The organism is Actinomycetospora sp. CA-084318 (assembly GCF_050955885.1).
Classification (GTDB): Bacteria; Actinomycetota; Actinomycetes; order Mycobacteriales; family Pseudonocardiaceae; genus Actinomycetospora.
In genome coordinates this window covers 5,465,292-5,522,527 of sequence record NZ_CP192098.1, presented here as the reverse complement: position 1 = coordinate 5,522,527, position 57,236 = coordinate 5,465,292, and the positions used below count along the sequence as shown (strand labels likewise).

Below are 57,236 nucleotides of genomic sequence, written 5' to 3'. Positions count from 1 at the left end.
CGAAGCGCAGCGGAGCTCGACCATGACGAGCCCGAACGATGAGCCCGCACGGGTGTTCATCGTCGACGACCACGCCCTGTTCCGCCGCGGGGTGCGCGCGGAACTGGAGGGTCCCGGCGCGCGCGGGGTGACGGTGGTGGGCGAGGCCGGCTCGGTGGGCGAGGCGGTCGCCGGGATCGGGCACTACCGGCCCGACGTGGTGCTGCTCGACGTCCACATGCCCGACGGCGGGGGTGCCGCGGTCCTCGCGCGGACCAGGACCGAGTACCCGGACGTGGTGTTCCTGGCGCTGTCGGTCTCCGACGCCGCCGAGGACGTCATCTCGGTGATCCGGGCCGGCGCCCGCGGCTACGTCACGAAGACGATCTCGGGCCGCGACCTCGCCGACGCTGTGGTGCGGGTGAAGGCCGGCGACCCGGTGTTCTCGCCGCGCCTGGCGGGCTTCGTGCTCGACGCGTTCGCCGACCGGCCGGGGGCGGCGCCGCCCGTGGACCCGGAGGTCGACCAGCTGACCCGCCGCGAGCGCGACGTGCTGCGCCTGCTCGCCCGCGGCTACGCCTACAAGGAGATCGCGGCGGAGCTGGTGATCTCGGTGAAGACCGTGGAGACCCACGTGTCGAGCGTGCTGCGCAAGACGCAGTCGTCGAACCGGCACGAGCTCTCGCGGTGGGCGACCGACCGGCGCCTGGTCTGACGTCCCCGGTGCCATCGGTGTGCCGCACGACGATGGCGGTCTGCGCGCACCCAGTGGGAGCAGCGCGCCATCGTCGCGCTCGGTCCCGTCGTCCATCGCAGGAACCGCTGCCGACGGCACCGGTTCTCCGGCGCCTTCCGAGACCTCGGGTCACCACCCGTGATCGAGGTCCACGGAGAGCTACCCGTCTCCGCGGATCACGTCGCAGAACCGATGCCGTCGGCACCGGTCCTCCGCACCGTCGTCGCGCCCACACCCCGTCGGCCACCGTCGTCCTGGGAGCCCTCCTCCACGGTGTAGACCTCCCGGGGCTCCTAGCCGGGCCCGTGCACCCACAGAGGCCGATCTCGACATCCACCAGGGCCGTGGCGCCTGGCCGAAGGCCCACGCCGAACTCCTCCACCACGACAGCGCGGTCGTCGTGCACGGGCCCGAACACCTCGACCGCTGGGGTCCGGTCACCGGGATCGCCGAGCTGTTCGCCCGGCCGCGCATCCAGGTCCTCGGCTTCGACGACGTCTGGCAGCGCATGAGCCACGACGTCGGCCCCGGCGGTCGTTCGGGGGCCGCGATCACCGTCGACACCACCGTGACCGCCCTCGAGCTCGCCGCGGCCGGGGACGCCAGCGCCGTCGTCCCGGAGCGCTTCGCGCGCACGGCGGTGCGGGCGGGCCGGGTGAGCCTCGCGCTGCCGCAGTCCTTCCCGATGCGCCAGGCCCACTACCTGCTCCGACCCCTCGACTCGCCCCGCCCGTCGCCGCGGGCGCGCGTGTTCCTCGACTGGCTCACGCGTCTCGACGAGGACCAGCCCGCCCTCGCCTGACGACTGGCCGGGCGCCGCCGGCGCGCGTCACGACGATGGCGGTCCGCGCGCATCCAGTGGGAGTAGGGCGCCATCGTCGCGCTGCCGGACACGCCGGCTTCGCCGTCAGCCGGTTCGGCGGACCCGGACCTCATTCGCGTCCAGGTCGACCCCCTGCTCGCGAGGCGGCACCACGAGTTCGGCAGCGGTCTCGTCGTGGGGCTCGACCCGGCGGCGCATGCCTGGCATGTACCCGGGCACCTGGCCGAGAGCGGACCCCTCGGCCGGTTCGTAGGAGGTGACGGAGCGCGGGTCACCGCCACGGCGTCGCCGCACGCTTGCGATACCGATGACGACAAGTCCGACGACGACGATCCCCAGGGCCACGGCCAGCACGGTCGTCCTCCCTCCTGCGGCGACGGCGAGGTCGTCCGCTCGTCGCACGACGATACGTCCGATTCGCGCTGCCGGGATCTTTCGTGCGCGTCCTACTGGTGATCAACGAGCACCTGCGTTCGCGTCCGGGCCTCGTCGACCACCGCAGGTGCTCGCTCGCCGCAGCCAGGCCCATCGGTCCGCCGATCAGCCCGTCATCAGGAACTCCACGACGCGCCGCTGGGCGCTCGCGGCGTCGGGATGGGTGTAGAGCGCGAGGTGGGTGCCGGTGTCGAGCGTGAGCAGCTCGGCGTCGGGCATGGTCGCGGCGGCGAAGGCGCTCTGCTCGGGCGGCAGGTCGCTGTCGGCCGAGCCCTGCACGACGAGCGTCGGCGCCTGGACGCGTTCCAGCTCGAGCGTGGTGATCGCGGCGAACCGGTCGAGGTCGTTGCGGTAGCCGGCGCGGCGGCGCGCGTCGGGGACGGCGGTCGGCCCGAGGTCGAGCACGAAGTCGCGCTTCGCCGGGTCGGCGAGCACCTGCCGGACCCGCTCGGTGAGCTGCTCGTCGGTCAGGTCGCCCTCCCCGGCGAGCGCACCGCGGACGTACTGCTCGGGCTGGTGGGCGGCGAGCACGCGCAGCAGCCACCGCCCGGGCGCGGTGGTGAACATCAGCCGCGTCGCGAGGTCCTGGTCGGGCGGGTGGTAGGCCTGGCTGACCTCGGCGTTCGCGACGAGGCGCCTGACCCGCTCGGGTTGCCGGACGGCGAGCCGGTAGGCGGCCGGCCCGCCACCGGACCACGCGTAGACGCCGGCCCGCTCGTGCCCGAGGTGGTCGAGGAGCGCGGCGAGCAGGTCGGCCTGCTGGTCGATCTCGGTGCGCCCGTCCAGCGGGGAGCCGAGGTAGCCCGGCCGGGAGAGCAGGATCGCGGCGATCCCCTCGCGCGGCAGGATGCGCGCCATCAGGTCGGCGGCGTCGATCCCGCCCGGGGTGCCGTGCACGACGAGCACCGGGGTGCCGGTGCCGACCACGGCGTACTCGACGGGCCCGAGCGCCGTCTCGGCGATCAGGTTCCCGGTGCTGCCGGCCGTCATGGTTTTCCTCGTCGTCTCGGGGCGGGTCAGGCGGCGGCGAGGATCGCGGCGCGGTCGGGCTTGCCCTGCTCGGTGAGCGGGAGGTCCGCCATCGGCACGACGACGAGCGAGGCCGCCACCGCGTCGCCGTGCTCGGCGGCGACGGCGGCGCGACCCGCCTGCGCGTCGATCGCGCCGTCGGGCCACGGCAGGGCCGCGATCACACGGCGGTCCCCGTCGACGACGCAGACCGCGTAGCGCACCGACGGGGCGCGCATGAGCGTGTCCTCGACGGCGGTCGGGGTGACGAGACGGCCGTCGACGACCCGGCAGTCGGCCGCGCGGCCGAGGATGTGCAGGTGGCCGTCGTCGCCGAGCCGACCGAGGTCGCCGGTGCGGTACCAGCCGTCGACGAAGTGCTCGGCCTGCTCCTGCGGGCGGTTGCGGTAGCCGTGCGCCATCGCCGCGGACCGGACCGGACCTCGATGCTGCCCGATGTGGCGTTCCTGCCACTGGATGACAGCAACGACGCTTCGCTGTCAGAGGGAGGGGGCTACGGCTGCGGGTCGTGCGGACCCGTCCCGACGACGGACTCCACCAGGGACCGGGCCGCGCGGCGGGCCTGCGCGACGGCGTCGGGGTCCTGCGCGGCGGAGAGGACGACGAACGCGCCCTCGTGCAGGAGCAGCAGGGTCTCCGCGACCCGTTCGGCGTCGGGGACGCCGGCCAGGGCGTCGACGAAGCGCTCCCGCAGCCACTGCTTCTCCTCGCGCACGAGCGTGCGGGCGGGATGGTCGGGGTCCGGGAACTCGGCGGCCGCGTTGATGAAGGAGCAGCCGCGGCCACTCTCGGCCGTCCAGGCCGCCAGCACCTCGAAGACCGCGTCCACACGGGCGGGCGGATCGGCCGGGGCGGCGTCGAGGGCGGCGACCACGCGGTCGCGCCAGCGCCGGTCCCGCTCGGCGAGGTAGGCGACGACCAGGGCGTCCTTCGAGCCGAAGCGGTCGTAGAGCGTGCGCTTGGTGACCCCGGACTCGGCCGCGATCGTGTCGACCCCGACCGCGTGGATGCCGCGCTCGTAGAACAGTGCCGAGGCCACCTCGAGGATGCGCCGCGCGCCCGGCGTCAGCGTGGTCGACGGAGTCACGGCATCATCCTACTTCACAGGTCTGTGTACTGTGGCGGTCGATCGAGGTTCACAGACCTGTGTAGGGAGTCCAGCGATGCGAGCAGCAGTCCTCACGGCCTTCGGCGGCCCCGAGGTCCTGGAGGTCCGCGAGGTGGCGGAGCCGCGACCGGGACGCGGCGGGGTCCTCGTCGAGGTCCGCGCGGCGGCGGTGAACAACACCGACCTCTGGACCCGGCAGGGCGCCTACGGCCTGCCCGGCCACCCCGACGCGCTCGCCGGGTGGCGGGGTCCCGTGGCGTTCCCGCGCATCCAGGGCGGCGACATGGCGGGCGTCGTGCGCGAGGTCGGGGAGGGGGTCGACGCCGCCTGGCGCGGACGACGGGTGCTCGTGGACCCGGCGCTCTACGACGGTCCCGGCGACGATGCCCGACCGATCGGCCTACTCGGCAGCGAGGCCGACGGCGGGTTCGCCGACGCGGTGGTCGTCGCCGCGGACCGGGTGCACGACATGACCGACTCCCCGTTGGACGACGAGGCGCTGGCCGCCCTCCCGGTGGCCTACGGGACGGCCACCGGGATGCTCGAGCGCGGCGGGATCGGCGCGGGCGAGACGGTGCTCGTCACCGGCGCCTCCGGCGGGGTCGGTCTCGCCGCGGTCCAGCTCGCCGCCGCTCGCGGAGCCCGGGTCGTCGCGCTGACCACGCCCGACAAGGCGGACGCCGTGCGCGACGCCGGAGCCGCCGCGACGGCGGACCGGCACCTGGCGGGCGACGAGCTGACGGCCGCGGTCGACGAGGCCGTCGACGGCCGGCTGGACGCCGTCGTCGACGTCGTGGGCGGCGCGGTGCTGTCCACGGTGCTGCCGCTCGTGGGCGACGGCGGGCGGTGGGTCATCGCCGGCGCGATGGCCGGTCCGGTCGTCGAGTTCGACCTGCGGCGCCTGTACCTGCACAACGTCGCGCTCGTCGGCTCGTCGATGCACACGCCCGCCCACTTCGCCCGGCTCGCGGCCGACGCCGTGGCCGGACGGATCGCCCCGCGCATCGCCGCGCGGTACGCCCTCGCCGACATCCACGCGGCCCAGGAGGAGTTCGCCCGGTCGACCCACGTCGGGAAGATCGTGCTGCTCCCGGGGGCCTGACCCGTCAGGCGCAGACGGCGAGGAAGACGAGGCCGTCGTCGCCGGCCCGCAGGAAGCGCGACGACTCCTCGGTCACCGCGATGAACTGGCCGGGCGCCACCGCGATGTCCTCGCCGTCGACGACGACCCAGCCGCTGCCGCGCAGGACGGCGTAGGCGTCCTCGGCGTGGTCGTCGCGGTGGTCGTGCGGCACGGTCTCGGCGCCCGCGGGCAGCTCGATCTGGTACAGGCCGAACGCCGTCAGCCCCACGGCCTCCCCGACCCGCTTCTCGAACGGGCTCGCGGCCGGGTGCGGCCCGCGGCCGACGGGGAGGGTGGCCTGGTCGACGATCTGCACGCTCACCGCGGGACCGTACGCCCGACCTCAGCCGCTGGAGACGAGCCGATCGGAGTTGATCAGCCAGGCGCCGCCGGTGCCGCGGGACATGCCCAGCTCGTGGGTCTCGCGGATGGTGGACCCGCTGCGCGGGCTGAAGACCAGGGTCGCGCGCACGGTGTCGTCGTCGATCGCGGTGGCGTCGGTGACCTGCACGGACGCGATCGTCGACCAGAAGTTCTGGTAGCCGCCGAACCCGCCCGCGGTGTCCTGCATGGTCGCCCCGAGGCGGGCCCAGCCGGCGCCGGGGTTGGCGGTGACGATCGAGTAGTAGTCGCGCACGGCCGCGACCATCTGGGTGCGTTCGTCGGTCGGGCCCGGCACCCCGGTCGACACGGGCGACCCCAGCGAGGCGCCCTCGGTGCCGTCCGACCCGCGGGTCAGGGCGACGGCGAGCAGGACCCCGGCGAGCACGGCGGCGAGGAGGACCGCGATGACGATGGCCGTCGTGGGTCGACGCCGGGAGGTCGTGGACGGTCGGGACGGGCGGGAGGGCGCCGCCGCCACCCGGCGCGGACCGGAGCCGTTGGACCGCGGGGTGGGCGGTCCGACGCGGTCGGAGTCGCCGAGCGTCGGACCCGGGTCCTCCGAGCCGTCGTCGGGAAAGGGGCTGCCGCGCCACGTGGGGGTGGGGGCGCCACCGGAGCGGCCGCGGGAGCCGGAGGCGACGGGATCGGACTCCGTGGAGCGGCGGGAGTCGGGGACGCGGGCCTCGTCGAGGTCGGCGCGGGCCCAGCTCGCGGTCGACGCCGAGCCGGCGGAGTGCGCGATCCGGCCGAGCTCGCGACGGGCCTGCGCGGCGGTGGGGCGCTCGGTGGGGTCGGAGCGCAGCAGCCGCATCAGCAGGGCGGTGAGCGGCCCGGCCTGCACCGGGGGGTTGACCGCGCCGGCCGCGACGCTGTGCAGCAGGGCGAGGGCGTTGTCGTCGGACCCGAACGGCGGGATGCCCTCGACCGAGGCGTAGAGCGTGGCGCCCAGGGAGAACACGTCGGAGGCGAACGTCGAGTCCTCGCCGCGCGCGACCTCGGGGGCCAGGTAGGCGGGCGTGCCGGCGAGCATGCCGGTGCGGGTCAGGGTGAGGTCGCCGGTGGCGCGGGAGATGCCGAAGTCGGTGATCTTGACGGTGCCGTCGCTGCCGATCAGCACGTTCCCGGGCTTGACGTCGCGGTGCACGATGCCGGCCTGGTGGGCGGCGTCGAGGGCGTCGGCGACCTGACGGCCGATCCGCGCGACGAGCCGCGGGTCGAGCGGACCCTGCTCGGCGAGCATCGCGGAGAGGCTGCGCGACGGCAGGTACTCCATGACCAGCCAGGGCTCGTCGCCCTCGATCGACGCGTCGAACACCGAGATGGCGTGCGGGTGCTGCAGCCGGGCGGCGATACGGCCCTCGCGCAGGGTGCGCTGGCGGACCTCGTCGGCCTCGGACTCGTCGAGCCCTTGGTTGAGGAAGACCTGCTTGACGGCGACGACCCGGCCGAGACGCTCGTCGGTCCCGCGCCAGACCACCCCCATCGCGCCCGACCCGATGCGTTCCTCGAGGCGATACCGCCCGGCGACGACACGACGAGGTGTCACCGGCCTCCCTCCGCCCGAGTCCCACGGGCCCGACGGCCCCCGTGGGGCATCAGGGTAGAGGGCGGGACGTGTCCGGTCCCACGGTCGGGTGACGTGTCACGGCGACGATGTGCGCCTCCGCCTACCGGCCGAGGAGGCCGGACACCGCGCCGGTCGCGGCGGAGACGACGTCGCCCCCGCCCGACGTCGAGCCGCCCTCGTCGGAGGAGCCGCTGCCCGAGTCCTCCGAGGACGAGCTCTTCTCCGACGAGCTGCCGCTGTCCGAGGAGCTGCTGTCGGAGTCGTCCGAGGAGCTGCCGCTCGAGGAGCTCCCGGACGACGAGGCCTTCGTCGAGCCCTCGTCCGAGGAGGACCCCGACGACCCCGACGATGACGAGGCTCCGGTCAGCAGGGTGCCGACGGTCTCCGAGACCGTGTCGGTCGTCTTCTTCAGCGTCGGGCCGACGGCCGGCACGTCCTCGGTCGCGTCCCCGACCGCCTCGACGGTCTGCTCGACCGGCGCGGTCACCGCGCCGGTGGTCCTCTCGACGAACTGCGCGGCGGTGCTGGTCGTCATCGCCACGGTGCCCGCGAGCGGCGGGGCGACGGCGCCGACGGTCGAGCCGGTGTCGGTCAGCAGCGTCCCGGTGGCCCCGGCGACCCCCGGGCCGGAGGGCGCCTGGCCGCCACCGGTGAGGATCGTGGTCACGTCGCTGACGGTGTTCGTCAGGCCCTGGGTGGCGCCGCCGACCACCGGCAGCGGGGCGGCGACCCCGCCGACCGTGTCGACCACGCCGCCCGCAGTGGCACCCACGGGGGCGACGACCTCCTGCTGCACGGTGCCGGTCACGGTCGTGACGGTCTCGACCACCGGGTCGAGCACGGGCTTCACCGGGGGCAGGATCTGACCGACCGTGCCGCCGGTGTCCTTGATGCCACCTTCGACGATCGGGAGCAGCGGAGGCACGCCGCCCGGGGACGTGGTGCCGCCGTTGGAGCCTCCGCCGGTCGAGCCGCCGCCGGTGTTCCCGCCGCCCCCGATGGTCCCGCCCGGGATCGTCGGGATGACGACGCCACCGCCGGTGCCGCCGCCGGCCCCGGGCGCCGTGCCCCCCGTCCCCGGCGTCGCGACACCGGGGACGGGGGCGGCGGTCGCGCCGGGGAGCGACGACGTGCCGGCGAGCGGGCCCCCGATCAGGGGGCCGCCGGCGGTGAGCCCGAGGCTCTCGGCCGAGGTGGCGAAGGAGGCGAAGGCGACCGACCCGGGGCCGGCGACCACGGCGGAGCCGGGCGCACCCGGGACGGGGGTGACGCCGTCCGGGCCGACGGGCGAGTGGAGCGGGGAGTCGTCGACCGGCGGGAGGAAGGTCGGGCCCGCCACGGCGCCGATGACCCCGACCGCGGTGCCGGTGACGAGGACGGCGGCGGTGGTGACGCGGGAGGCGGCCGTGCCGCGGCGGATCGTCAGCGGCGCCGCGTGCCGGTGCATGCGCCCGCCGGTGGTGAGGATCGCGCCCGTCGTCGGGAGCTCGCCGGTGTCGTCGCGGAGCACCAGGTCGGTGACCGGGACGCCCGAGGAGTGCCGGCCCCGGTCCCGGCCCCGTTGCCGCGGGGTCTCCGGCAGGGGCGGCAGCACCGGGTCCTGCGAGCCCGCGGTGCCGGAGAGGCCGTACCAGCCGCGGTGCCGGTCGTCCCGGCCGGTCGAGGCGGACACAGTCACGTCGTCACTCCCGAAGTCAGCCCCCGCCAACGGTTTGTCGTGAGGTGACTGTCTACTCGGACGGGTGACGCGCGCCCAGCGTGCGAGAAGGTCCGGCCGCCGATCGACCGCTCTCCGTCGCCGTGCGGGCGTGTTGCGGGCACCGACGAGAGCGAGGGCTCTCCACTCCTCCGAACGACGACGACCGGCGCCGGTGACGGTCGTTCGGCGCTGGATCCATGCCGCTCGGCGACGACGAGGAGCAGTCGCTCACCGGGGGTGTCCGCGGCACGGCTCCGCCCGGGCACACCGCCCCGGACGTCACGCGGCCGAACGGGTGGACTCAGAAGGACGACGGCGGGTTGGCGAGCCGTTTACGGGCGCCCTGGAGCTGGTTGACCGACGCGAGGCCGATCCCGCCGCCGAGCAGCAGCCCGATGACGTCCGGCGTGACGCCGCCGTTGGTGAACAGCAGGGCGACGAGCGCCCCGACCGTCAGACCGGCGGCGGCCGGGAGGCGCTTGCGGGCGTCGGCGGCGAGGTGCGAGGCGCCGGGACGCTTGGTAGCCACCGACCGCAGCATGAGCAGGTAACCGCCGTAGCCGACGGCGGCGAGCAGACCCAGGATCGCGACGATCGTCGCGATGAGGTCGATGACCGTTCCCATGCCCCCAGGATGCCAGGGCGGGGGTGTGGTCCGTGCCGGATTCCGGGCCGGGGATCCGGCCTATCGCCCGCCGCCGAGCCGGCCGCGGCCGAGGCGCAGGAGCAGCATCCCGAGTTCGCGGCCCTCACTGCCGAGGTCGCGGAAGCGGGCGAGGACCTGCATCTCGCGGTTGTAGACGATGCGCGGGCCACCGGCGGCCATGCGGGCCAGTCCGATGCGTTGGGAGATCTCGGAGCGGCGCTTGATCAGGCGCAGGATCTCGGCATCGATCGCGTCGATCTCGACCCGCAGGTCGGGGATCTCCTCGGCGGTCGCGGGTGCGAGTTCGCCGGTCGCGTCGCTGCTGGTCGGCGTGTCGGTCACGGTCGTGGTCCTCCGGGGGTGGGACGAGCCGTCCGACCCCGGCACGAGAAAACCCCGGGGTCGCGAGGACTCCGGGGCGGGTGGGGTGGGCAGCGGCTCAGCGCACGTCCACGGGAACCGGGGTCCGGGTCCCGTAGGGAAATCGCGGCGTCACGTGCACGCGGTCAGCCTAGTCCGGGCGTGCCTGCCTGTCAGCAGCACGGCTTGCTCCGAGCAGGCCCCGGGCTGTCGGGGGTGCCGGGTAGCGTGGCGAGGCGATGAGTAGCACTGACACGGGACCGTCCACGCCACGGACGGCCCGGCCGAGCGCGGCCGCCGGGCTCGCGGCCCGGCTCGCCGGCGCGGCCGGCACCACCGCGCTGCGCCGCACCGGTCCGTCCGACGAGCGCGCGGACGCCGCGCGGCCGGGCGAGCCGTCGTCGGGACGGCCGCCGCGCCGCGACGACCGCGGGCAGCAGCTGCTCGAGGGGATGAACCCGCAGCAGCGCGAGGCCGTGACGCACAGCGGATCGCCGCTGCTCATCGTGGCCGGCGCCGGGTCGGGCAAGACCCGCGTGCTCACCCACCGCATCGCCTACCAGCTCGCCCACGGGGCCCACCCCGGGCAGATCCTCGCGATCACGTTCACCAACAAGGCCGCGGCCGAGATGCGCGAGCGCGTCGCGTCGCTGGTCGGCCGCCGCGCGAACGCGATGTGGGTGTCGACCTTCCACTCCATGTGCGTGCGGATCCTGCGCCGCGAGTACAAGCACCTGGACCTGTCCAGCACGTTCTCGATCTACGACGCGGACGACTCGCGGCGGCTCGTCGCCACGATCACCAAGCAGCTCGACCTCGACCCGAAGCGCTTCCCGCCGCGAGGGCTGCTCGGTCAGATCAGCGCGTGGAAGAACGAGCTGACCGACCCGCTCACGGCCACCGAGGCCGCGGGAGGAGACTACGAGCGGCGCTGCGCCGAGGTGTTCACGGCGTACCAGGCCCGGCTGCAGGAGTCGAACTCGCTCGACTTCGACGACCTCATCTCCCGCACGGTCGACCTGCTGACGCGCTTCCCCGACGTCGCGGAGCACTACCGGCGGCGGTTCCGGCACGTCCTGGTCGACGAGTACCAGGACACCAACCACGCGCAGTACGCGCTGGTCCGGGCGCTGGCGAGCGGGTCGCCCGACGGGTCGGTGCCGCCCGCGGAGCTGTGCGTGGTGGGCGACGCCGACCAGTCGATCTACGCCTTCCGCGGCGCCACGATCCGCAACATCATCGAGTTCGAGCGGGACTACCCCGAGGCGCGCACCATCCTGCTGGAGCAGAACTACCGCTCCACGCAGATGATCCTCACCGCTGCGAACGGCGTCATCGCCCGCAACCCGGACCGGCGCGACAAGCGGCTGTGGACCGACCAGGGCGACGGCGAGAAGATCGTCGGGTACGTCGCGGACAACGAACACGACGAGGCCGCCTTCGTCGCCGCCGAGATCGACCGGCTGGTCGACGGTGGGGAGGTCCGCTTCGGCGAGGTCGCGGTGTTCTACCGGACCAACGCGCAGTCCCGGGTCTTCGAGGACGTGTTCGTCCGGCTCGGCATGCCCTACAAGATCGTTGGCGGGGTGCGCTTCTACGAGCGCCGCGAGGTGCGCGACGCGCTCGCCTACCTCAAGGTGCTCTCGAACCCCGAGGACACCGTCTCGCTGCGCCGCATCCTCAACGTGCCCAAGCGCGGGATCGGCGACCGCGCCGAGGCCGTGGTGGCCGACCACGCGGAGCGCGAGCACGTCACGTTCGCGGCCGCGCTGCGCCGGGCTGCGGCCGGTGAGGTGCACGGGCTCGCCACCCGCTCCCAGCGCAACATCGCCGACTTCGTCGAGATGATGGACGCCCTGGCCGCGGGCGTGGCGGGCGGCCAGGAGGTGGCCGACACCCTCGATGCGGTGCTCGACATGTCGCGCTACCGGGCCGAGCTGGAGAACTCCGAGGACCCGCAGGAGCAGTCGCGGCTGGAGAACCTCACCGAGCTCGTCAGCGTCGCCCGCGAGTTCGTCGGTGACGCCCGGGCCAACGCCGCGGTGGCCGAGGCCGCCCAGGCCGACGGGGCGGCGGAGGTCCCGGCCGGTGTGGTGGTGGCCGCGGACGACGCGACCGACCCCGGCTCGCTGGAGGCCTTTCTCGAGCGGGTCTCGCTCGTCGCGGATGCCGACTCCATCCCCGACGGCGGGGACGGCGTCGTCACGCTGATGACGCTGCACACGGCGAAGGGCCTGGAGTTCCCGGTCGTGTTCTGCACGGGCTGGGAGGACGGAGTCTTCCCCCACCAGCGCGCGCTGGCCGACCCGGCGGAGCTCTCCGAGGAACGCCGGCTCGCCTACGTCGGGATCACCCGTGCCCAGCAGCGGCTCTACCTCTCCCGCGCGCTCATGCGCTCGGCGTTCGGGCAGCCGCAGGCCAACCCGCCGTCGCGGTTCCTCGACGAGGTCCCGGCCGAGGTCGTCGACTGGCGGCGGTCGGCCCCCGAGCGGTCCGCACCGTCGGCGTCGACGGGCTTCGGGTCCGGACGGTCCTGGGGCCGCGACCTCACCGGGTCCCGCTCGCGTCCGTCCCCGATGCGCTCGGCGTCGAGTGCGCCGGCGCTCTCGCTCGAGGTGGGCGACCGTGTCAGCCACGACAAGTACGGGCTCGGCCTGGTCACCGTGGTCGACGGGGTGGGCAGCAAGCAGACGGCGACGATCGACTTCGGCTCCTCGGGCACGGTGCGGCTGATGCTGATCGGCGGCGTCCCGATGCAGAAGCTGTGACTTACTGGTCCTGAAACAGGACTTTTCGGTAGTATCTTCCGCTCCAACGGAGCGGGAGGACGCGCATGGACGACGAGACCGAGGTCCGGGAGCTCATCCACCGCTGGGCGGCGGCCGTGCACGCGGGCGACCTGGCCGGCGCGACGGCCGACCACACCGACGACGTGGTGATGTTCGACGTGCCGCCACCGCACCGGGGGGTCCGCGGCGCGGCGGCCTACCGCGAGGTGTGGCCGCCGTTCTTCGCGTGGCAGGCGTCGGGCGCCTGCTTCGAGATCGACGAGCTCGACGTCACCGCGGGCGGCGACGTCGCATGGGCGCAGGCTCTCCTGCGGTGCGGGACGCCCGACGAGCTCGCGGCCGACCCTGACGTCCGGCTCCGGCTCACGCTCGGACTGCGCCGGGAGGACGGGCGCTGGCAGGTGGCCCACGAGCACCACTCGTTCGCCGACACCTCCGCACCGGGCGCCACCGACGAGGCCGTCCGCGCCGTGCACCGGGCCTGGACGCGCGGCACCGAGGCGAAGGATCTCGACGCGATCATGGAGCACATCGCGCCCGACGTCGTGTCCTACGAACAGGCGGGTGATCTCGAGTACCGCGGCGCCGACGACGTCCGGGCCGTGTGCGCCCAGGGACTCGACGCGGCGGACCGGGTCACGATGGAGACGCCCGACCTCACGGTCCGGGTCGACGGGACCACGGCCGTCAGCTGGGGCCTCGACCGGGTCCGGGGCATGGACCACGAGGGTGTGCCGTTCGAGGTGTTCTCGCGGGGCACCCGCGTGTTCGCCTGGCGCGGAGACCACTGGGTGCTGGTCCATCAGCACGTGTCCGTGCCCGGGTGATCTCCGCCCCGGTTGCCGCCCCGGTGACCCGCGGGTAGGTCTGGGGGAGCGCGGTCGAACCCGGTGCCGCGGTCCGCACGACCGACGATCCCGCGGGGAGCGCAGTGGACATCCACGACGAGGGGCTGTTCGGGCCCGGTTCGGTCACCTGGCGGGTGCACGTCGAACCGGTGCTGTGGATCGCCGGCATGCGGGCCCTGCTGCTGCAGTCGCTGCACCCGCGCGTCATGCGCGGGACCTACCAGAACTCCGCGCTGTTCGACCCGAAGAAGGCGTGGCCGCGGTTCCAGCGGACGGTCGAGTTCGTCGGCACCCGCACCTTCGGCAGCACCGCCGAGGTGGAGGCCGTCGCCGGGCGCGTCCGTCGTCTGCACACCACCCTGCGCGGGCACGACCCGGACGGCACCCCGTTCCGCCTCGACGAGCCCGAGCACCTGCTCTGGGTGCACGTCTGCGAGATCGACTCCTACGTCGACGTCGCCCGCCGCGCCCGCGTGCTCGACGACGCGGACGCCGACACCTACACGGCGGAGAACGTGCGCGCCGCCGAGGTGGTGGGGCTCGACCCGGCGATCGTGCCGGCGTCCCGGGCCGAGATGGCCGACTACTTCCGGCGGATGCGGCCCGTGCTGCGGATGACCGACGAGGCCCGGCTCGGCGTCGGGGGCCTCCTGCGCCCACAGCCGCATGCCCCGGCGGGGATCGCGGTGGCCCTGTCGACGATCGCCGGGCTCGCGCTCGGCACGCTGCCGCGGTGGGCCCGGCGGATGTACGGGCTGCCCGGTCTGCCGACCACCGACGCGGCGACCACGGCCGCGCTGCGCCTCACCCGCGGCGCGACGACGCTGCTGCCCGACCCGCCGATGCCACCCCGCGCGGCGCGCGCCCGGGACCTGGTGCGGAGCGCCTGAGGGCCCCCCCCCCGTATCGAAGCGGGAGGACGAGCGAACGGCACTCTCGCAGCATCTATGTGCGCGAGAGTGCCGCTCGTTCGGAACCGGGGGAGGGCCTAGTCGGCCGACGCGCCGAGGGAGATGCCGCGCTCCGCGAGCCACGGCAGCGGATTGATCTTCGTGCCGCCCGGGGTCCACACCTCGAAGTGCAGGTGCGGGCCGGTCGACTGGCCCCGGTTGCCGATCTCGGCGATCTCCTCGCCGGCCTTCACCTTCTGCCCCTCCTTCACGAAGGAGCGGTTGATGTGGCCGTAGACGTTGATCGTGCCGTCCTCGAGCTGCACCCGGACCCACATCCCGAACCCGCTCGCGGGGCCGGACTCGAGCACGGTGCCGTCGGCGACCGAGACGATCGGGGTGCCGATCGGTCCGGCGATGTCGACGCCGCGGTGCGAGGTGCCCCAGCGGGCGCCGAACCCGGAGGTGAAGCGTCCCTCGGCCGGCTTGACGAACTTCGGCGCACGGGCCGCGGCCTCGCGCGCCGCCGCCGCGTCGGCGACCTTCCGGGACTTCGACAGCGACTGCACCTGGCTGGGCGCGGTCGGGGCCGGGGCGATCGCCATGACGCCGGTGGTGGCGGCGTCGAGGGCGGAGGTCGCCGCGGCCGGAGCGGCCGCGGCCGCCGTCGGGGCGGACGCCGCCGTGGTCCCGGCGGAGAGCGCCAGGTCGGCGCGGGTCTCGCCGGTCGGCGCGTCGAGTCCGCTGGAGACGACGCTGTGACCGGCCGTGGCCAGCGCACCGGCCGCGACCGCGGCCACGGCGAGGCGACCGGTCAGCGGGTTGGCCGCGCGGCGTGGGCCGCGGGAGGGCTCCTCGTCGGGACGGGGGGCCCCGGCCGGGGCGGGACGCAGACCGGCGGGGGGCCGCTGCGGCAGCGCCGGAGCGCGACCGGAGCCGCCGACGAAGGCCGCGGTCCGGCCGTCGTCCGCGGGACGCGGCGCCGGGCGGGCCGGTGCGAAGCGAGGACCGCCGCCGAACAGACCGGGGCCTCCGGCGCCTGCGAGCGCAGGCACGCCGAAGCCGGCGAATCCGTCGAGCCGGGGAGCGAAGGCGGCCGGGCGGGGGGAGCTGTGACGCGCCAAGACCAACCTTTCCGCAAGTAGGGGCCGGACGCGACGGCGGTGGCGTGGGGGCGCCGTCACGGATCGTCGGGGTCGATCCGTGAGCCGTTCGTGACCGCACCGTGATGCTGGACGACCGGACGGTGCCATGTCGTTCAAAGCTGGGCAAACGTCTGCCCCGGAAACACCCACCTCGCACGCCGTGTGAGCGTTCGTGCGCGCCGAGCGGTCATCACCCGGTCGGGTGAGCGCGACAACCGGCCGCGGTTCGGGGCGTCAGCCGGCGACGGCGGTGACGGCCGTGGTCCGCTCGCGCGGTGACCGCGTGCGGCCGAGGCGGCAGGCCACGAGGTGTACCACCTGCGGGTCGATCGTCATGGCCATGTGGCCGACGTGGTCGAGCCGGACGTTCTCCACCTGCAGGTCCGGGTGCTTCAGCCGGGCGTTGCGCTGCGGGATGATCAGCTGGTCCATCGCGCTCCACACCGCGAGGAACCGCGTCCGGCAGTCCGGGGCGGGCTCCTCGAGCTCGCGCAGCAGGTCCGATCCGGGCTGGAGCTGGCGGGGGACGAGCGTGGGCGGCAGCAGGTGGGCGATCGCGGACCCGCGGTGCGGGGTCCCGAGGGTGACGAGAGTGTCGACCCGGGCGTCGCCGCCCAGGCGCTGCACGTAGTAGCGGGAGATCAGGCCGCCGAGCGAGTGGCCCACGATGTGCACGCGGTCGGCGCCGGACACGGCGCAGAGCCGCTCCACGTGGTCGCCGAGGTCGCGCGCCGCGGTGCGGATGTCGCCGGTGAACGCGGTCAGCGGGCTGTAGTTGACGGCCTGGACGGTGCCGTGCCCGCGCCGGCGCAGGGTGCGCGCGAGGTAGTGGAAGATCGAGCGGTTGTCGACGATGCCGTGCACGAGCAGCACCGGGATCGTCGAGCCGTCGAGGTCGGACACCAGCAGCGACCGCTCGCCGGGCGGGAGGGTGTCGGTGCGGTGGTGCGCGTGCACGCCGCCCGGACGCAGGGCCTCGTCGAGCAGGCCCAGCGGATAGACCGACAGGTGCACCGCCGTGTAGGCGAGCTCGACCGCGAGTCCCCGGACGCCGGCGGGCACGCCGACGGTGCGGGCCGCATAGGACAGGGCGCCCCAGGCCTGCTGCGCCATCGCGGCGATGGAGCCGGTGGGGCCCGTCGCCGGCTCCGATGCCGACGACATGACCGGGGTCACGTCCATGTGCTCGACGTTAGGCGACGTTCACCGGCGTGTCGCCCCGGGCGCGTCATCAGATCGATCCAGAGTCGATCTCGTCGCACCGGCGGGTGAGCGCAGGGGTCGAACGGGTACCGGCCTAGTCTCCTCGTGATGACGGCCTCACGAGCCGAGCCGCGGACGAGCCCGCCCGGGCCGGCCGCGCAGGCGGACACGGGACGGGTCGGCGCGGCCTGGTGGGTCGCCGCCACGTGCGTCGTCGTGGCCACCGCGCTCCGCGTCGCGGTCGTCGTGCTGGCTCCCGGCGCCATCGGCGCCCCCACCCGGGCGGCCGGCGTCCTCGCTCCGGTCGTCGCGCTCGTCGCGGCGCTCGCGCCGGGCCTGGCCACCCGCCGGGCCGGCCGCCGGCCCGGCGCGGCCTCGCTCGCGGCCCCGGCGGCCCTGGGGGTCCTGGGCGTGGGCGGCCTCCTCGTCGACCTCACGCTGCTCGTCGACCCGGTGGCCGCCGCCCGACCGGACCTGCTGCCCTCCGGCACGTCGGTGCTTCCCCCGGCGCTCGCGGCGCTGGTGGTGGCGGCCGACGTCGCCCTCGTGGTGGCGGCCCTCGTCGCGGGCCGCGCGCTGCGGGGCCTGGGACGGGCCGGCGGCGCCGCGGTGTTCGGCGCCCATCCGCCGGTGACGCTGGTGCGGCCGGTCGCGGGGGCGGTCCTCGCGGCGGTCGGGGTCGCGGCGTCGCCGTTCAGCGTGGAGGGCCCGGGCAGCGGCTTCGCCCCGCACGCGGTCCTCGACACGGCTCCGCCCGCGGGGATCGGCGTGGCGCTGCTCGCCCTCGCCCTGGTCGTCGTCGCCGTGCTGCCGGGCCTGCGCCCGGCCGAGCCGGGCGCCGACCCCGAGACCGGGATGCGGGTCCGCCGGGCGGTGCACACCGCGCTCGGGGCCGGGGTGGTCGCCGCCGTGGCCCCGACCGTCGCGGCCTCCGTCGCGCGGGTCGGCCTCGACGTCTCGCCCGGCGCCGTCCTCGCCGTCGCCGGCGGCCTGCTCCTCATCGGCATCCCCGCCCGCACCGCCGTCCTGCGCTCGCGCGCCGCCGGGGTGGCGGCGCTGCTGGCGGCCGGGGCGGCCCTGTTCGGCGCCCTGCTCCCGACGACGACGCTGCCCGACAGCGCTCCCGTCGAGACCGGCGCGGGCGTCCTCCTCCTGCCCGCCGCGGCGGTGCTCGCGCTGCCGGCGCTGCTCGTCGTCGTCGGGACCCCGCGGCTCGTCGTGCGCGCCCGCCCGACCCTCTCCGTCGCCTGGCTGACGGTGCCCTTCGCCGCCGGACCGGCGCTCGACGTCGTCCTGGGCGCGGTCGACAGCGCGGTCCCCGCGGCCGACCCGGCCTTCGGGACGGCCGTCCCCTTCCCGACGACCGGCGTGGGCGTCGGGGTGGGCGGCTGGGCCGTGGTCGGCGCGCTCGTGCTCGCGGTGCTCACTGCCGTCCTCGCCGTCGGGGCGGGCTTCGCCGAGCGCCGGGACGTCGCCGGGGCACGCACCCCGCTCGGGGCCCGGCCCGCCGACGGCACCGACACCGTCGAGCCCGACCCCACGATGCTGCCGATGTGCGCGCTGGCCGCCGTGCTCGCCGTGCCCGGCTTCGGCGGCCCGCTGGCCCGTGACGCACTGGCCGCGAACGCCGCCGGCGGGGTCTGGCAGAACCCGGGCGCCGCCGCGTGGGGCTCGCTCGCGGGCGTCGTCGGGGTGGCCATCGCGGTGCTGCTCGCGCCGCGGGCCCGGCCCGCGCGGGCGCTCGCGCTGCTGGCCGCGGCCGGCGCCCTGCTCGTCGTCCGGCTCTCCGCCCTCGTGCTCACCCCGCCCCGTCCGGGTGAGAGCGTCGGCATCGGGACCTGGGCCGCGATCGTCTGCCTCGTCGTCTCGCTCGGAGCGGCCGTGGTCTCGGTGATGCAGATCCGCGAGGAGCGCTGGGGTCGCGAGGAGGCCTGACCGCCGACCGATCGCCGCCCCGCGAGCGCGGGTGTGGCGGGGGTCGCCCCCGGTGGCCGGTCCCGAGTGGCGACACGCCGCTAGGGTCGCCCTCGCCGCCCCTCGGTCGCCGCCCGAGCAGATCCCGCCGGCCGTGCGACCGGAGGGGCCACCGCCGGAGTCCACCGACGGATGCTGCCGGTCAGTGATGGAGGAGTTCACGAGTGGACCTGTACGAGTACCAGGCGAAGGACCTCTTCGCCGCGCACGGAGTGCCGGTCCTGCCGGGCCGCACCGTCGACACGGCGTCCGACGCCGAGACCGCCGCGGGTGAGATCGGCGGCGCCGTCGTCGTCAAGGCCCAGGTGAAGACGGGCGGCCGCGGCAAGGCGGGCGGCGTCAAGCTGGCGAAGGACCCGGCGGAGGCCAAGGAGAAGGCCGAGGCGATCCTCGGGCTGGACATCAAGGGCCACGTCGTCCACCGCGTCCTGGTGACCGAGGCGAGCGACATCGCGGAGGAGTACTACTTCTCCTTCCTGCTCGACCGGTCGAACCGCACCTTCCTCGCCATGTGCTCCGCCGAGGGCGGCATGGAGATCGAGGAGCTCGCCGTCGAGCGCCCCGAGGCTCTGGCCCGGGTGCCGATCGACGCGATCGCCGGGGTGGACAAGGCCAAGGCGCAGGAGATCGTCGCGAAGGGCAACCTGCCCGCCGCGGTGGCCGAGGAGGCCGCCGACGTCATCGTCAAGCTGTGGGACACCTTCGTCGGCGAGGACGCCACGCTGGTCGAGGTGAACCCGCTGGTGCGCGACCCGCAGGACCGGGTCATCGCCCTCGACGGCAAGGTCACCCTCGACGAGAACGCGGACTTCCGCCACGAGGCGCACGCCGCCCTCGTCGACGAGCGGACCGAGAACCCGCTCGAGGCGAAGGCCAAGGCCAAGGGCCTCAACTACGTCAAGCTCGACGACGGCCAGGTCGGCATCATCGGCAACGGCGCGGGTCTGGTCATGTCGACCCTCGACGTCGTCGCCTACGCCGGCGAGGCGCACGGCGGGATGAAGCCCGCCAACTTCCTCGACATCGGCGGCGGCGCGTCCGCCGAGATCATGGCGGCCGGGCTCGACGTCATCCTCGGTGACGACGACGTCCGCAGCGTCTTCGTCAACGTGTTCGGCGGCATCACCGCGTGCGACGCGGTGGCCAACGGCATCGTCGAGGCGCTGAAGATCCTGGGTGACGACGCGACCAAGCCGCTGGTCGTGCGCCTCGACGGCAACAACGTCGAGGAGGGCCGGCGGATCCTCGCCGAGGCGAACCACCCGCTCGTCACCGTGGTGGGCACGATGGACGACGCGGCCGCGAAGGCCGCCGAGCTTGCCGCGAAGGCTGGTGCGTGAGATGTCGATCTTCCTGAACGAGAACAGCAAGGTCATCGTCCAGGGGCTCACCGGCTCCGAGGGCATGAAGCACGGCCGCAAGATGCTCGCCGCGGGCACGCAGCTCGTCGGCGGCGTCAACGCCCGCAAGGCCGGCACCCAGGTCGACGTGGACGGCACCTCGGTGAACGTCTACGGCGGCGTCGAGGAGGCCATGAAGGAGACCGGGGCGGACGTCTCGGTCATCTTCGTGCCGCCGAAGTTCGCCAAGGACGCCGCGGTCGAGGCCATCGACGCCGGCATCGGGCTCGCCGTCGTGATCACCGAGGGCATCCCGGTGCACGACTCGGCGTGGTTCTGGGCGCACGCCTGCGCCAACGGCAACCGCACCCGGATCATCGGCCCGAACTGCCCCGGGATCATCTCCCCCGGCAAGTCGCTCGCCGGCATCATCCCGGCGAACATCTCCGGCCCCGGGAAGATGGGTCTGGTGTCCAAGTCGGGCACGCTGACCTACCAGATGATGTACGAGCTCCGGGACATCGGCTTCTCCACCGGCATCGGCATCGGTGGCGACCCGATCATCGGGACCACGCACATCGACGCGCTCGAGGCGTTCCAGAACGACCCCGAGACCGAGGCCATCGTCATGATCGGTGAGATCGGTGGCGACGCCGAGGAGCGTGCGGCCGACTACATCAAGGCGAACGTGACGAAGCCGGTCGTCGGCTACGTCGCCGGCTTCACCGCGCCCGAGGGCAAGACGATGGGCCACGCCGGCGCGATCGTCTCCGGCTCCGCCGGCACCGCGCAGGCGAAGAAGGAGGCCCTCGAGGCGGCGGGCGTCAAGGTCGGCAAGACGCCGACCGAGACCGCCGACCTCGCGCGTTCGCTGGTCTCCTAGGTTCGATCTGAGGCAGGCTGGGCCGACCGCGGGGACGATCTCCGCGGTCGGCTCGACGGCGTCGTCATCGGTGGAGGGCTCGTCCATGACCGCAGGACCGGGTGCAGGCGGTAACTCGGGCGGGCAGCCCGGCTGGAGCGGACAGCCCTACCAGGCCCCGGCTCCCGGCGGGCCTCGGCAGGCGCCGCCGTCCCAGCCCAACCCCGCTGCCGGGCCCCCGAGCCAGCCGTTCGGCGGCGTCTCGCCCTACGGCGGGTCCTCGTGGGCCGGCGCGGGTGCTCCCGGCTCCGGCCCGGCGCCCGGCGGTCCCCAGGGAGCCGGGTGGGGTCGGCCGCCGGCACCGCCCACGCCGGCGCGCGGTGTCCCCGCGTCGAACCCGTACACGGCGGTGACGGTCCCGGCGTCGCCGCAGTCCATACCGTCGTCGTCCACCCCCGGCGCCGCTCCGCCGGCCGCCGACGGGATCCCGACGGGGCCGGGGCGGCTCGCCGCGCTCGGGGCCGCGGGCCTCGGGCTCCTCACCTTCATCGCGACCTTCTTCACCAGCTTCGACCCCGCCGGCCTGCTGCCCGCGCTCGTGGTCGGCGGCGGCCTGACGGTCGGTGCCGCGGTCCTGCCGGGTGCTCCGCGCACGGTGGTGCCGGGCGCCGTCGTGGCGGTCACGGCGGCACTCGTCAGCCTGCAGACCCTGTCGGTGACCGACGGGTTCGACCTCGTCGTGGTGGTGCTCGCCGTGCTCACGGCCGCCGCCGCGGTGGTCGCGGCCCTGTCGGCGGTGGGCATCGTCGGGGGCGGGGCCCGACCCTCGTCCGCGTCGTCGCCCTCGTCCCCGGCCGGCTCGGGGTCCGCCCAGCAGTTCGGTCAGCAGGGCGGGCCGTTCGGTCAGTCGTCGGGGCCCTTCGGGGCGCCGTCGGAGCAGGCCACCCAGCGGGTCGCCGCGCCCGGTCAGGGGCCCCGTCCGCAGGGCCCCGGTCAGCCGGGCCAGCCCGGTCTGCAGGGCGCCGCCGTCTCCGGCCCGTCGACCGGCCCGCAGGGCGCCGGGCAGCCGTCGCCGGAGGACTCGGCCGCCCGCACGCAGGTGGTGCCGCGGACGTCCGGATCGGAGTCCGAGTCGTCGGCCGCCACGGTGGCCTCCCCGTCAGCAGCGGGTGAGCCGTCTTCCCCGTCGTCGTCTCCGGCCTCCCCGGCCTCGTCGACGCCACCGTCGGTCACCGACGGACGGGTCGCGCCGGCCGAGGCCGCGTCGTCGCGGCCGGCTCCCGCGCAGCCCGGCGCCTCGACCCCGCCGTCCGGGTCGCCCCGACCCGCCGACCGCGCCGGTGACCTCCCGGCCACCGCGATGATGGACGGCTCCGCACCGGCCTCGTCGCCGCAGTCCGCCCCGTCCCAGCCCACCGCCTCGCCGGCCGGCGCCTCGCCCGCCGCCCCGGCGTCGCAGCACGGCGCGGAGTCCGAGGACACCCCGCCGTCGGGCTTCCCGCGGCCGACCGGGTGGGGCGTGCCGGAGCGCACCGACGGGTCGGCCCCGCAGGGCGACCGACCGGGGGCGCACGAGCGCTGACCTGCGTCGTGCTCGCTCAGCGAGCACATCGCTCGGCAGAACAGGATCTTGCTGTGAGGCCTGGCGCCACCGGCCCGGCCGCCTGACCAAGATCGTCAGGACGAGGACGATCCGGACGCCACGCGTCCGAATCCTCCTCGTTCCGGTGATCATGGACGGGCACGGCGGGAACCGGCCACTGCTGACACGCGGCGTGGCGCCCCCACCCGGTCGCCCGGCCCTGGAATCGTCGGCGCGCGTGAGTGCTCCGGCGAAGGACGACACGGAGGCGACCGGGAGCGACCCGGTCGGCCCCGGTGCGGTGCGGCCGCGTCTGGCGGTGCTGGCCGAGGTCGCGCTGGTGCCGGTCGCCGTCTCCTACCTCGCCGTCGTCGTGCTCGCGGCGCTCATCACCGCCGCCGCCTCGGGGACCACGCCCGGCGGCGACCCCGGGCTCGGTCAGGCGCTGGCGACGGGTGTCCCGCTGTGGTTGGCCGTGCACCTCGTGCCGCTCACGATCTCCGGCGCCCCCCTCGGCGTGCTGCCGCTCGGCCCGGCGATCGGGGTCGGAGTCCTGATCGCCCTCGTCGCCCGGCGCGGCCTCACCCGGCTCCGGACCCCGGCCACCGAGGCACACCTGTGGACCTCCTGCGCCGTCCCCGTCGTCGCGGCCACGGCCGCCGTGCACGCCGCGGGCGGGGTGCTCGCCGCCGCCCTGCTCACCCCGGACACCGCCGCCGTCCCCGCCGACGCCTCGCCGGCGACGGCGGGTGTGGTCGCCGGGCTGCTCGCGGCGGTCGCCGCGGCCGCCGGCGTCGTCGGGCCGTGCGGGCTCGCCACGACGATCGCGACCCTCCCCGCCTGGCTGCGCCGCGGACTGCGGGCGGGCCTCGCGGCCACCACCGCCCTCGTCGTCACCGGCGCGGCCGTGCTGCTGATCGTGCTGCTCGCCCACGCCGACGCGGTCGCGGCCGTGTTCACCACCGTGGCCCCGGAGGCCGGCAGCGGGGCGGGCCTGTGGCTGCTCGACGTCGCCTACCTGCCGAACGCCGTCGTCGCCGCCCTCTCCTGGGCGCTGGGCCCGGGCTACGCGGTCGGCGCGGTGAGCGCGGCCCCGACCGGCGCGGTCGCCGGTCTCGTGCCCCCGTTCCCGCTCGCCGCGCTGCTGCCGAGCGGTGCCACCGCGAGCTGGGCGGGTCTGGTGTTCGCGCTGCCGCTCGCGGTCGGGAGCCTCGTCGGCTGGACGCTCGCGCCCTCGAGCCCGGACACCGCGACCCGGCTGCGCTCGGTCGCCGTGGCCGCGGGCACCACGGGCGTGCTGCTCGCCGTCGCGGCGCTGCTCGCCGGGGGGCGGCTCGGCACGGGTCCGTTCGACCCGGTCGTCGTCCCCGCCGGCTGGGTGCTGCTCGCCGCGATCGCGTGGGTCGGGCTGCCCGGCGCGGTGGTCGCGGTCCTGGCCGCGCCGGTGGCGCCCGCTCCCGTCGTCGGGAGGCCCGGGCCTGCCGCGGGGCAGGAGGCACCCGTCGTCGGGAAGGCACCCGCCGAGGACCACGACGACGAGGAGCGTGTCGAGGGCGACACGCCGGAGGATCCCGAGCAGGGCTAGGGTGATCGGCGAGGATCGTCGAGACGCCGGAGCCCAGGTCTGTGCACGGCGGCAAGGAGTCCCCGCTGAGCACGCACCACCGTTGGGAGCTGCCCGCGCCCGCGCGCGTCGTGGTCCTCGCCTCCGGGTCCGGCAGCCTGTTGCAGGCCCTGCTCGACGAGGCCGGACGCTGCGGGGTCGAGGTCGTCGCGGTCGTCTCCGACCGCTCCGGGATCGCCGCCCTGGACCGGGCCCGCGCGGCGGGGGTCGACCCCGTCGTCGTGCAGGTCTCCGAGCACCCCGACCGGGCGGCCTGGGACGTGGCCCTCGCCGACACCGTGGCCGCGGCCTCCCCCGACCTCGTCATCTCGGCCGGCTTCATGAAGGTCCTCGGCCCGGCGTTCCTCGCCCGCTTCGGCGGGCGCACGATCAACACCCACCCCGCGCTGCTGCCCGCCTTCCCCGGCGCGCACGGCGTCCGTGACGCGCTCGCGTACGGGGTGAAGGTGACCGGGGCCACGGTGCACCTCGTCGACGACGGCGTGGACACCGGCCCGGTGCTGGCCCAGGAGGCCGTCGTCGTCGACCCGGACGACACCGAGGCATCGCTGCACGAGCGGATCAAGGTCGTGGAGCGCCGCATGCTCGTCGAGACCGTCGCGGCGCTGGTGCGCCACGGCGCCACCACCACCGGACGGACAGTGAGGATCCCGTGACCGACACCGAGGGCCGCCGCCCGATCCGCCGCGCCCTGGTCAGCGTGTTCGACAAGGCCGGCCTGCTCGACCTCGCGACCGGCCTGCACGCCGCGGGCGTCGAGGTCGTCTCCACCGGCTCCACCGCGACGCGCATCGCCGACGCCGGCGTGCCCGTGACGCGCGTCGAGGAGCTCACCGGCTTCCCCGAGTGCCTCGACGGCCGGGTGAAGACGCTGCACCCGCGCGTGCACGCCGGGCTGCTCGCCGACTCGCGGCTGCCCGAGCACGTGCAGCAGCTCGCCGATCTCGGCATCGCGCCGTTCGACCTGCTCGTGGTCAACCTCTACCCGTTCACGCAGACCGTGGCCTCCGGCGCCTCGCCCGACGACTGCGTCGAGCAGATCGACATCGGCGGCCCCGCGATGATCCGCGCGTCGGCGAAGAACCACGAGACGATGACCGTGATCACCGATCCGACGCGCTACGCGTGGGTGCTGGAGCAGGCGAAGAACGGCGGCGTGACGCTCGCCGACCGGCGCGCGCTCGCGGCCGAGGCGTTCCGGCACACCGCGACGTACGACGTGGCGGTGGCGTCGTGGATGGGCGACGTGCTCGCGCCCGACCCGGCGACCTCCTCCGACGGCGCGACGGTGCCGTTCCCCGGCTGGGTGGGCACCACCGCGCGGCGGCGCTCGGTCCTGCGCTACGGCGAGAACCCGCACCAGGCCGCCGCCCTCTACGCCGACCCCGAGTCCACCTCCGGGATCGCCGGCGCCGTGCAGCTGCACGGCAAGGAGATGTCCTACAACAACTACGTCGATGCGGACGCGGCCTGGCGCGCGGCGCACGACCACGGGTCCGACCAGGTGTGCGTCGCGATCATCAAGCACGCCAACCCGTGCGGGATCGCGGTCGGCACCGACGTCGCGGAGGTGCACGCTCGCGCCCACGCGTGCGACCCGACCTCGGCGTTCGGCGGCGTGATCGCGGTGAACGCCGAGGTCACGGTCGCGGCGGCGGAGCAGATCGCGGAGATCTTCACCGAGGTCGTGGTGGCGCCGTCCTACGCCGAGGGTGCGGTCGACGTGCTGGCCCGCAAGAAGAACATCCGGGTCCTGACGGCCGAGTGGTCGCCGTCGGCCACCGAGCAGCGGCCGATCTCGGGCGGCGTCCTCGTGCAGCAGCGCGACGCGGTCGACGCGCCGGGGGACGACCCGTCGTCGTGGACCCTCGCGACCGGCACGGCGGTGTCCGATGCGGTGCTCGCCGACCTGGCGTTCGCGTGGCGCGCGTGCCGGGCGGTGAAGTCGAACGCGATCCTGCTGGCGCACGAGGGCGCGACGGTCGGGGTCGGGATGGGGCAGGTCAACCGGGTCGACTCGGCCCGGCTCGCCGTCGCCCGCGCCGGGGACCGGGTCCGCGGGTCGGTGGCCGCCTCCGACGCGTTCTTCCCGTTCCCGGACGGGTTCGAGGTGCTCGCCGAGGCCGGGGTCGCCGCCGTGGTGCAGCCGGGCGGGTCGGTGCGCGACGCGCAGACGATCGAGGCCGCCGAGAAGGCGGGCGTGGCGATGTACCTGACCGGCACGCGGCACTTCGCGCACTAGGTGCTGAGCTTGTGAGTGCTAATCCGTGCTCTGGCACGGATTAGTACTCACAGGCTGTGCACCTCCTGAAGGTTCCCGACGACGGATGGCGCCGGTCCGGTCCCCGGCGTGAGTCTCGAGGTCGAACGGCACGTCGAACCCGGACGTGCTCTGCGACCCGGAGGAGACCGTGACCGAACCGCACGACCCCGAGGACGTCCCGACCCGCGCCGAGGGGGAGCACCCGTCGTCGGGCGGGGAGGAGTGGTCGACCTCTCCCGCGGATCCGCCGACCGAGCCGGGCTGGACGCGGTCGGAGGTCCCGTCGGCCGAGCCGGCCGAGCCGCCCGCGGGGACGTACGCAGGACCGTCGTCGGCGCCGGCCGCGCCACCGCGGGAGTCCTGGTGGCGCTCGCGTCGCGTGCGGGTGGGCGCGGTGGGCACGCTCGCCGCGCTGGTGCTGCTCGGCGGCGGTTTCGGGGCCGGGTACGCCGTGGCCGACGCCTCGGCACCCGCGCCTGCGACGCACGTGGCGGCCGCGAAGGCCCATCCGCGCAAGGGGGCCGCCGCCGCGGCGAAGCGGAGGCGGCAGGAGCAGCAGCAGGGCACCGCACCCCATCAGGGCACCGCACCCCAGCAGCAGCCGGGGACCATCCCCGGTTAGGGGACCGTGTCGTTCTCCCGCGTCGTGGCGGACTGTCGGTGGGGTGGGTTACCGTTCTCCTCGTTCGAACAGGTGTTCGATGATCGAGGAGGTTCCCATGGCGGTGGCCCACGACCTGCTGGCCGGTCGGGTCGCGGAGCTGGGGCTCGTGCGTGCCTCGGAGCTGCCCGCCCGGGGTGCCCGGGCGGCAGCCTCGCACACCCGGCCGACACCGGTCCCGGCGTCGGGTCCGCCGTCACCCGCCCCGGAGCCGCCGGAACCCGCGCACGATCCCGAGCAGGCGCTGCTGCCCGTGGCGGGGCCGCTCGCGGGGCTCCTGCCGTGGGGCGGGCTGCGGCGCGGGTCCACGGTGTCGGTGCACGGGTCGACCGCGCTGCTGCTCGCGCTGGTGGCGCAGGCCTCGCGGGCGGGCTCGTGGTGTGCGCTGGTCGGGCTGCCGGGGGTCGGGGTGGCCGCCGCGCACGAGGCGGGGCTGGAGCTCGCGCGGACGGCCCTCGTCCCGCGGCCCGGTCCGCGTCCGGCGACGGTGGTGGCGGCGCTGGTCGACGGGGTGGACGTCGTCGTGCTCGGGGGCGCGTCGGCGTGGCGGGCGGGGGACCGGCAGCGGCTCGCCGCGCGGGTCCGGCAGAAGGGAGCGGTGCTGGTCCCGGTGGGGACGTGGCCGGGGGCGGACGTCGAGCTGCACGCCACCGGCGGCACCTGGTCGGGGCTGCTGGGCGACGGGGCGGGGCGGCTGCGGTCGCGGCGGGTGCACCTGCGCTGCGCCGCGCGCGGGCGGGCGCGGGATCTGCGTTCCGACGTGCTCCTGCCGGGTCCCGACGGCGGATGTGCCCCGGCTCCCGACGAGGCGGTGGGTCCGGTCGAGCTGGATCTCGCGCCCGCGAGGACGGGGTGAGCGCCGGGGGGCCGCTGCGGGTCGTCGCGCTCTGGTGTCCGGACTGGCCGGTCGTCGCGGCCTGCGCGGAGTCCGGCATCCCGGCCGACCGCCCCGCGGCGGTGCTGGTGGGCCACCGGGTGGTGGCGTGCTCGGCGACGGCGCGGGCGCAGGGGATCCGCCGTGGGCTGCGGCGCCGCGAGGCCCAGGCCCGCTGCCCCGACCTGGCGGTGCTCGGGCGGGACGCCGACCGCGACGCGCGGGCCTTCGAGACGGTGGCCGCGGCCGTGGAGGAGCTCACCCCCGGCGTCGAGGTGATCCGGCCGGGGCTCGTGGTGCTCGCCGCACGGGGGCCGGCGCGCTACTTCGGGAGCGAGGAGGCGGTGGCCGAGCGGCTGGTCGACCACGTGGCCGCGCGGGCGCGGGTGGAGTGCCAGGTCGGGGTGGCCGACGGGGTGTTCGCCGCCTCGCTCGCCGCCCGCCGCAGCGTGATCGTGCCGCCGGGCGGGTCGCGGGCGTTCCTCGCGCCGCGGCCGGTCGTCGAGCTGGAGCTGGAACCGGGGGTGGAACCGGACACCGCGGGGGCCGACGTCCCGGCCGCCACCGCGCGCACCGAGCTGATCGGCCTGCTGCGCCGCCTCGGGCTGACCACGCTGGGGGCCTTCGCCGAGCTCCCCGCCGTCGACGTCGCCTCCCGGTTCGACGCCGCGGCGGTGCGGGCGCACCGGCTCGCCCGGGGGCTCGACGAACGCCCGCCGACCCGCCGGCGCATCCCCGACGAGCTCACCGTCGAGGTGCCGCTCGACCCGCCGGTGGACCGGGTCGACGCCGCCGCGTTCGCCTCGCGGGCCCTGGCCGAACGGCTGCACCACGTGCTCGGCGAGGCGGGGCTGGCCTGCACCCGGCTCGGCGTGCAGGCCCGCACCGTCGGGGGGGACGAACTGGCGCGCACCTGGCGCTGTGCCGAGCCGCTCACCCCGTCCGCCACGGCCGACCGGGTGCGCTGGCAGCTCGAGGGGTGGCTGTCGCGGCGGGCCGGATCGGGTCGCAGCGGGGACGGGCTGGCCGTGCTGCGGCTGGTGCCCGAGGAGGTCGTCGACGCCGGGCGGCTGCAGCTCGGGCTCTGGGGCGAGACCGGGGCGGCCGACGAGCGGGCCGGTCGGGCCCTGGTGCGCGTGCAGGGCCTGCTCGGTCCGGAGGAGGTGCTCACCGGGGTGCTCGGGGGCGGGCGCGGCCCCGCCGAGCGCATCCGGGCCGTGCCGTGGGGCGACGAACGCACGCCGACGCTCGACCCCGAGGCGCCCTGGCCCGGGACGCTCCCGGCCCCGTCGCCGTCGACGGTGCCGCCGGAGCCCGCGCCGGCCCGGGTGCTCGACGCGGCGGGCCGGCCGGTGCGCGCGGTGGCGCGGGGACGGCTGAGCGGAGCCCCGGCCTTCGTCGGGATCGGTGCCGGCGAGGAGGCCCCGGTCCGCGCGTGGGGCGGACCGTGGCCCGAGGACGGGCGCTGGTGGGACCCGACGGCACCGACCGGCTGCCTGCGCATCCAGGTGGTGTGCGTGCAGGACGACTCCGACCCCGACCCGGCGGCCGACCTCGCCCCCGACCCGGTCGCCTCCTCCGCGGACGCCGCCGGGCTGGCGCTGCTGCTGGTGCTGCGGGACGACCGGTGGGCGGTGGAGGGGATCTACGACTGACCGGGCGGGGTGGCGACCTGCCAGAGGTGTCCGTCCGGGTCGGCGAACGTGGCGGAGTACCCGCCCCACGGCGGCGCGGTCGGCCGCTCGACCACCGTGGCGCCCGCCGCCTCCGCGCGGGCGAACACGGTGTCGACCTCCGCGTCGGTGGCGGCGGAGAGCCCGAGCAGGCACTCGGCGGTGCCCGGGGCGGCCACCTCACGGCCCCCGGTGACCCAGCCGAAGCCGCCGCGCGGGACGAACATCAGGTGCAGCCCGTCGTTGACCACGACCTGCAGCGGTTCCGGGACGCCGTCCTCCGCCGGCGTGCCGACCGCGTCGAACCCCAGGTCGCGGTAGAAGGCGTGCGCCCGGACGCGGTCGTCGGTGGGCAGGGCCAGGATCACCGGAGCCATGGTCGGTACGGTAACAGGACCATCGAGTGTGACAGGCGTACCGGACCTGGATCCGGTGAACGCGCGGCACGGTGTCGGACCCTCCCGCTACAGTCGAATCCATCGAACAGGTGTTCGACGTCGAGGTCGGGAGGGCCGGGAGATGGGCTGGGGCAATCCGGCGGTGAGCTGGTCGGAGATGGAGCGGATCCTCGCGGGGAAGCCGGTCCGGCCGAGCGGCGCCCGGTCGCGGGAGCATACCGGCGAGGTGGTCGACGGGCCGGGCACCGTGCACCCCGCCGACGTCACCGCGGCCCCCGTGCGGCGCCGGCCCTCCCGGGACGAGGCGCACCCCGGCGACGGGGGTGACTCGCCGGCCTGGAGCCGCACCCGGGCGCCCTACCGGCCGCCGCGGTCGTCCCGCCCGGAGCCCGCGGCCACGGTGCCCTACGCCGAGCTGCACGCCCACTCCACGTACAGCTTCCTCGACGGTGCGAGCCAGCCGGAGGAGCTCGTGGAGGAGGCCCACCGGTTGGGTCTGGAGGCGATCGCGCTCACGGATCACGACGGGATGTACGGCGTGGTCCGCTTCGCCGAGGCCGCGCACGAGCTGGACATCCGCACGGTCTTCGGCGCCGAGCTCTCGTTGGGGCTGACCGCGCCGCAGAACGGGGTGGCCGACCCGGAGGGCGAGCACCTGCTGGTCCTGGCGCGCGACCCGGACGGCTACCGCGCGATCTCCCGGGCGATCACCGACGCGGCGATGGACCCGCGGGCGGAGAAGGGCCACCCGGTCTACGACCTCGAGCGCACCGCCGCGACGCTGCGCGACCGGGTGGTCGTGCTGACCGGTTGCCGCAAGGGCCACGTCCGCCGGGCCCTGGCGGCCGGGGGGCCGGAGGCGGCCGCCGCCGTGCTCGACCGGCTGGTGGGGCTGTTCGGGGCGGAGTCGGTGGCCGTGGAGCTGACCGACCACGGGCTGCCGGTCGACGTCGAGCGCAACGACCTGCTCGCGGACCTGGCGGCGCGGGCGGGGCTGCCCACGGTCGCGAGCACCGCGGCGCACTACGCCACGCCGGACCGGGCGCGGATCGCGGCCGCCCTCGGGGCGGTGCGGGCCCGGCGCAGCCTCGACGAGGCAGAGGGCTGGCTGCCGCCGGGCACCGCCCACCTGCGCTCCGGGGCCGAGATGGCGACGCGGTTCGCGCGGCACCCGGAGGCGGTGACGCACGCCGCCGTGCTCGGCCGGGAGTGCGCGTTCGAGCTGGCGCTGCTCGCGCCCGAGCTCCCGCCGTTCACGGTCCCGGCGGGGGAGACCGAGGCGAGCTGGCTGCGCCACCTCGTCGACCGCGGCGGCCGCGAGCGCTACGGCAGCCGGGCCGACAGCCGGCGGGCCTGGGAGGTGATCGACCACGAGATGGCGATCATCGAGGGACAGGGGTTCCCCGGCTACTTCCTCATCGTCGCCGACATCGTGCGGTTCTGCCGCGAGGCCGACATCTACTGCCAGGGGCGCGGGTCGGCGGCGAACTCGGCGGTCTGCTTCGCCCTCGGCATCACCCACGTCGACGCGGTGCAGATGGACCTGCTCTTCGAGCGGTTCCTCTCCCCGGAGCGCGACGGCTACCCCGACATCGACCTCGACATCGAGTCCGACCGGCGCGAGGAGGTCATCCAGTACGTCTACCGCCGCTACGGGCGTGACCGGGCGGCGCAGGTCGCCAACGTCATCACCTACCGGCCGCGCTCGGCCGTGCGTGACGCCGCCCGCGCGCTGGGCCACTCCCAGGGGCAGCAGGACGCGTGGAGCAAGCACATCGACCGGTGGGGGCCGGGCGCCGACCTCGGCGACCAGGTGCCCGGGATGCCGCGGGCGGTGGCCACCCTCGCCGAGGAGATCGCGGGCTTCCCCCGCCACCTCGGCATCCACTCCGGCGGCATGGTGATCTGCGACCGACCGGTGGACCAGGTGGTGCCGGTGGAGTGGGCGCGGATGGAGGACCGCAGCGTCATCCAGTGGGACAAGGACGACGCCGCCGCGGTCGGCCTGGTCAAGTTCGACCTGCTCGGGCTCGGGATGCTCTCGGTGCTGCACTACGCGAGCGACTACGTGGCCGCCCACCACGGCCGGCGCATCGAGCTCCACGAGCTGCAGCCCACCGACCCGCAGGTCTTCGGGATGCTCGCCAAGGGCGACTCGGTGGGCGTGTTCCAGGTCGAGTCCCGCGCGCAGATGGCCACCCTGCCCCGCCTCAAGCCACGGGAGTTCTACGACCTGGTGGTGGAGGTCGCGCTCATCCGGCCCGGCCCGATCCAGGGCGGGTCGGTGCACCCCTACATCCGGCGCCGCAACGGCGACGAGCGCGTGGTCTACGACCACCCGCTGTGCGAGCCGGCGCTGCGCAAGACGCTCGGGGTGCCGCTGTTCCAGGAGCAGCTCATGCAGCTGGCCACCGACGTCGCCGGGTTCTCCGCGGCAGAGGCCGACGAGCTGCGGCGTGCGCTGTCGGCGAAGCGCTCGGCCGAACGCCTCGAGCGGATGCGCGACCGGTTCTACGCCGGGATGGCCCGCAACCAGATCACCGGCGAGCTGGCCGACCGGATCTTCGCCAAGACCAAGGCGTTCGCGAACTTCGGCTTCCCGGAGAGCCACTCGATCAGCTTCGCGTCCCTGGTCTACGTGTCCGCCTGGTACAAGTTCCACCACCCGGCGGCGTTCTGCGCGGCCCTGCTGCGCGCCCAGCCGATGGGCTTCTACTCCCCGCAGAGCCTGGTGGCCGACGCCCGGCGGCACGGGGTCGTCGTGCACGGTCCGGACGTCGGCTGCAGCCGCGCGGAACCCGACCTGGAGCCGCACCCCGACAGCACGGGCGGGGTGGCCGTCCGGCTGGGGCTGGCCTCGGTGCGGAGCCTGGGCGACGAGGTCGCGGAACGCATCGTCGCCGCCCGCGCGGCCGCCCCGTTCGAGGGCCCGGCCGACCTCGCCCGCCGCGCCGACCTCACCACCGCCCACTTGGAGGCCCTCGCGACCGGAGGGGCGCTGGCCTGCTTCGGGCTCGAGCGGCGGGAGGCGCTGTGGGCGGCGGGGGCGGCGGCCGCGGGGACGGCGGTGGTCCGCGGCGGGGCACGGCAGGACCGGCTGCCCGGCTCGGCGGTCGGGCTGGACGCCCCGGCGCTGCCCGGCATGTCCGCGGTGGAACTGACGATCGCCGACGTGTGGGCCACGGGGCTGACCCCCGACGGACACCCCGTGGCGCACCTGCGGGCGGAGCTGGACCGGCGGGGCGCCTACAGCGTGGCCGGTGTGGCGGCGGTGCCCGAGGGGGAGCGGATCGAGGTCGGCGGGGTCGTCACCCACCGGCAGCGCCCGGCGACCGCGGGCGGCACGACGTTCCTCAACCTCGAGGACGAGACCGGCATGCTCAACGTCGTGTGCTCGGAGGGGCTGTGGGCGCGCCACCGGGTGGTGGCCCGGACCAGTGCCGCGCTGGTGATCCGGGGCCGCGTCGAGCGGGCGCACGACGCCCCGAGCGTGATCAACCTCGTGGCCGACCGGGTCGAACGCCTCGACCTGGTGGTCCCCTCCCGGTCACGCGACTTCCGTTGAGGTCCACGGCCGTCAGGAGGAGCTCGCGCCCCAGGGGTTCTCGCCGCGATCCCACTGCTGCTGGACCTGCGGATAGAGGGACTCGAGGTGGTGGGGCAGGCTGTCGCGCACCCCACGCGACGACTCGTCGGTGACGACCTCCTCCCGGCCGTGCTCGACGGCGTCGAGGGTCTGCGCGGCCACGTCCCGGGGCGAGATCTTGGGTGCGTCGACGGTGGCGGTCATGTCGGTGTCGATGAAGCCGGGGTGGACCGCCACCACCAGCGTGCCCTGGCCGCGCAGCTCGACGCGGAGCGCGTTCGTCAAGGCCCACTCGGCGGACTTCGACGCACAGTAGGAGGCGTTGAACGGCAGCGCGTACCAGCTCACCACCGACAGCACGTCGACCAGCGCCCCGCCGCCGTGCGCGGCCAGGACGGGGGCGAAGGCGCGCGCCATCGACAGCGTCCCGAAGTAGTTGGTCTCCATCTCGGTGCGGGCGGCGGAGAGATCCGGCGCGCCGATGAAGGGGCTGAGCATCATCGCCCCGGCGTTGTTGATCACGAGCGAGGTGTCGTCGCACCGCTGCGCCGCGGCCGCCACCGCGTCCTCGTCGGTGATGTCCAGGGCCAGCGGGACCACCCGGTCGTCGTCGGGGAACGCCGCACGGACCGCGGCGTCGTCGCGCGCGGCCGCGTGGACGGTCCCGATCCCCCGGTCCAGGAGCGCGCGGACGAACTCCCGTCCGAGGCCGCGGTTGGCGCCGGTGACCAGCGCCGTCGAGCCCGGAATCTGCATGGCTGTGCTCCGTTCGGAGAGGGTGCGTCAGATGCTGCGGTGGTGGCGCACCGCGGCCTCGAGGTCGGCCAGTCGCGGCGCGAGCTGCTCGTCGACGGCCAGGGGGTCGGTCGCGTGGAGCTGCTGCATCGCCCGCCGGGTGGGCAGCGAGGTGTTGATCTCGTGCTCGCCGCGGCCGAGGGCGTCCAGGAGGTCGGCCACGACCTCGGCCGTGGAGCGGCGGCCGAAGCCGAGATCCTCCCCGGCCGCGGAGCTGTCCATCATCGCGGTGGCGGTCGCCCCCGGGTAGACGGTGGCGACGTGGACGCCCGTGCCGTGCAGTTCCCGGCGCAGGGCGTGCCCGAACGCAGCGACCCCGGCCTTGCTCGCGGCGTAGGTCGTGTAGAAGGGCAGCCCCACGAGGGCGATGCCGCTGGCGATCGTGAGCACCACCGCGTCGCGGTCGGCCGCCGCCGCGCGGAGGCTCGGCAGGGCCGCCCGGGTGAGCAGGACGGGCGCGGTCAGGTTCAGGTCGATCAGCGCGTGGATGTCGGCGACCGACTGCTCCTCCAGCCGACCGGCGCGGACGTTGCCGGCGTTGTTGACCAGCAGGTCCAGCCCGCCGAGCCGGTCCAAGGCCGCCTCGACGACGAGGTCGGGGGCGGCAGGATCGGTGAGGTCCACCGCGAGCGTCGTGGCGGTGCCGCCGGCGCTCGTCACGAGCTCGGCGGTCTCGCGCAGTGCCGCCGCACCCCGCCCGACCAGCAGGAGCCGCCCCTCGAGGCGGGCGAGGGCGACGGCGATCTCGCGGCCGATGCCGGAGCCGGCGCCGGTGACGACGGCGCGACGACGGGTCAGGTCCAAGGGCGACGACCCGACCGACCGGGTGCTCGCGGTGTTCGACCTGCTCGGGAAGTGGTTCGAGGCGCCCGGCTATCGCGGCTGCCCGTTCATCAACGTGGCGGCCGAGTACGCCGTCGCGGGCCCCGTCGCGGTGGTGCTCGACCGGCATCGCAGCTGGGTCCGAGACCTGTTCGCCGGCCTGCTCGAGGAGGCCGGCCATCCCGCGCCCCGCGCCACGGCCCGACAGCTGGTCCTGCTCTACGACGGTGCGATGGTCGCGGCGCACCTCGACGCCGACCCGACCGCCGCGCAGGACGCGCGGGAGGCGGCCCGGGGCCTGCTCTCCCCGGAGCCGGCGCCCCGCACGGCGTCCCGAGGGTGACGCCAGACAGGTCGGAGGGCGCCGGGGGATGCCTGCTGTGGACCTCGGCGCGACGCACACTCCGCCCGTGGAATGTGTCGATCTGAGGCATACGTCCCGGTCGGCGGCGGCCGACCATCCGGGTCCGACACACTGATGGGGGTGTCCCCGGCCGGTCCGAACGGCCGGGGACACCCCCATCGGTGAGGTCGGGTGGCTCAGCCCCCGATGATCGGCTTGCCCATCGGCAGCGACGAACCACCGTTCGCGACGCTCATCGCGTCGAAGAACAGGTAGACGCCGACCAGGGAGAACGCGAACACCGCGATCCCGCCGCCGAACAGCAGACCCGTCGACCCGCTCGACGTGCCGAGCAGCACGAGCAGCAGGGCGATGTCGACCAGGACGAACAGCAGGGTGAACACGCTCGGCAGCCGCAGCGAGGCCAGCGTGAGCACCACGACGCCGATCAGCCAGGTCAGCAGGAACGTCTCCTGCGCGGCCACCGCCGCGTTGCCGGAGGCGTCGCCGAACCAGTTGTGGCCCAGGCCGAGGACGAGCGTCGAGAAGCTCAGCCAGAAGCCCGCGAAGATCCCGAAGATCGCCGCGACCGGTCCGGCGCCGAGGCGGATCGCCCAGATGCAGGCGATGAGCTGCCCGATGCCGTTGCACATGATCAGGATCGGCACCATGCCGATCGCCGCGTTCGCCGAGGACCCGGTGAAGCCGATCAGGTAGAGGCCCAGGGCCACCGACCCGATCACGAACGTCGGGACACCCACCAGGGCCGGGTTGGCCGCGTTGGCAGCTGCTTCGGCGGCCGCTGCGTCAGCCGCCCGGGTATCGGCGGCGTGCGCCCCCGCACTCTCGTCGACCGTGGTCATCGCCACTCCTTCGTGCCGCTGGTGACGGACAGTCGCGACCCCGGGCTGATCCGGGCGCCGGACGATTGCCCGCTGACCGATCGAGTGTGATCTCACGCACCGCACACGCGGAACCGACCGTCCGTAGGGGTAAGCGCCTGCCATGACGGCCCGTGCATCGGTTCAGGCATGCTCACGGACATGAGGCGCGCGCCCCGACCCACCCGCCGTCTCCTGGTCGGGGTACTCGCGGGCGCCGCCGGCACGGCCGCGATGACGACGACCGGCCGGCTCTACCGCGAGGTCTACGCCCGCCGTCGGGGGAAGGCCCCGTCGGAGATCACCGAAATCCTCGACTACGACGACAGCGACCACGTCGTGATCGCCGCCTCGACCCTCCTCCGCGGGGTCACCGGGCGGGCGCCGGAGAGCCCGGGGGCCCGCCGTGCGCTGTTCTGGCTGGTGCACTGGGGCTACGGCTCGGCGGTCGGAGCCGCGCACGCCGAACTGCGCCACCGGCTCGGCGAACCGGCGGCGGGGATCGCCTTCTTCGTCGGCTGCCAGACGATGGCGCTGTCGCTGTTCCCCGTTCTCGGCGACACGCCCGTCCCGTGGCGGTGGACGCCGCGGCTGATGACGGTGAGCGTCCTGCAGCACGTCGTGTACGCGGCGGGCGTCGCGGCCGCCGACCACGCCCTGGCGCGCCGGGCCCCTGCCGCTCCCGGCGCCGGCACGCGATGATGGACGCGTGACCGCGACGATCCTGGACGGCAAGGCCACCCTGGCGACGATCATCTCCGAGCTCGGTGAGCGGGTCGCGAAGCTCGCCGCCGCCGGACGGCCGCCCGGTCTCGGGACCGTGCTGGTCGGCGACGACCCGGGGTCGCAGTCCTACGTGCGGGCCAAGCACCGCGACTGCGCCAAGGTCGGCATCGAGTCGATCCGCCGCGACCTGCCCGCCGACGCGACCCAGGCCGACGTCGAGCGCGCCGTCGACGAGCTGAACGCCGACCCGGCGTGCACCGGCTACATCGTCCAGCTCCCGCTGCCGAAGGGGCTCGACGCGAACGCCGTGCTCGAGCGGATCGACCCGGACAAGGACGCCGACGGCCTGCACCCGACGAACCTGGGCCGGCTCGTGCTGAACGAGCCGGCGCCGCTGCCGTGCACGCCCCGCGGCATCGTCGAGCTGCTGCGCCGCTACGACGTGCCCCTCGACGGCGCGAAGGTGACCGTCCTCGGACGGGGCATCACCGTCGGCCGCCCGCTGGGCCTGCTGCTCACCCGGCGCAGCGAGAACGCCACGGTGACCCTCTGCCACACCGGCACGCGCGACATGGCGGCCGAGGTCCGCGCGGCGGACGTCGTGGTCGCCGCGGCCGGCGTGCCCGGCATCGTCACCGCCGACATGGTCAAGCCGGGCGCCGCCGTGCTCGACGTGGGCGTCTCCCGTGGTCCCGACGGCATCCTCGGCGACGTCGCCGGGGACGTCCGCGAGGTGGCCGGCTTCGTCGCGCCGAACCCCGGTGGGGTCGGCCCGATGACCCGCGCGATGCTGCTCACCAACGTGGTCGAGCGCGCCGAGGGGGCCTGAGGCCATGACGGCGGGTGGGGGCACCTCCGGCGCCGAGCCGTCGTCGGGAGCGGGGACCGCGGCGCCCGGCGATGCGGATTCCCTGCCACTGGACGACAGCAACGACGCTTCGCTGCCACCGGAGGTGCAGGACGGCCCCCGGCACCTGCGCCCACCGCGCACCGTCGGCGACTACGCCCGCGCCCTGCTCCACCGGCTGCGCGCGCAGGCGCCGCTCGCAGCGGTGCTCGGCGTCGTCGTGATCGCGTTCGTGCGGATCGGACTGCAGCACTGGCGCGACGGCACGACGATCCTGGGGATCGCCCTGCTGCTCGCGGCCGTCCTGCGGGTCGCGCTGCCCGACCGGACCGCGGGCCTGCTGGCGGTCCGGCCGCGACGCACCGACGTCGTCACGTACGCGGTGTTCGGCCTCGTGGTCATCGCCCTGTCGCTGACCATCACCGGCGGTCCGCTCGCATCCCGCTAGACGGGTGACCGGAACGACCCGCCGTCCGCGGTCACGGGACGTGTCGCGTTGATAGCGTTCGGGAAGAGGCAACGCACGGGCCTCCCCTGTTCGGCCGGGCCCGGCGCGCGCCCCCGAGATCCGTGCGGCGCCGTGACCAGGCGCGAGAGGAGAGCCCGAAGAGTGGCGAAGATCAAGGTGGAGGGCACCGTCGTCGAGCTGGACGGCGACGAGATGACCCGGATCATCTGGCAGTTCATCAAGGACAAGCTGATCCACCCGTACCTCGACATCGACCTCGAGTACTACGACCTCGGGATCGAGTACCGCGACCAGACCGACGACCAGGTCACGGTGGACGCGGCGAACGCGATCAAGCGCCACGGCGTCGGCGTCAAGTGCGCGACGATCACCCCGGACGAGGCGCGCGTCGAGGAGTTCGGCCTCAAGCGCATGTACCGCTCGCCCAACGGGACGATCCGCAACATCCTCGGCGGCACGATCTTCCGTGAGCCGATCGTCTGTTCCAACATCCCGCGCTACGTCCCGCACTGGACGAAGCCGATCGTCGTCGGCCGTCACGCCCACGGCGACCAGTACCTGGCCCAGGACTTCAAGGTCCCCGGCCCCGGCACCGTCACCATCACCTACCAGCCCGACGGTGGTGGCGAGCCGATGGAGTTCCAGGTCGCGAAGTTCCCCGAGGAGGGGGGCGTCGCGCTGGGCATGTACAACTTCAAGCAGTCGATCGTCGACTTCGCCCGCGCCTCGCTGCGCTACGGCCTGGACCGCAACTTCCCGGTCTACATGTCGACGAAGAACACCATCCTCAAGGCGTACGACGGCATGTTCCGCGACACCTTCGAGGAGATCTTCGAGTCCGAGTTCAAGGCGGACTTCGAGAAGGCCGGTCTCACCTACGAGCACCGCCTGATCGACGACATGGTCGCCGCGGCCCTCAAGTGGGAGGGCGGGTACGTCTGGGCCTGCAAGAACTACGACGGCGACGTCCAGTCCGACATCGTCGCGCAGGGCTTCGGCTCGCTCGGCCTCATGACCTCGGTGCTCATGACCCCGGACGGCACCGTCGAGGCCGAGGCCGCCCACGGCACGGTGACCCGGCACTTCCGCCAGCACCAGCAGGGCAAGGAGACCTCGACCAACCCGATCGCGTCGATCTTCGCGTGGTCGCGGGGTCTGGCCCAGCGCGGTCGTCTCGACAAGAACGACGAGCTCGTCGACTTCGCCGAGAAGATCGAGCAGGTCTGCATCCAGACCGTCGAGGACGGCAAGATGACCAAGGACCTGGCGCTGCTGATCGGCAAGGACGCGCCGTACCTCAACACCCAGGACTTCCTCGACGCGATCGACGAGGGCCTGCAGAAGGCGATGGCCTGACCGTCTCCTGAACGAACGGCACTCTCGCGCACCCGGATGCTGCGAGGGTGCCGTTCGCTCGTCGCGGGCCTGACACACTCCCGGCGTGATCGAACCCGAGCGCCCGACCCGTGGCCACGTGATCGGGGACGGGCTGGCCTGGACCGCCCGGTGGAGCTGGCGGTTCCTCGTGGTCACCGCGGCGCTCGTGGTGCTCGGCCTGGTGATCGGCCAACTCTGGTCGATCATGTTCCCGGTCTTCCTCGGGCTGATCGTCGCGACCGTGATCGAGCCGCCCGTGGCGTGGCTGCGCGACCGGCGGGTGCCCTCGACCCTGGCCGCGCTGCTCGTCGTCGTCGGCGGGCTCGCGGTGCTCATCGGCATCGTCGTCCTGCTCGCGCCCTCGGTGGCCGGGCAGGCGCCGGCGATCGTGCAGGGCGCGGTCGGCGGCATCCAGCAGATCCAGCAGTGGGTGCAGGGGCCGCCGCTGAACCTGGGCGCGAGCCAGATCGGCGGCTACGTCGACCTCGCCGTGCAGCGGCTGCAGCAGAGCGCGCTGCAGATCGCGGGCGGCGTGGTCGCCGGGGTGACGACGGTCGCCAACGGCGTGATCAACGCCGTCCTCGCGATCATCCTCGCGTTCCTGTTCGTCAAGGACGGCCCGAAGTTCCTGCCCTGGGTGCGCCGCCGGAGCGGCCCGACGGCGGGCTCGCACCTCGAGGAGGTCAGCCGGCGGGCGTGGGCCCGGCTCGGCGGCTTCATCCGCTCCCAGGCGCTCATCGGTCTGGTGGACGCGATCTTCATCGGGATCGGCCTGGTGATCTTCGGGGTGCCGCTGGCGCTCCCGCTGGCCGTCCTCACGTTCTTCGGCGCCTTCATCCCGATCATCGGTGCTCTCGTGGCCGGGGCGCTGGCGGTGCTCATCGCGCTCGTCGTGCAGGGCCCCACGGTGGCGATCGGGGTGCTGATCCTCATCCTCGCCGTGCAGCAGATCGAGGGGAACCTGCTCCAGCCGCTGGTGCAGGGCAAGGGGCTGGGGCTGAACTCGGCGGTCGTCATCCTCGCCGTGGCCGGCGGCAGCAGCCTGTTCGGCATCGCCGGGGCGTTCTTCGCGGTGCCGGTCGCGGCGGTCGGCGCCGAGATCTTCCGCTACCTCGACCAGCAGGTCGCCCGGCGGACCGGGGAGGCGGACGCGGCGACCGGCCCGACGACGCCTCCGCCGGCCGACGAAGCCGCGGCGGACGACGAGTCGGACCAGCCGGTTCACCCGGTCCCCGAGTCGCGCTCCGCCGAACGCGCCGAGGGCTGACGCGGTTCCCCGAAGGGGGCGTGACCGGTCCCCCGATTCGGGTACGCGCCTGCGGCCCGCGGGGACGTCCCCCGACCTCCGGGTCGGAGAGGACCCCCCGTGACGCAGGAGATCCCCGGCCTCGCCGGGCCGCCCCGGTCGAGTGTGCGACGCACGCGCGGGCAGCTCATCGGGGACGGCCTGTCGTGGACGTCCCGGTGGAGCCTGCGGCTGATCCTCACCGCGCTCGGCGCGGTGACCCTCGGGCTGATCATCGGCGAGCTGTGGTCGGTCGTGCTGCCCGTCCTGCTCGGGCTGATCATCGCGACGGTGCTCGAACCGCCCGCGACCTGGCTGCGCCACCACCGGGTGCCCTCGCTGCTGGCCGCGATCATCGTGGTCCTCGGGGCCCTGGCGATCGTCGGCGGCGTGATCGCGGCGATCGCCCCGTCGGTGGGCGACCAGGTCCCGGAGCTCGTCACGAGCGCCACGGGCGGTATCGAGGACGTGCAGCGCTGGCTCACGACGACGTTCGGGCTCGGTCAGACGCAGATCGGTCAGGCGGTCCAGGCCGGCGTCGACCAGCTGCAGAGCTCCGCGACGATGATCGCCGGGACGGTGTTCACGGGGCTGACCGCCGTGGCGAACGGGTTGATCGACCTGGTGCTGGCGCTCGTCCTCGCGTTCCTGTTCGTCAAGGACGGCTACCGGTTCCTGCCGTGGCTGCGCCAGCAGGTCGGCACGACGGCGGGCGTGCACCTCGCCCAGGTCGGCTCCCGCGCGTGGGACCGGCTCGGCGGCTTCATCCGTTCCCAGGCGATCATCGGGTTCGTCGACGCCGCCTGCATCGGCATCGGCCTGGTGATCCTCGGGGTGCCGTTGGCCCTCCCGCTGGCGGTGCTGACCTTCTTCGGGGCGTTCATCCCCATCGTGGGCGCGCTGACCGCGGGCGCCCTGTCGGTGCTGATCGCCCTGGTCAGCAACGGGCTCACCAACGCGCTGATCGTCCTGGTGCTGATCCTCGCGGTGCAGCAGATCGAGGGGAACCTGCTCCAGCCGCTGGTGCAGGGCCGGGGCCTGGGCCTGCACGCCGCCGTCGTCATCCTCGCCGTCACCGGCGGGAGCAGCGTCGCCGGCGTGGTCGGCGCCTTCCTCGCGGTGCCCGTGGTCGCGGTGGCCGCGGAGATCGCCCGCTACACCAACGAGCAGATCGACCTGCGCGCCCGCTCGGACGACGAGCACCCCAGCCAGGCGCCCCGGCCGACCGACGCCGAACTCCTGGCGGCCGAGCGGCCCCGCCCGGCGGGCCGGCTGGCCCGCTGGATCCGGCGCCACCGGGCGACCGCCGGGCCGGACGAGGCCGTGGCGGCCGAGGACGGGACGAACCCGGTGCGCGGCGGCTCCTCCCGGGACGGAGCCGCTGCGACGAACGAGTGACTCGCGCCCGCCGTCACCCCGGGGCAACATGCGTCGCCTTCACTGTCGCCTCGACCCGTCGTCGCGAAGGGGGTGCCGTGCCGGGAGCGATCGAGCGTCTCTCCACCCACGTGCTGGACGTGGCCGCCGGCGTGCCCGCGCCGGACGTGCCCGTGGTGCTGGTGGGTGCGGACGGGACGGTCCTCGGCCGCGGCACGACCGACGCCGACGGACGGGTCGCGCAGCTCAACGACGAGCCGTTCGGTCCGGGCGAGGTGACGCTGACCCTCGACGTCGCCCCGTACATGGTCCGGACCCACGGCACCGTGTTCCACCCGCGGATCACGGTGCACGTCCGGCTCGACGGCACGCGGTCGCACTACCACCTGCCCGTCCTCGCCGGACCGTTCTCCCACACGACCTACCTGGGGAGTTGATCGGCGCGTGGGCATCGTCCTCGGCACGAATCAGTACGGGAAGGCGGAGGTCCGGCTGGTCCACGTGGACCGGTCGACGCCGCAGCACGTGATCACCGACGTGAACGTCACCAGCCAGCTCTTCGGCGACTTCACCGAGACCCACCTGACCGGGGCGAACGGCGCCGTGATCGCGACCGACACGCAGAAGAACACCGTCTACGCGCTGGCCCGCACCGGCGGGATCACCACGATCGAGGAGTTCGCGCTGCGGATGGCGCGGAACTTCGTCGGGAAGTACGACCAGGTCACCGGGGCGCGGCAGGAGATCGAGCAGTACTCCTGGAACCGCATCGAGACCGACGCGACGCCCGCGCACGACCACGCCTTCGTGCGCGCGGGCACCGAGACGCGCACCGTCGTCGTCACGAAGCGCGGAGCCGCGGAGACGGTGATCTCGGGACTGAAGGACCTGGTGGTCCTCAAGAGCACCGGCAGCGAGTTCTGGGGCTTCCCCGACGTCGAGTACACCTCGCTGCGCGAGACGACCGACCGCATCCTCGCCACCGAGGTCTCGGCCCGCTGGCGTTACGTCGACACGGACGTCGACTGGGACAAGGCGTTCGCCGCCGTCCGGCAGACCATGCTGGACTTCTTCGCCGGCACGCACAGCTACTCGATGCAGCAGACGCTCTACGCCATGGGGCAGGGCGTGCTCGAGGCCCACCCGGAGATCGCCGAGATCCGGTTCTCGATGCCCAACAAGCACCACTTCCTGGTCGACCTCTCGCCGTGGGGCCTCGACAACCCGAACGAGGTCTGGTTCGCCGCCGACCGGCCGTACGGCCTGATCGAGGCGGTCGTGACGCGCGACGACGTGCCCGCGGACGAGGCGGCGTGGGCCGGGATCGCGGGGTTCTGCTGATGAGCGCCGCGGACGAGAAGGCCACCGCCACCCCCGAGGACGTCGAGGTGCCGGGGCCGCGGCACGCGGCCGACGACGTGACGCGACCCGAGGACGAGCGCGCCGGGATCGGCACCGCCGGGCTCTACGGCCTGCAGCACATCCTCGCGATGTACGCGGGCGTCGTCTCGCCCCCGATCATCATCGGGGGCGCACTCGGCCTCGGCACGGCCGAGCAGGCGACGCTGGTGACGGCCGCGCTGTTCGTCTCGGGGCTCGGGACGCTGCTGCAGTCGCTGGGCATCGGCCCGGCCGGGCGCAGCTGGATCGGCTCGCAGCTGCCGCTCGTGCAGGGCGTGTCCTTCGCCGCGGTCGGCACGATGACGGCGGTGGCCACGGACGCGACGATCGGCTCGCCGGAGGCGCGGCTGGCCACGATCTTCGGGGCGGTCATCGTGGCGGGCTTGATCGGCTTCGTGATCGCGCCGCTCTTCGCCTCCCTGGTGCGGTTCTTCCCGCCGGTGGTGACCGGCACCGTCATCACCGTCATCGGGCTCTCGCTGTTCCCCGTGGCGCTGCGCTGGATCCGGGGCAACGAGACGATCACGGTGAACGGGGCCCGGGTGCCGAACCCGGCCTACGGCTCCGCGACGAGCCTCGTGCTCGGTGCCCTGACGTTGCTGGTGACGTTGCTCGTCGCCCGCTTCGCGCCCGGCTTCTGGTCGCGGATGGCGGTACTGCTCGGACTGGTGTTCGGGACCGTGCTGGGCACCGCGCTCGGCCTGGTGAACTGGGGCCGGGTGGCGCAGGGCCCGATCGTCGGCTTCCCGACGCCGTTCGCCTTCGGCGTCCCGCTGTTCTCCGTCGGCGTGATCATCTCGATGACGATCGTGATCCTGGTGATCATGGCCGAGACCACCGCCGACATCCTCGCGGTCGGCGAGATCCTGAAGACGCGCACCGACCGCAAGCGGATCGCGTCGGGCCTGCGCGCCGACATGGCGGCCACGGCGGTCTCGCCGGTGTTCAACGGGTTCCCGATCTCGGCGTTCGCGCAGAACGTCGGCATGGTGGCGATCACCGGCATCCGCTCGCGGCACGTCGTCGCGGCCGGCGGCGGCATCCTGGTCCTGCTCGGCCTGCTCCCGGTGCTCGGCCGCGTGATGAACGCGATCCCGCTGCCGGTCCTCGGCGGCGCGGGCATCGTCCTGTTCGGCAGCGTCGCGGCCGCCGGGATCCGGACGCTCTCCCGGGTGGAGTTCACCAACTCGAACATCCTGATCGTGGCCGCCTCGATCGGGCTCGGCATCGTGCCGATCACGGTGCCCGAGGTCTACGAGCACGTGCCCGAGTGGCTCGGACACGTCGTGGAGTCCGGGATCAGCGCCGCGGCGATCACGGCGGTCGTCCTGAACCTCGCCTTCAACGGACGCTCCTCGGGCGCGCAGGAGGCCGCGCACTGAGCCCCTCTAGGGTCGGGCGGCGATGCCCACCGATCTCGCCGTGCGTGCCCGCCGGGTGGTCCTGCCCGGCGGGACCGCACCCGCCGTCGTGACCGTCTCCGCCGGGCGGATCACCGCCGTCCTCGACCACGACGCGCCCGTCGCGGGTCCCGTCGTCGACCTTCCCGACGACGAGGTCCTGCTGCCCGGGCTCGTCGACTCGCACGTCCACGTCGACGAACCCGGCCGCACCCACTGGGAGGGCTTCGCGACGGCGACCGCCGCGGCCGCCGCCGGCGGGATCACCACGCTCGTGGACATGCCGCTGAACTCGATCCCGCCGACGATCGACCCGGACGCGCTCGCGGCGAAGCGGGACGCCGCGCGCGACCAGGTGGCCGTGGACGTCGCGTTCTGGGGCGGGGCGGTCCCGGTGCGCGACGGCGTCCCGGACGCGGCCGGCCGGGTCGACCCCGGCCGGATGCGGGCGCTCGCGGCCGCCGGGGTGCGCGGCTTCAAGTGCTTCCTCACCGACTCCGGGGTCCCGGAGTTCCCGGCGGTCTCCCACGACGACCTCGAGCTCGCCGCCGCGACCTGCGCCGAGCTGGACCTGCCGTTGATCGTGCACGCCGAGGACGACGGGGTGCTCGCCGAGGCGCCGCCGGCCGGGACCGACTACCGGACGTTCCTCGCGTCCCGCCCGCCCGGCGCGGAGACCACCGCGGTGCTGCGGCTCGCCGCGATCGCGGCGCGGACCGGGGCGCACGTGCACGTCCTGCACGTGTCGGCCTTCGAGGCCGCGGAGGAGATCGGCGTCGCGCGGGACGCCGGGGTGGCGCTGACCGCCGAGACCTGCCCGCACTACCTCGCGCTCGCCTCGGAGACGATCCCCGGCACGGCGGGCAAGTGCTGCCCGCCGGTGCGCTCCGAGGCCAACCGCGAGCTGCTCTGGGGCGCGCTCGGTGCGGGCCGCCTCGACGCCGTCGTCTCCGACCACTCGCCGTGCCCGCCGGAACTCAAGGAGGGCGGCTTCGACCGCGCCTGGGGCGGGGTCTCGTCGCTGGAGGTGGCGCTGCGCGTGGTGTGGTCGGGCGCCGAGGCGCGCGGCCACACCCTCGACGACCTCGCCCGCTGGATGGCGGACGCCCCCGCGCGGCTCGCCGGGCTGGACACCAAGGGCCGCATCGAGGTGGGACGGGACGCCGACCTGGTGGTGTTCGCCCCGGACGAGATCGCCGCGGTCGACCCGGCCGCCCTGCACCAGCGCCACCCCGTCACGCCCTACGCCGGGATGGCCCTGCGCGGCGCCGTCCGGCGGGTCTGGCTGCGTGGCGCCGCACCCGGTGCCGGACGCCTGCTCCCCGAGGAGGTCGCGTGATCGACCTGGCGTCGCGAGCCGTCGGCGGCGGCGTGGTGGCCGCGAGCGACGAGACGTTCGCGGAGAAGGAGAACCTCGTCGCGGCGGCGGCGCCCACCCACGCCGCGCACACCTTCGGGCACAAGGGACAGGTCTACGACGGCTGGGAGACCCGTCGCCGGCGCGGGGACCTCGACGGTGAGGATTGGGCAATCGTCCGCCTCGGCCTGCCCGGTGTCGTGCACCGCGTCGTCGTCGACACGGCGTTCTTCGACGGCAACCACCCGGTCTCCGCCGAGGTCGACACCTGCTGGGTCGAGGGCCGTCCGACGCCCGCGGAGGTCGTCGCGGGCCCGTGGGAGCGGCTCTGCGGCACCCCGCTGCAGGGGAACACCGCGCACCCGGTCGACGCCGAGGTCCCGCGCGCCGCGACCCACGTCCGCCTGCGGATCCGTCCCGACGGCGGGGTCGCGCGACTCCGGGTGCTCGGGGAGGTCCTGCCCGACGTCCGCCGGTGGCGCGGGATCGGCGTCGACCTCGCCTCGCTCGGGGCCGGTGGGCGCGTGCTGGACGCCTCGAACCGGCACTACTCGCCGCCGGAGAACCTGCTGCTGCCCCGCTCGGCGGCGACCATGGGCGAGGGCTGGGAGACCCGGCGGCGTCGCGACGGCGGGTTCGACTGGGTCGACGTCGCGCTCGGCGTCGCGGGCCACGTACACCAGGCGGTCGTCGACACCACGCACTTCGTCGGGAACGCCCCCGGCACGGTGCGGCTCGTGGCGGTCGGGGACTCCGGCGAGGCCGAGCTCCTGCCCGAGACCCCCGTGCAGCCCGACACCGAGCACTGGTTCGGCCCGGCGGACGGCCTCGAGGCCGGGCTCGTCGTCGGGCGGGTGCGGGTGGAGGTCCGTCCCGACGGCGGGTTCGCGCGGCTGCGGCTGCACGGGCGCCCCACCCCGGAGGCGGTTGCGACCGCGGGTCTCACCCGGTTCGACGCCGTCCCCGCCGCCGTCGCCGAGCAGGTGCTCCTCGGGTGCTGCTCCGCCCCCGGCTGGGGCGCCGACGTCGCGGCCGGCCGCCCCTACGGCTCCCTCGACGCGCTCGTCGCGACGGCCACGGACCGCGTCCTGGCTCTCGACGACGCCGAGTTCGCCGCCGCACTCGCCGGGCACGCCCGGATCGGCGCGCCCCGCGACGGCGTCGGCGCCCGCGAGCAGGCCGGGGTCGGGGCCGCCGACCGCGCCGCGCTCGAGGAGGGCAACCGCGCCTACGAGGAGCGGTTCGGGTACGTGTACCTGGTCCGCGCGGCGGGACGCAGCGGCGCCGAGCTGATGGCGCTGCTGCGCGAGCGGCTCGCGCACGACCCGGCCACCGAGGCGGGAGTGGTGCGCGCCGAGCTGGCGGAGATCACGGCGCTGCGGCTGCGGGACCTGTGGGTGCCGTGAGCGGGTCGTCTCCTGATGGCAGCGAAGCGTCGTCGCTGTCAGCCAGTGGCAGTAACGACGCTTCGCTGCCACCAGGAGAGGGGCTGCTCGACGCGATCGACGCCCGCCTCGCCGTCACCGACGCCGCCCTGGACGCCGACGAGGCGGCCCGGGCCCGGCTCGCCGCGCGCGACCCCGAGCCGGTGCACGTCTGCTACGTCCCCGCCGACCGCGTCACCCCGACCACGGCCCGGGAGTGGGGCGACGAGGCCGTCGCCGCGCTCGACCGGTTCGCCGACGACCCCGAGCTGCCCGCCGTCCTCGGCGTGTCCCCTGACGAGCTCCGCGCCGCCCTGCACCGGGTCGCCCGGATGCTCGCCGCCCGGCCGGTCGCCGACCTGCGCGCCGACCTCGAGGACGGCTTCGGCCACCGCCCGGACGCCGAGGAGGACGCCGCGGCGGTCGCCGCCGGCCGGGCCCTCGCCACGATGCTCGCCGACGAGCGCGGCCCCGTCCGCGGCGGGCCGCGCGTCAGGTCGATGGAGCGCGCCACCCGCCGTCGGGGCCTGCGCTCGTGGGCCCTCGTCGCCGACGCCTTCCTGACGGCGGGTGGGGACCCGTCCCGCCTGCGGGTCACCCTGCCGAAGGTGTCGGCGCCCGAGCAGGTCACGGCGTTCGTCGAGGCGACGGCGGCCCTCGAGGCCCGCCACGGGATCGGCCCGGTGCCCGTCGAGCTGCAGATCGAGACCCCGCGGGGTGCGCAGCGGGTGGACGCCCTGGTGGCGGCGGCGGGCTCCCGGGCGGCCGGGCTGCACTACGGCACCTACGACTACTCGGCGAGCCTCGGCATCGCCCCCGACCAGCAGCGGGCCGACCACCCCGCCGCCGAGCACGCGAAGTTCGCGATGCAGCTCGCCGGGGCGGCCGCCGGGGTGCCGGTCTGCGACGGGTCGAGCGCCGTGCTGCCCGTCGGGGACCGCGCGCAGGTGCTCGCCGCGTGGGGCATCCAGGCCCGCATCGTCCGGCGCGCCCTGGAGCTCGGGATCGGCCAGGGCTGGGACATGCACCCGGCGATGGTCCCGGCACGACTCGTCGTCGTGACCGCCGTCCACCGCGCCGGGCTCCCCGCCGCGGTCGAGCGCCTGCGCGCGTACCGGGCCGGGGCGTCGTCGGGAACCCTCGACGAACCCGCCACCGAGCGCGCGCTCGTCGGGTTCCTGCGCCGCGGCGTCGCGTGCGGGGCGGTGGACCCGGACGAGGTCGACGGGCTGCTGTGACCACGTCCGACCACACGACCCCGGAACGTCACACGACGGAGGTCGCACACCGCCTACAGTGACCGGTCACGGCACCGTGGCCGGCCCCGCCCGACGCAGCGACCACGGGAGGCCCGATGTTCGACGTCCCCATCGTCGACCTGTCGCCCTACCTCGACGGCGACCCCGCCGTCCGGCCCCGCACCGCCATCGCGCTGGACCGCGCCTGCTGCGAGGTCGGCTTCGTGCAGCTCGTCGGGCACGGCGTGCGGCCCCGGTCGGTGGCGGCGCTCTCGGACGCGGTGGACGCGTTCTTCGCCCTGCCGCCGGAACGCAAGCAGGCGCTGATCGTCACCGACGGCACCAACCGCGGCTACAGCCCGCCGCGCAGCGAGTCGCTGAGCCGCAGCCTCGGCGTCGAGCAGACCGGGAACATGAACGACTACTTCGAGGCGTTCAACGTCGGCACCGCCGCCGACGGACCGGACTCCGGCGGCGACGGCAACGTGTGGCCGGACCTGCCGGGGTTCCGCGAGGCGGTCGAGACCTGGACCCGCGAGGCCCGCCGGGTGGTGCGGGCGCTGGCCAGCGCGCTCGGCGACGCCCTCGGCGACCGGGACGTGCTGCACCGGCTCGCGGACGACCCCGTGCAGGTGCTGCGCCTGAACCACTACGCGCTCGAGGAGCAGGACCTGCCCGAGGGCGCCGACCTCTCCGGGATGGGCGAGCACACCGACTACGGCCTGGTGACCGTGCTGTGGGCGGACCGCGTGCCGGGACTGCAGGTGCTCCACGAGGGCACGTGGCAGGACGTGCTGCCCGCCCCGAACGCCCTGCTGGTCAACCTCGGGGACCTCACCGCCCACCTGACCGGCGACCGGTGGCGCTCGACCCTGCACCGGGTCCGGCCGCCGGTCCGCGACGGCCGGGTCCTGCGGCGCCGGTCGGCGGCGTTCTTCCACGACGGCGACCCGGACGCGGTGGTCCGGACCCTGCCCCTGCCCGGTGCGGTGCCCTACCCGGCGACCACGGTGCGGGAGCACCTCGCCCGCAAGCTCGCGGGCAGCCGGACGGGGACCCCGAACACGACGGCCGGGCGCGAGGCGGCCCGGGTCCGGGAGGCGGCGCGATGAGCGACGACGGGCGGTTCCTGCGCGAGGCGGTCGCGATCGCCGAACGCAACGTGGCCGACGGCGGCGGCCCCTTCGGCGCGCTGATCGTGGCCGACGGCACGGTCCTCGCCCGCGGCCGGAACCGGGTCACCCGCGACCTGGACCCGACCGCCCACGCCGAGGTGACCGCGATCCGCGCGGCGTGCCGCGCCCGCCGTGACTTCTCGCTGACCGGGGCGACGCTGTACACGAGCTGCGAGCCGTGCCCGCTGTGCGTCTCGGCCTCGCTGTGGGCCCGGCTGGACCGGGTGGTGTACGCCGCGGACCGGCACGACGCGGCCCGGGGCGGCTTCGACGACCGGGAGTTCTACGAGCTCTTCGCGGCCGACCCCGGCACCTGGCCCACCCGGGTGGAGGCGATGGGGTCGAGCCTGGAGCTCGACGCGCAGGCGCCGTTCGACGCCTGGCTCGCCAAGGGCGACCGGGTGCACTACTAGTGGATCTGCTCACGGTCGGGACCTTCGCACGACCCACCGACGACGACGCCCTGCGCACGCTCCAGCCGACCCTCGGCCCCGACCGCACGCTGCTCGGCGGCGGCACCTGGCTGTTCTCCGTGCCGCAGCCCCACCTCGCCGGGGTCGTCGACCTCGTCGGGCTGGGCTGGGAACCGCTGGTCGCGGGCGTCGACGGGCTCACGGTCGCGGCGACGACGACCCTCGCGCAGCTGGCCGACGTCGACCCGTCGTCGTACGCGGACTGGCCGGCGGTCGCGCTCTTCGCGGGCTGCTGCGAGGCGCTCGTCGGGTCACGGAAGATCCAGCGGGTCGCCACCGTCGGCGGCAACGTCTGCCTCGCGCTGCCGGCCGCGCCGATGGTCACGCTCGCGGCGGTGCTCGACGGGACGGCCACGCTCTGGGGTCCGCACGGCGGGTCGCGCGCGGCCGCCGTCGTCGACCTCGTCGCGGGCCCGCAGCGCAGTGCCCTCGCGCCCGGGGAGGTGCTGCGTGCGATCCACCTGCCCGCTGCCGCCCTGCGCGCCCGCACGGCCCTGCGCAAGGCGTCGCTGTCGCCGCTCGGGCGCTCGGCGGCCCTGCTCGCGGGGCGACGGGACCCCGACGGCGGGTTCGTCCTCGCCGTCACCGCGTCCCTGCCGCGGCCCGCCGTCCTGCGGTACGCCGAGGTCCCGGCGGCGGAGGTGCTCGCGGCGGACGTCGCGGCGCTGGGGGAGACCGTCGGGGGTGGCTGGTACGACGATCCGCACGGCTCGCCCGCGTGGCGGCGGGCGATGTCGTTGCTGCTCGCCGAGGAGGTCCGGCGGGAGCTGGGGGACACGGGATGACGACCGTCGACGGGGTGCCGCTCGACGCCGCTCCCCGCCCCGGGCAGTGCCTGCGGACGTATCTGCGCGAGCACGGCCACCAGGCCGTGAAGCGCGGCTGCGACGCGGGGGACTGCGGGGCGTGCACGGTGCTCGTCGACGGCGCGGCCGTCCACTCCTGCCTCTACCCCGCGGTGCGCGCGAGCGGCGCGATCGTCACCACCGCGGCGGGCCTGCCGGAGGGGCCCGACGATCCGCGTCCCCGGTTCGCCGCGGCGGCCGGCTTCCAGTGCGGGTTCTGCACGGCGGGGCTGGTGACGACGGCGGCGGCCGCGCCCGCGCAGGTGGCCGACCCGCAGGAGCGGGCGCGTGCCCTGCAGGGCAACCTCTGCCGCTGCACCGGCTACCGCGCGATCGCCGACGCGCTCGACCGGCACACGACCACGGCGGCCGGTCCCGTCGGGGCGTCGTCGCCGGCGCCCGCCACGGAGCGGATCGTGCGGGGGAGCGAGCCGTTCACGTTCGACGGGGAGGCCCCGCCCGGCACCGCGCACCTCGTCGTCGTGCGCAGCCCGCACGCGCACGCCCGCATCACGCGGATCGACACCGAGGCGGCCGAAGCCCTGCCGGGGGTCCTCGCCGTGCTCACCCACTCCGACAGCCCCGACGTGCTGTTCTCCACCGCCCGGCACGAGAGCCGCCTCGACGACCCCGACGACACGCGCGTCCTCGACGACGTGGTGCGGTTCCACGGCCAGCGGGTCGCCGCCGTGGTCGGCGCCGACCTCGCCGCGGCGGAGGCCGGGGCGCGGGCCGTCGTCGTGGAGTACGAGCCGCTGCCGCCGGTCCTCGACGTGGAGACCGCGCGGGACGCGCCCCCGATCCACGGGGAGAAGACCGGGAGCCGGATCGCCGACCCGGCCCGCAACGTCGTCGCCGCGCTCCACCAGGGCGTCGGCAGCATCGCCGCCGGGATCGCCGAGGCGCGGGCCGCGGGCGGCGCCGTCGTCACGGGCACGTGGCGCACGGGGCGGGTCTCGCCGGCGTCGTTGGAGACCCACGGCAGCCGCGCGTGGGTCGACGACACCGGTCGGCTCGTCGTCCGGACGTCCACCCAGGTGCCGTTCCTCGTGCGCGACGAGCTGGCGCGGGTGCTCGGCCGGGCGCCGGCGTCGGTCCGCGTGACCACCGGCCGGGTCGGCGGCGGGTTCGGCTCGAAGCAGGAGATGCTCACCGAGGACCTCACCGCGCTCGCGGCCCTGTACACCGGGCGGCCGGTGCAGTGGGAGCTCACCCGCACCGAGTCGTTGACCGCGACGCCGACCCGGCACCCGATGCGGGTCACCGCCACGGTCGCCGCGCGGCCGGACGGCACGCTCACCGCCCTCGGGATCGACCTGCTCTCCGACGCCGGGGCGTACGGCAACCACTCGCCCGGCGTGATGTTCCACGGCTGCCACGAGTCGATGGCCCTCTACCGGTGCGCGAACAAGCGGGTCGACGCCGAGGCGGTGTACACCACCACGCCGCCGTCGGGCGCGTTCCGCGGCTACGGCCTCGGGCAGGTGCAGTTCGCGATCGAGTCGGCGCTCGACGACCTGGCCCGCGAGCTGGGGCTCGACCCCTTCGAGCTGCGTCGACGGGTCGTCGTGCGGCCCGGTGACCCGTTCGTCGCGTCCGCGGACCCGACCGAGCACCCCGACGACCTGGCCTTCGGCTCCTACGGCCTGCCCGAGTGCCTGGACCTCGCGCAGGCGGCCCTGGCCCGCGACGGCGACCCGGCACCCACCGGGCCGACGTGGCGGGTGGGGGAGGGCATGGCGTCCACCATGATCGCGACGATCCCGCCGCGCGGGCACCGGGCGCAGGCCGTCGTGGCCCTCGAGGCCGGGCGCTACCGGGTGCGGGTGGGCACCGCCGAGTTCGGCAACGGCACCGCCACCGTGCACACCCAGATCGCCGCCACCGCGCTCGGCGCCCGGCCCGACCAGGTGGAGCTGCACGGGGGCGACACCGACGCCGTCGACGTCGACACCGGCGCGTTCGGGTCCACCGGCACGGTCGTGGCCGGCACCGCGGTGGCCCGCGCCGCGGAGGCCCTCGCCACCGAGCTGCGAGGGAAGACGGCGGCGCGGCTCGGCGTCGCGCCCGCCGACTGCACGCTCGGCCCGGACGGCGTCACCGCCGTCGACGGCCGCCGGATCGACCTGGCCGACCTCGCCGGCGCGCGAGGCGAGGGCGCGCACGGCGGGTCCCCCCGGTCGGTCGCGTTCAACGTGCACGCGGTGCGGGTCGCCGTCGACACCGCGACCGGGGAGATCCGCGTCCTGCGCTCGGTGCACGCGGCGGACGCCGGTGTGGTGGTCAACCCGCAGCAGTGCCGCGGCCAGGTGGAGGGCGGGGTCGCCCAGGGGATCGGGACGGCGCTGTACGAGGAGATCCGGCTCGACGACGCCGGCCGCGTCACCACCCGGGTGCTGCGCGACTACCACCTGCCCCAGTTCGCCGACGTCCCGCGCACCGAGGTGCTCTTCGCCGACACGGTCGACACCCTCGGGCCGTTCGGTGCGAAGTCGATGAGCGAGTCGCCCTACAACCCCGTGGCCCCGGCGATCGCCAACGCGATCCGCGACGCCGTCGGGGTCCGGCCCCGCCGCCTGCCGATGACCCGGGACCGGGTGTGGGCGCTGTGCCGGCACGCGGCTGCGGTGTGCGACGCGTCGGATCCGCCGGGTGACGTCACGTCCGCTCACGGTCCGGCTCGGCTGGTGTAGGTGTGGCCGGTCGGGGTGGTGGTCCGCACGGTGTGCGGTCGGTCGCCGGTTCCGTCGTGGACGACGTCGTGGCGCCAGCCGGGGAGTTCCTTGTCCTCGTTGTGGCGCACGCAGTTCCCGCGGCCGTTCCGGAAGCTGGTCGGGCCGCCGGCCTTGCTCCCGCGGATGTGGTCGAGGTGGCGGATGGGGGCGTCGCAGAACGCCTCGCGGCACCAGCCGTGATCGCGCCAGGTGATCAGCTTCGCGAGGAACCCGTCGAACAACCGCCGCGTCGGGTCTCCGCCGACCAGGCCGCCGTGGGTGGGGTGGGCGAACAGTCTCCGCCACCACCGTCTCCCGCCGGTGCGCCGCAACAGCTCGACGACGATCCCGCCCGGCAGCGGCCCGTGCCCCACCAGTTCGGCGGTCTTCGGGCTCTCGAGGTCGGTGAGGGCGTCGAGCGGGAGCACGATCCCGACCTCGACGTCGACGTCCTGCGCGCGGGCCTGCCCGGTGAGTCGTTCGACCAGGGTGTCGGCGACGATCTGGTCACGGGACCGCCCGCCGGACTCGCCGGTGGCGACCAGGGTGTCGGCGTGCCGACGCAGCGCGGCGATGCAGGCGACGCCCTGCTCGACGGGGAGCAGGCCGGACAGCACGCTCATGGTGTCCGGCGCGGGGCGCAGCGTGACGCGGCGGTCCTCGCGGGCGGTACGTCCGCGTCGGAGGAAGCCGACCGGGTCGGCCTCGTAGGCGATCTTCTTCACGGCCGCGACCGCGGCCTTGCGGCCCAGCTCCTCGAGCCCGGCCTCCGCGGCCTGCTCGTCGACCAGCCGGCGGAGCTCGGGGTCGAGGTGGCTGGTCAGGGACACGATCTGCTCGGCGAGGTACTCACTGATCCGTCCCGCGACCAGCAGGGCGCGGGTGCAGGGCAGGTCGGTGGCCAAGGCCCGCGCGACGTTCAGACGCCGGTCGGCCACGTGGGGGGAGACGTGCGCGGCGAGGGCGATCTGGTCGCCGATCCCGCGGCCGAGTTTCTCCGGGTCCAGCCGACCGGTCGCGATCTGGTCGAGCTGCTGTTCGACCTGCGCGCGACCGAACGCGACCATCGCGGTGTGCTGCGCCGCCGCCAGCGCTGCGCGAGCGCGTTCGAGGACCGCGATCCGGTCGATGCAGGCGGCGCCGTCCCCGACCGGGTCGGTCGGGAGCTCGGCGAGTTCCCCGAGGCGCGTGAGCAGACCGGTCAGCTCCACACCGACCGGGTCCACCGCCTCGTTCGAACTCATGTTTGCAAGCTAGCAGCGACCCCCGACAGCCTCCGGGCCGTCGAGGTCCCGCTCAGGCCCGACGTTCGTAACCTTCGTCGAGACGGCCACCGAGACGTGCGAGCTCGGCGTTCCCGAGGGCGAGCAGGAGGCCGGGATCACCGCCGACGGCGCGCTCGAAGCCGGCGACCAGCCTCTGGGCGAGGTCGGGATCGACCTGGTGGAGCCGACGGAGGAGCCAGCGACCGGAGCCGGTCCAGCACGTCCGGCTCACGAGCATCAGGTCGGCCAGGTCGGTGAACACGGATGCGGTGATCGCCGCGCGTTCACCGGGGTCGGGGGTGTCGGCGAGGTCGTCGAGCAGCGCGGTGAGCCGATAACGGCGGTCCTCGAGTTCTGCGGCGTCGACGACGTCCGGCCCGGCTTCCCACCGGCGACGGGCGAGCTCCTGCAGAGGCGCGATCCGTCCGAAGGGATCACTGACGATCGTGCCGGTCGCGAGCATGTGGAGCAGCGGCGAACGACGAAGCCTCCGTTCACGGCCGAGGAAGTCCACGAGCGACTCCTCGGTGTGGACGAAGAATTCGACCGGACGGCCGCGGAGGCGCTCGGTGACACGCATGGGAGCGGGCGGGCCGGACAGCAGGACCACCATGTCGAGATCGGAGCTCGCGGTGCTCTCGCCGTGCGCGGCACTGCCGCCGAGGACGGCGCCCAGCGCCTCGGGGAAGCGATCCGAGAGGATCTGCTGGACGAGCACGAAGGCAAGGGTCGGACACGTCCCTCGTCCGCGGCAACGCGAAGACGCCCGTCACGACCTACAGCTTCAGTGCCACCGCTCCGGCCACCAGGGCGACGCCGCCCAGCACCAGGTACGCCGTCGGGAACCCGCCCACCAGGTCGGCGACGAGGACACCGCCGGCCGGGGCGAGGGCGATGGCCACGGTGCTCGGCGCCGTGAAGACGCCGTTGACCCGGCCGAAGGAGGTCGTGCCCCAGCGGTCGGCCACCACCGAGGCCTGCAGCAGCGTGTGCATCCCGCGGCACGCACCGGCCAGGACGGCCACGGCGATGACGAGCCCCACCGGGCCCGGGAGCAGGCCCACGACCACCACGAGCGCGCCGCCGACGGTGAGCACGGTCGCGACCCGGACGGCCGGTGTCGTCCGGCGGGCGAGCGGCGCGTAGAGCAGCCGGCCGCCGACCTGCCCCGCCCCGATCAGCCCGAGGCCCACGGACGCGAGCCCGAGCGAGGCCCCGCGCGCCTCCAGCAGGCCGACGAGGTTGATCGTCGCGGAGTAGAGCCCGAAGCCGGCCAGGGCGAGCGCCGCGGCGAGCCCGAGGAAGCGCGGGGAGCGGAGCACCGCCCGGGCCGCGTCGTCGGGAGCACCGGGCCGCACGACCGGCGGTGTCCACGGCACCCGCAGGAACACCGCGTGCAGCGGGATCGTCACGACGGCCAG

General features: G+C 75.0%; 52 protein-coding genes (1 of these 52 only partly in view). 34 read left to right on the top strand and 18 right to left on the bottom strand.

Annotated elements, in window-relative coordinates; genetic code table 11:
- Positions 1-22: 22 nt before the first annotated feature.
- On the top strand, positions 23-694 hold the full coding sequence (locus ACQPYX_RS26880) for a response regulator (protein WP_433800380.1): 672 nt from the start codon (positions 23-25) through the stop codon (positions 692-694).
- Positions 695-890: 196 nt separating this feature from the next.
- Positions 891-1,517: a LysR substrate-binding domain-containing protein gene (locus tag ACQPYX_RS26875; protein WP_433803811.1), complete on the top strand. Its 627-nt coding sequence runs from the start codon at positions 891-893 to the stop codon at positions 1,515-1,517.
- 105 nt (positions 1,518-1,622) lie between these two features.
- Here the strand turns inward: ACQPYX_RS26875 and ACQPYX_RS26870 are convergent, their stop codons facing one another.
- The 4 genes from ACQPYX_RS26870 to ACQPYX_RS26855 form a co-directional block, all read right to left on the bottom strand.
- Positions 1,623-1,892, bottom strand: coding sequence for a hypothetical protein (locus ACQPYX_RS26870; protein ID WP_433800379.1), 270 nt, complete (start codon positions 1,890-1,892; stop codon positions 1,623-1,625).
- Between the two features lie 186 nt (positions 1,893-2,078).
- Entirely contained in the window at positions 2,079-2,963 is an 885-nt protein-coding gene (locus tag ACQPYX_RS26865) for an alpha/beta fold hydrolase (RefSeq protein ID WP_433800378.1), read from the bottom strand.
- A 26-nt stretch (positions 2,964-2,989) separates the two neighbouring features.
- Positions 2,990-3,403, bottom strand: a complete 414-nt coding sequence (locus ACQPYX_RS26860) for a hypothetical protein (protein ID WP_433800377.1) — start codon at positions 3,401-3,403, stop codon at positions 2,990-2,992.
- 92 nt (positions 3,404-3,495) lie between these two features.
- Positions 3,496-4,089, bottom strand: coding sequence for a TetR/AcrR family transcriptional regulator (locus ACQPYX_RS26855; protein ID WP_433800376.1), 594 nt, complete (start codon positions 4,087-4,089; stop codon positions 3,496-3,498).
- A 76-nt stretch (positions 4,090-4,165) separates the two neighbouring features.
- On the opposite strand from ACQPYX_RS26855, the gene ACQPYX_RS26850 reads away from it, so the two are divergent.
- Positions 4,166-5,212, top strand: coding sequence for a zinc-binding dehydrogenase (locus tag ACQPYX_RS26850; protein ID WP_433800375.1), 1,047 nt, complete (start codon positions 4,166-4,168; stop codon positions 5,210-5,212).
- A gap of 4 nt (positions 5,213-5,216) precedes the next feature.
- Here the strand turns inward: ACQPYX_RS26850 and ACQPYX_RS26845 are convergent, their stop codons facing one another.
- From ACQPYX_RS26845 to ACQPYX_RS26825, 5 genes are all read right to left on the bottom strand, one after another.
- Positions 5,217-5,555 (bottom strand): cupin, encoded by a 339-nt coding sequence (locus tag ACQPYX_RS26845; protein WP_433800374.1) that lies wholly within the window; start codon positions 5,553-5,555, stop codon positions 5,217-5,219.
- Positions 5,556-5,576: 21 nt separating this feature from the next.
- Positions 5,577-7,163 carry a protein kinase domain-containing protein gene (locus tag ACQPYX_RS26840; protein WP_433800373.1) on the bottom strand — a complete coding sequence of 529 codons (1,587 nt, stop codon included), beginning with the start codon at positions 7,161-7,163 and terminating at the stop codon, positions 5,577-5,579.
- Between the two features lie 121 nt (positions 7,164-7,284).
- Positions 7,285-8,862, bottom strand: coding sequence for a hypothetical protein (locus tag ACQPYX_RS26835; RefSeq protein ID WP_433800372.1), 1,578 nt, complete (start codon positions 8,860-8,862; stop codon positions 7,285-7,287).
- Positions 8,863-9,184: 322 nt separating this feature from the next.
- Positions 9,185-9,508: a hypothetical protein gene (locus ACQPYX_RS26830; protein ID WP_230755799.1), complete on the bottom strand. Its 324-nt coding sequence runs from the start codon at positions 9,506-9,508 to the stop codon at positions 9,185-9,187.
- Positions 9,509-9,568: 60 nt separating this feature from the next.
- Positions 9,569-9,871: a chorismate mutase gene (locus tag ACQPYX_RS26825; RefSeq protein WP_433800371.1), complete on the bottom strand. Its 303-nt coding sequence runs from the start codon at positions 9,869-9,871 to the stop codon at positions 9,569-9,571.
- Between the two features lie 257 nt (positions 9,872-10,128).
- On the opposite strand from ACQPYX_RS26825, the gene pcrA reads away from it, so the two are divergent.
- The 3 genes from pcrA to ACQPYX_RS26810 all read left to right on the top strand — a co-directional run bounded on the left by pcrA (position 10,129) and on the right by ACQPYX_RS26810 (position 14,416).
- On the top strand, positions 10,129-12,657 hold the full coding sequence (pcrA, locus tag ACQPYX_RS26820) for a DNA helicase PcrA (protein ID WP_433800370.1): 2,529 nt from the start codon (positions 10,129-10,131) through the stop codon (positions 12,655-12,657).
- 65 nt (positions 12,658-12,722) lie between these two features.
- Complete coding sequence (locus tag ACQPYX_RS26815) at positions 12,723-13,505, top strand: YybH family protein (protein ID WP_433800369.1); 783 nt, start codon at positions 12,723-12,725, stop codon at positions 13,503-13,505.
- 104 nt (positions 13,506-13,609) lie between these two features.
- Positions 13,610-14,416 carry an oxygenase MpaB family protein gene (locus tag ACQPYX_RS26810; RefSeq protein ID WP_433800368.1) on the top strand — a complete coding sequence of 269 codons (807 nt, stop codon included), beginning with the start codon at positions 13,610-13,612 and terminating at the stop codon, positions 14,414-14,416.
- A gap of 98 nt (positions 14,417-14,514) precedes the next feature.
- Here ACQPYX_RS26810 and ACQPYX_RS26805 read toward each other — a convergent pair whose 3' ends face one another.
- Together ACQPYX_RS26805 and ACQPYX_RS26800 are read right to left on the bottom strand one after the other, a co-directional pair.
- A complete protein-coding gene (locus tag ACQPYX_RS26805; RefSeq protein ID WP_433803810.1) occupies positions 14,515-15,234 on the bottom strand; it encodes a M23 family metallopeptidase in 720 nt (239 codons plus the stop codon).
- A gap of 561 nt (positions 15,235-15,795) precedes the next feature.
- Positions 15,796-16,743: an esterase/lipase family protein gene (locus ACQPYX_RS26800; protein WP_433800367.1), complete on the bottom strand. Its 948-nt coding sequence runs from the start codon at positions 16,741-16,743 to the stop codon at positions 15,796-15,798.
- A 129-nt stretch (positions 16,744-16,872) separates the two neighbouring features.
- Here ACQPYX_RS26800 and ACQPYX_RS26795 point away from each other — a divergent pair, with 129 nt between their 5' ends.
- The 10 genes from ACQPYX_RS26795 to ACQPYX_RS26750 all read left to right on the top strand — a co-directional run bounded on the left by ACQPYX_RS26795 (position 16,873) and on the right by ACQPYX_RS26750 (position 29,599).
- On the top strand, positions 16,873-18,699 hold the full coding sequence (locus ACQPYX_RS26795) for a hypothetical protein (RefSeq protein ID WP_433800366.1): 1,827 nt from the start codon (positions 16,873-16,875) through the stop codon (positions 18,697-18,699).
- A gap of 203 nt (positions 18,700-18,902) precedes the next feature.
- Positions 18,903-20,078, top strand: a complete 1,176-nt coding sequence (gene sucC / locus ACQPYX_RS26790; RefSeq protein ID WP_433800365.1) for an ADP-forming succinate--CoA ligase subunit beta — start codon at positions 18,903-18,905, stop codon at positions 20,076-20,078.
- A 1-nt stretch (position 20,079) separates the two neighbouring features.
- Positions 20,080-20,961 carry a succinate--CoA ligase subunit alpha gene (gene sucD / locus ACQPYX_RS26785; protein ID WP_433800364.1) on the top strand — a complete coding sequence of 294 codons (882 nt, stop codon included), beginning with the start codon at positions 20,080-20,082 and terminating at the stop codon, positions 20,959-20,961.
- 85 nt (positions 20,962-21,046) lie between these two features.
- The gene (locus tag ACQPYX_RS26780) at positions 21,047-22,522 is read left to right on the top strand and encodes a DUF5336 domain-containing protein (RefSeq protein WP_433800363.1); all 1,476 of its coding nucleotides are present in this window, start codon (positions 21,047-21,049) and stop codon (positions 22,520-22,522) included.
- A 238-nt stretch (positions 22,523-22,760) separates the two neighbouring features.
- Entirely contained in the window at positions 22,761-24,107 is a 1,347-nt protein-coding gene (locus ACQPYX_RS26775) for a cell division protein PerM (protein WP_433800362.1), read from the top strand.
- Positions 24,108-24,148: 41 nt separating this feature from the next.
- A complete protein-coding gene (gene purN, locus ACQPYX_RS26770; protein ID WP_433800361.1) occupies positions 24,149-24,802 on the top strand; it encodes a phosphoribosylglycinamide formyltransferase in 654 nt (217 codons plus the stop codon).
- Positions 24,799-26,388: a bifunctional phosphoribosylaminoimidazolecarboxamide formyltransferase/IMP cyclohydrolase gene (purH, locus tag ACQPYX_RS26765; RefSeq protein WP_433800360.1), complete on the top strand. Its 1,590-nt coding sequence runs from the start codon at positions 24,799-24,801 to the stop codon at positions 26,386-26,388. The genes purN and purH overlap by 4 nt, the downstream gene beginning before the upstream one ends.
- 169 nt (positions 26,389-26,557) lie before the next feature.
- On the top strand, positions 26,558-27,031 hold the full coding sequence (locus ACQPYX_RS26760; protein ID WP_433800359.1) for a hypothetical protein: 474 nt from the start codon (positions 26,558-26,560) through the stop codon (positions 27,029-27,031).
- A 97-nt stretch (positions 27,032-27,128) separates the two neighbouring features.
- Complete coding sequence (locus ACQPYX_RS26755) at positions 27,129-27,926, top strand: hypothetical protein (RefSeq protein ID WP_433800358.1); 798 nt, start codon at positions 27,129-27,131, stop codon at positions 27,924-27,926.
- Complete coding sequence (locus ACQPYX_RS26750) at positions 27,923-29,599, top strand: DNA polymerase Y family protein (protein WP_433800357.1); 1,677 nt, start codon at positions 27,923-27,925, stop codon at positions 29,597-29,599. The genes ACQPYX_RS26755 and ACQPYX_RS26750 overlap by 4 nt, the downstream gene beginning before the upstream one ends.
- On the opposite strand, the gene ACQPYX_RS26745 is transcribed toward ACQPYX_RS26750, so the two are convergent.
- The gene (locus ACQPYX_RS26745) at positions 29,590-29,994 is read right to left on the bottom strand and encodes a VOC family protein (RefSeq protein WP_433800356.1); all 405 of its coding nucleotides are present in this window, start codon (positions 29,992-29,994) and stop codon (positions 29,590-29,592) included. The genes ACQPYX_RS26750 and ACQPYX_RS26745 overlap by 10 nt on opposite strands.
- A 142-nt stretch (positions 29,995-30,136) precedes the next feature.
- Between ACQPYX_RS26745 and ACQPYX_RS26740 the strand changes: the two genes are divergently transcribed.
- Positions 30,137-33,580, top strand: coding sequence for an error-prone DNA polymerase (locus tag ACQPYX_RS26740; RefSeq protein WP_433800355.1), 3,444 nt, complete (start codon positions 30,137-30,139; stop codon positions 33,578-33,580).
- A 12-nt stretch (positions 33,581-33,592) separates the two neighbouring features.
- On the opposite strand, the gene ACQPYX_RS26735 is transcribed toward ACQPYX_RS26740, so the two are convergent.
- Positions 33,593-34,357, bottom strand: coding sequence for an SDR family oxidoreductase (locus ACQPYX_RS26735; RefSeq protein ID WP_433800354.1), 765 nt, complete (start codon positions 34,355-34,357; stop codon positions 33,593-33,595).
- Between the two features lie 27 nt (positions 34,358-34,384).
- Positions 34,385-35,200, bottom strand: coding sequence for an SDR family NAD(P)-dependent oxidoreductase (locus ACQPYX_RS26730; protein ID WP_433800353.1), 816 nt, complete (start codon positions 35,198-35,200; stop codon positions 34,385-34,387).
- Between ACQPYX_RS26730 and ACQPYX_RS26725 the strand changes: the two genes are divergently transcribed.
- A complete protein-coding gene (locus ACQPYX_RS26725; protein ID WP_433800352.1) occupies positions 35,169-35,561 on the top strand; it encodes a TetR family transcriptional regulator C-terminal domain-containing protein in 393 nt (130 codons plus the stop codon). The genes ACQPYX_RS26730 and ACQPYX_RS26725 overlap by 32 nt on opposite strands.
- A gap of 197 nt (positions 35,562-35,758) precedes the next feature.
- On the opposite strand, the gene ACQPYX_RS26720 is transcribed toward ACQPYX_RS26725, so the two are convergent.
- Entirely contained in the window at positions 35,759-36,424 is a 666-nt protein-coding gene (locus ACQPYX_RS26720) for a GPR1/FUN34/YaaH family transporter (protein WP_433800351.1), read from the bottom strand.
- A gap of 180 nt (positions 36,425-36,604) precedes the next feature.
- On the opposite strand from ACQPYX_RS26720, the gene ACQPYX_RS26715 reads away from it, so the two are divergent.
- The 16 genes from ACQPYX_RS26715 to ACQPYX_RS26640 all read left to right on the top strand — a co-directional run bounded on the left by ACQPYX_RS26715 (position 36,605) and on the right by ACQPYX_RS26640 (position 54,529).
- The gene (locus ACQPYX_RS26715; protein WP_433800350.1) at positions 36,605-37,144 is read left to right on the top strand and encodes a hypothetical protein; all 540 of its coding nucleotides are present in this window, start codon (positions 36,605-36,607) and stop codon (positions 37,142-37,144) included.
- 7 nt (positions 37,145-37,151) lie between these two features.
- Positions 37,152-37,997, top strand: a complete 846-nt coding sequence (locus tag ACQPYX_RS26710; RefSeq protein ID WP_433800349.1) for a bifunctional methylenetetrahydrofolate dehydrogenase/methenyltetrahydrofolate cyclohydrolase — start codon at positions 37,152-37,154, stop codon at positions 37,995-37,997.
- A 4-nt stretch (positions 37,998-38,001) separates the two neighbouring features.
- Positions 38,002-38,463, top strand: a complete 462-nt coding sequence (locus tag ACQPYX_RS26705) for a DUF3017 domain-containing protein (protein ID WP_433800348.1) — start codon at positions 38,002-38,004, stop codon at positions 38,461-38,463.
- A gap of 162 nt (positions 38,464-38,625) precedes the next feature.
- Positions 38,626-39,840, top strand: coding sequence for an NADP-dependent isocitrate dehydrogenase (locus ACQPYX_RS26700; protein ID WP_433800347.1), 1,215 nt, complete (start codon positions 38,626-38,628; stop codon positions 39,838-39,840).
- Positions 39,841-39,925: 85 nt separating this feature from the next.
- The gene (locus ACQPYX_RS26695; RefSeq protein ID WP_433800346.1) at positions 39,926-41,128 is read left to right on the top strand and encodes an AI-2E family transporter; all 1,203 of its coding nucleotides are present in this window, start codon (positions 39,926-39,928) and stop codon (positions 41,126-41,128) included.
- 99 nt (positions 41,129-41,227) lie between these two features.
- On the top strand, positions 41,228-42,544 hold the full coding sequence (locus ACQPYX_RS26690) for an AI-2E family transporter (RefSeq protein WP_433800345.1): 1,317 nt from the start codon (positions 41,228-41,230) through the stop codon (positions 42,542-42,544).
- 77 nt (positions 42,545-42,621) lie between these two features.
- The gene (locus tag ACQPYX_RS26685) at positions 42,622-42,960 is read left to right on the top strand and encodes a hydroxyisourate hydrolase (RefSeq protein WP_433800344.1); all 339 of its coding nucleotides are present in this window, start codon (positions 42,622-42,624) and stop codon (positions 42,958-42,960) included.
- Between the two features lie 7 nt (positions 42,961-42,967).
- Positions 42,968-43,864 carry a factor-independent urate hydroxylase gene (gene pucL, locus ACQPYX_RS26680; protein ID WP_433800343.1) on the top strand — a complete coding sequence of 299 codons (897 nt, stop codon included), beginning with the start codon at positions 42,968-42,970 and terminating at the stop codon, positions 43,862-43,864.
- Positions 43,864-45,306, top strand: coding sequence for a nucleobase:cation symporter-2 family protein (locus ACQPYX_RS26675; protein WP_433800342.1), 1,443 nt, complete (start codon positions 43,864-43,866; stop codon positions 45,304-45,306). Before pucL ends, ACQPYX_RS26675 begins: the two co-directional genes overlap by 1 nt.
- Positions 45,307-45,328: 22 nt before the next feature.
- Entirely contained in the window at positions 45,329-46,663 is a 1,335-nt protein-coding gene (allB, locus tag ACQPYX_RS26670; protein ID WP_433800341.1) for an allantoinase AllB, read from the top strand.
- Complete coding sequence (gene alc / locus ACQPYX_RS26665; protein WP_433800340.1) at positions 46,660-48,087, top strand: allantoicase; 1,428 nt, start codon at positions 46,660-46,662, stop codon at positions 48,085-48,087. The genes allB and alc overlap by 4 nt, the downstream gene beginning before the upstream one ends.
- Complete coding sequence (locus tag ACQPYX_RS26660) at positions 48,084-49,343, top strand: DUF6986 family protein (RefSeq protein ID WP_433800339.1); 1,260 nt, start codon at positions 48,084-48,086, stop codon at positions 49,341-49,343. Before alc ends, ACQPYX_RS26660 begins: the two co-directional genes overlap by 4 nt.
- A gap of 116 nt (positions 49,344-49,459) precedes the next feature.
- The gene (locus tag ACQPYX_RS26655) at positions 49,460-50,455 is read left to right on the top strand and encodes an isopenicillin N synthase family dioxygenase (protein WP_433800338.1); all 996 of its coding nucleotides are present in this window, start codon (positions 49,460-49,462) and stop codon (positions 50,453-50,455) included.
- Positions 50,452-50,931 (top strand): nucleoside deaminase, encoded by a 480-nt coding sequence (locus tag ACQPYX_RS26650; RefSeq protein ID WP_433800337.1) that lies wholly within the window; start codon positions 50,452-50,454, stop codon positions 50,929-50,931. The genes ACQPYX_RS26655 and ACQPYX_RS26650 overlap by 4 nt, the downstream gene beginning before the upstream one ends.
- On the top strand, positions 50,931-51,776 hold the full coding sequence (locus tag ACQPYX_RS26645; RefSeq protein ID WP_433800336.1) for an FAD binding domain-containing protein: 846 nt from the start codon (positions 50,931-50,933) through the stop codon (positions 51,774-51,776). The genes ACQPYX_RS26650 and ACQPYX_RS26645 overlap by 1 nt, the downstream gene beginning before the upstream one ends.
- The gene (locus ACQPYX_RS26640; protein WP_433800335.1) at positions 51,773-54,529 is read left to right on the top strand and encodes a molybdopterin-dependent oxidoreductase; all 2,757 of its coding nucleotides are present in this window, start codon (positions 51,773-51,775) and stop codon (positions 54,527-54,529) included. Before ACQPYX_RS26645 ends, ACQPYX_RS26640 begins: the two co-directional genes overlap by 4 nt.
- Here ACQPYX_RS26640 and ACQPYX_RS26635 read toward each other — a convergent pair.
- The 3 genes in view from ACQPYX_RS26635 to ACQPYX_RS26625 are tightly spaced (at most 58 nt apart) and all read right to left on the bottom strand, a layout consistent with a single transcriptional unit that may run on beyond the window.
- On the bottom strand, positions 54,505-55,794 hold the full coding sequence (locus tag ACQPYX_RS26635; RefSeq protein WP_433800334.1) for a DUF222 domain-containing protein: 1,290 nt from the start codon (positions 55,792-55,794) through the stop codon (positions 54,505-54,507). The genes ACQPYX_RS26640 and ACQPYX_RS26635 overlap by 25 nt on opposite strands.
- 52 nt (positions 55,795-55,846) lie before the next feature.
- On the bottom strand, positions 55,847-56,533 hold the full coding sequence (locus ACQPYX_RS26630) for a nucleotidyltransferase domain-containing protein (RefSeq protein ID WP_433800333.1): 687 nt from the start codon (positions 56,531-56,533) through the stop codon (positions 55,847-55,849).
- A gap of 58 nt (positions 56,534-56,591) precedes the next feature.
- Positions 56,592-57,236: the 3' portion of an MFS transporter gene (locus ACQPYX_RS26625; RefSeq protein ID WP_433800332.1), read on the bottom strand. 510 nt of this gene lie beyond the right edge of the window; the window shows 645 of its 1,155 coding nt (coding positions 511-1,155); the start codon falls outside the window, past its right edge — the gene reads right to left on this strand; it ends in the stop codon at positions 56,592-56,594.

Coding starts and splice junctions, on each gene's coding strand:
- ACQPYX_RS26880 (WP_433800380.1), top strand. CDS start 23: ATGACGAGCCCGAACGATGAGCCCGCACGGGTGTTCATCGTCGACGAC.
- ACQPYX_RS26865 (WP_433800378.1), bottom strand. CDS start 2,963: ATGACGGCCGGCAGCACCGGGAACCTGATCGCCGAGACGGCGCTCGGG.
- ACQPYX_RS26860 (WP_433800377.1), bottom strand. CDS start 3,403: ATGGCGCACGGCTACCGCAACCGCCCGCAGGAGCAGGCCGAGCACTTC.
- ACQPYX_RS26850 (WP_433800375.1), top strand. CDS start 4,166: ATGCGAGCAGCAGTCCTCACGGCCTTCGGCGGCCCCGAGGTCCTGGAG.
- ACQPYX_RS26830 (WP_230755799.1), bottom strand. CDS start 9,508: ATGGGAACGGTCATCGACCTCATCGCGACGATCGTCGCGATCCTGGGT.
- pcrA (WP_433800370.1), top strand. CDS start 10,129: ATGAGTAGCACTGACACGGGACCGTCCACGCCACGGACGGCCCGGCCG.
- ACQPYX_RS26815 (WP_433800369.1), top strand. CDS start 12,723: ATGGACGACGAGACCGAGGTCCGGGAGCTCATCCACCGCTGGGCGGCG.
- ACQPYX_RS26800 (WP_433800367.1), bottom strand. CDS start 16,743: ATGGACGTGACCCCGGTCATGTCGTCGGCATCGGAGCCGGCGACGGGC.
- ACQPYX_RS26795 (WP_433800366.1), top strand. CDS start 16,873: ATGACGGCCTCACGAGCCGAGCCGCGGACGAGCCCGCCCGGGCCGGCC.
- sucD (WP_433800364.1), top strand. CDS start 20,080: ATGTCGATCTTCCTGAACGAGAACAGCAAGGTCATCGTCCAGGGGCTC.
- ACQPYX_RS26780 (WP_433800363.1), top strand. CDS start 21,047: ATGACCGCAGGACCGGGTGCAGGCGGTAACTCGGGCGGGCAGCCCGGC.
- ACQPYX_RS26755 (WP_433800358.1), top strand. CDS start 27,129: ATGGCGGTGGCCCACGACCTGCTGGCCGGTCGGGTCGCGGAGCTGGGG.
- ACQPYX_RS26745 (WP_433800356.1), bottom strand. CDS start 29,994: ATGGCTCCGGTGATCCTGGCCCTGCCCACCGACGACCGCGTCCGGGCG.
- ACQPYX_RS26740 (WP_433800355.1), top strand. CDS start 30,137: ATGGGCTGGGGCAATCCGGCGGTGAGCTGGTCGGAGATGGAGCGGATC.
- ACQPYX_RS26735 (WP_433800354.1), bottom strand. CDS start 34,357: ATGCAGATTCCGGGCTCGACGGCGCTGGTCACCGGCGCCAACCGCGGC.
- ACQPYX_RS26720 (WP_433800351.1), bottom strand. CDS start 36,424: ATGACCACGGTCGACGAGAGTGCGGGGGCGCACGCCGCCGATACCCGG.
- ACQPYX_RS26715 (WP_433800350.1), top strand. CDS start 36,605: ATGAGGCGCGCGCCCCGACCCACCCGCCGTCTCCTGGTCGGGGTACTC.
- ACQPYX_RS26705 (WP_433800348.1), top strand. CDS start 38,002: ATGACGGCGGGTGGGGGCACCTCCGGCGCCGAGCCGTCGTCGGGAGCG.
- ACQPYX_RS26675 (WP_433800342.1), top strand. CDS start 43,864: ATGAGCGCCGCGGACGAGAAGGCCACCGCCACCCCCGAGGACGTCGAG.
- allB (WP_433800341.1), top strand. CDS start 45,329: ATGCCCACCGATCTCGCCGTGCGTGCCCGCCGGGTGGTCCTGCCCGGC.
- ACQPYX_RS26655 (WP_433800338.1), top strand. CDS start 49,460: ATGTTCGACGTCCCCATCGTCGACCTGTCGCCCTACCTCGACGGCGAC.
- ACQPYX_RS26650 (WP_433800337.1), top strand. CDS start 50,452: ATGAGCGACGACGGGCGGTTCCTGCGCGAGGCGGTCGCGATCGCCGAA.
- ACQPYX_RS26640 (WP_433800335.1), top strand. CDS start 51,773: ATGACGACCGTCGACGGGGTGCCGCTCGACGCCGCTCCCCGCCCCGGG.
- ACQPYX_RS26635 (WP_433800334.1), bottom strand. CDS start 55,794: ATGAGTTCGAACGAGGCGGTGGACCCGGTCGGTGTGGAGCTGACCGGT.